Raw genomic sequence first — 57,671 nt, 5'->3', positions numbered from 1 at the left:
GATTGTTGCAGTTTTAAATTTTGAAAAACTCTATACGCTCAGCGCCTTTGGCCTTTGCTCACTGTATTTAATCTACCTAAAACTCAAAAAAGTCGACCTAGCTTTTCATTACCTCACTTACCTCTGTATATTACCGTTTTTTTTTGCGAGCAACGGCATTTTAACAGGTTCTTTGCTGGACGCTCCCATTGTTTGGTATAACAATAGTGAAAACCTTGGTATTAGGATTGCCACCATCCCTATTGAGGATAGTGTTTATGGCATGTTGCTTATATTTTTAAATATTGAATGCTACAGGTATTTTAAAACCAAGAACATTCAAAATACCCAACAAGCAATTATTTGATAATTGATTTTACAGTATTAAAATCAAGTCCTCCATAATTTCCTGAACTCATTAACAATAGAGCTTTATTGGTAAAATCCTGTGAAAACAAATAGTCTTTAAACGATTCTGGATCGGTATAGATAATGAGGTCGTCCCTTTCGAATGCATCCGCTATTTGTTGATGCGTCACCTCTTCCAATTGCTTAATCTTTACTGCATGAGGTGAATAGAACACCACAGCCACATCGGCAGCATCCAGAGCACCTTTGTATTCTTTTAAAAATTCGGCATTCAAACTACTATAAGTATGCAACTCCAAACAAGCCACTACAGTTTTGTCTGGATATTGTTCTTTCATAGCCGTTGTCGTGGCCGACACCTTACTTGGAGAATGTGCAAAATCTTTATAGGCCACGGATGTTTTTCCTTCTGTAATCTTTTCTAATCGCTTACTAGCTCCTTTAAAAGTTGCAATGGCTTCGTAAAAATCATCTTCATCTACCCCCATATGCTGACAAATCCACTTGGCTCCAGCGAGATTGTTCAAATTATGCTTTCCAAATACTTCAATAGGAAGTGGTCCCTCTGGTGTTTCCAATAGAGTTTCCCCATCTTCAACAGTATATTCTGGTGTATAGTAAGGCAACTTTCTAATCGTATTTTCACTGGCTTCTACAACGCGTTTCAGCGCTTCATCTTCGGCATTATATGAAATACTTCCTCCCTTAACAATACTGTCCACAAAAATTTTGAACTGCTCCACATAATTATCAAAAGTTGGAAATACATTGATATGATCCCAAGCAATCCCACTCAACAAAGCAATGTTGGGTTGGTATAAATGAAACTTCGGTCTTCGATCTATCGGAGAACTTAAATATTCGTCACCTTCCAAAACAATAAAATCATTGTCATCGGTAAGTTTTACCATAACATCAAAACCCTCCAGTTGGGCACCCACCATAAAATCAACATCAATATCATGATAATTCATAACATGTAAAATCATGGATGTAATCGTGGTCTTACCATGACTTCCACCAATAACAACACGTGTTTTATGCTTGGATTGTTCGTACAAAAATTCAGGATAGCTATAGATTTTCAATCCTAATTCCTGAGCCTTTAAAAGTTCAGGATTATCAGCTTTGGCATGCATTCCTAGAACTACAGCATCTAAATCGGCAGTAATTTTTTCAGGAAACCATCCATAGGCTTCTGGCAACAAGCCTTTACTTTCCAATCTTGATTTGGAAGGATCAAAAATTTCATCATCGCTTCCAGTTACCTGATATCCTTTATTGTGTAATGCGATGGCTAAATTATGCATTGCTGCCCCGCCAATAGCTATAAAATGTACGTTCATAACATAGGTTTGTAAGTGTTCAAATATAAGGATTGCTGCTGTAAGGCCGAAGCTTCCTTACATAAGTTTTGCACGTAACTTTTAAGATTACATTTTTTGTTCAATCTCCACAATTTGACTCAAAAGAGCTTCACTTGGATATTTAACATAAGCTTCTTGGAGATTCTTCAGTGCCTTTTCCAATTCGTCTTGCGACATATAAAATTCTATAAGCTTCTTATAACAAGTTAAAGAGCCACCAACCACAACGGCCTTTTTATAATAGGTTTCGGCCAAGCCAAAATTCTCTCCATTAAAATACACAAAACCCTTAGCCAAATAGCCATCTACCAAAGACAGTTCCTCCAGCTGAATAGCATATTGCATAGCATTATCTAAGCCGCCACCTAAAATTATGGGGAGCTTCACATACAACTCTACCAAGGCCCACCTAGTATCAATATGAGTTGGGTCCAAACTAGCCGCTTTTAAGAACGCCTCCTCCACGTCTCCAATAATAGCCAATGCCCTAATTTTATTGATGCTTAGTGCTTTCATGCCTAAGGCGCCTCCATATTTGTATTGATAATTAGCAATATTAGGACGTATCGCTACCAACTTTTCATACTCTATAATCGCTTTATCCCATTCTTTTTGGTGACCATAAACGTCTCCCAACAACTCTATGGCTTCCAAATCTTCAAAACTATCAGTATGAGGTAACAGCAATTTTTCTGCACGGGAGAATTCCTTTTTCTCGATCAAAGTCCGAACCAATTTCCGATCCAATTGACCAAACCCAACCAAAGGCAAAAAGATTAATAAAATCAACCAACGCATAGAGTTAATGTTCTTGTAGTATTAAAGATAATGACACTTTCTTGTTTTTACAAAGATGCGTATATTTTGAAATTCAAGAATACCCAATCAGAACCTTTCAGTGGGAATTAGTGCTTTAAACGGAAAACAAATCTTCTCCTCACAATTGAATAATGGTACAACCCAACTAGACATCAGTCAGCTTGAAAGTGGTATCTACTTGGCCAATTTCTACGCCAATAATATTCTTATTGCAACAAAAAAAGTCATTAAAAATTAACAAAAAGAAAGCCCGCTAAAGTGGGCTCATTTACTATTTACTTGGAGGCATCGATGGTCTCACTTCTATTTTACTCGGCAACGTCCTAGGATTCATTTTAACTAAATCCACAACCAACTCGCCAATATCCTCACTCTGTATTTTCCAAGCATCACTATCATTTGGCACATGGTTATTAAAATAAGTAGCCACAGAGCCAGGCATAATAGTGCTCACCTTAATTCCGTACTTTCTCAAGTCGAGCATTGCAGCCTGGGTAAATCCTGTCACCCCAAATTTGCTGGCATTATAAGCCGAACCATTCGCAAAAAAATTGGTTCCCGCTAAACTGGAAATGGTTATAAAATATCCCTTTGATTTTTTCAAAGCTTCAACTCCAGCTTTAAGAGTATAAAATACTCCCGAAAGATTGGTATCAATAGTATCTTTCCAATCCTCTACACTTAAATCCTCAACAGAATCAAAATGTCCAACTCCCGCGTTTGCAACCAAAATATCCAATTGTCCAAACTCACTCAAAACATCGGCCACTGCTTCCTTTATACTTTCAAAATCCTTTACATCCCCCTTTACTCCAATAGCTTTGGCCTTAGTCGTTTTATGGGCATTTAACATTCCTGCTGCTTCATGTGCAGTAGCACTGCTTCTGCTCGTGATTGCCACATTCACTCCTTGTGCCATTAATGATTGGGCAATGCCAAAACCAATTCCTTTTGTTCCTCCTGAAATTAGAGCAACCTTATGTTCTAATGTTTCCATGATTTTATTTTACAACTTCTATTTATGCAATTATTTAATTTATTTTTTTGTTGGAGGGTACCCCTTTAAAATCTCAGTTGCAATTGTTTTAAATTTTGCTTCTTTAGCTTCAGGAGCATCATCTTGATAAAAGGAATCTTCACTTATCGCCTGCCAAAACAAGCCTCCTCCTTGGGGATCCACAAAATCTACTTGAATCTGCCTGTTTAAGGTAGATTGCCCAACAGGAATTCCCACAGAAATGCCTCCTCCCATATTTCTGCCGCTACCACCAAAACCAACGCCCACGGAACTTTGACTTCCCACGTTATAGGCATTACTCTGAACATTTATTAAAAAATCTGGAGAATCAGACAGCATCATGCCCTTAGCTGCCATAGCAGCATCCAAGGCATCCAAAAACCGATTGGCATCCAATTCACTCATACCAATATTTAAATCCTGAAAGTAGTTATAGGTTTTATATTTAGAAAAATCTGTGTTCCTTTCATAATCATAATTAACCCTAACTGGAGCGCAAGCAACCAAGGACAAAAAAAGAAGGCAGATAAAGACGGAAAAACGGTTCTTCATTTTTCTTATAAAGATACAAAAAGAAAGAGGAGAAAGTTATTCTTCCAAATCTGCATTTTTACTGTCAATAGACTTTGTTAAAGCTGAAGATATTATTCCTGTTGGAATTGCAATAATTCCCAAACCAATCAATAAAATAAAAAAAGTAAAGGCTTTACCTCCCACTGTAACTGGATATACATCGCCATATCCAACTGTAGTAAGTGTAACTATAGCCCACCAAAGACTATCAAAAACCGAAGAAAACACCTCTGGCTGAGCTGAATTTTCAAAATAATAAATCCCTACAGCCGCAAAATAGATAAGAATAAATGTGACTATCAAAAAAAGAAAAATCTCTTCTTTAGCCATTTTAATCGCTTGAGAAAAATGACGCAGTGCCTTGTTGTATCTCACCAATTTCAGAATGCGAATCAACCTCAAAAATCTTAGCGCTCTTAACGACCTTAAATCTATTCCAAATGATAAATAAAAAGGTAAAATAGCTAACAAATCAATTATTCCGAAAAAGCTAAAAATGAATTTAAACTTTTTATCTGCCACATATATTCTTAGCAAATATTCAATACTAAAAACAATAACGCTAAACAGTTCGATGAAATTCAAAACTGCTTTTATTTGAGGTTTTAAATTAGGGATAGTCTCAATAGAAAAAGTCACTATTGAAACAAAAATTAGCGCTTGAATAAAAAAGGCAAAAAACCTACTTTTATTATTGTCGTTAAATTCTACAATACTTTTTAGATAAGCTTTCATTATTTAATGGTTGGAAGCGTAAAAAAACAAAAAAGGCTTGAAAAATGAAACTTTCCAAGCCTTTTTTGTTTTTAGATGTAATCGTCTCTATGGATTAAGCATTTTCCATAGTTTGTCTTTAAGTTGGGTAATCCCTTGTTGAGCTACAGAGGAAATAAACATATACGGAATTGGCAAACTCTTATCCAATTCTTCCTTTAGTTCTGCTTTGAGTTCATCATCCAACATATCACATTTTGAGATGGCTACCATACGTTCCTTATCCAACATTTCTGGATTATAACGCCTTAACTCATCCAACAAAATATTGTATTGCTCTAAAATGTCATTGGCATCGGCAGGCACCAAAAACAGTAAAATAGAATTTCTCTCGATGTGACGCAAGAAATAATGTCCCAATCCTTTCCCCTCGGCAGCACCTTCAATAATCCCAGGAATATCGGCCATTACAAAGGTTTGGAAATCGCGGTATTCCACTATCCCCAAATTAGGCTTCAATGTCGTAAACTCGTAATCCGCTATTTTAGGCTTTGCTGAAGTAATCACAGATAGCAAAGTAGATTTCCCTGCATTTGGAAATCCTACCAAACCAACATCTGCCAGCACCTTAAGCTCCAAAGTAACATCCTTTTCTTCAAGAGGCATTCCTGGTTGCGCATAGCGAGGTGTTTGGTTTGTAGCCGACTTAAAATGCCAGTTTCCGCGACCTCCCATGCCACCTTCGGCCAAGATTCTTTCTTCTTGGTCCTCGGTAATTTCAAATAGAATTTTATTGGTTTCGGTATCCCGTATAACCGTTCCCAAAGGCACATCGATGTACATATCCTCTCCATCGGCCCCTGTACTCCTGGCCTTGCTTCCGTTTTCTCCATGTCCAGCACGGACGTGTCGTTTAAACTTTAGGTGAAGTAATGTCCACAGGTTACTATTCCCTCGAATAATAACATGTCCTCCACGACCACCGTCACCCCCATCGGGACCACCTTTGGCAATGTACTTTTCACGATGTAAATGAGCAGACCCTTGGCCTCCTTTACCAGAAGACACATGGATTTTTACATAATCTACAAAATTTCCTTCCGTCATATTATTCCTTGTATATAAAGGTCTGTGTTTTAATATCTAAATAGCTACTTAAGATAAACGCTTGGATCTTCCTATGGCGAAATACAAAATAGAACCAAGAAAAGGTGCAAATATTACCACCAGCGCCCAAAGTAACTTTTCGTTACCGTTAAACCTACCTCTCAAAACACTAATTAGTGCCAACAAAGGTAGCAGTACGCCAATCAGAGCAACAATCAACAAGGCTCCTTGAAAAATTCCAACAGATACCGTCTCCATTACAACTTGTCAATTACCGCGCTTAGTCTTTCAGTAATATCTTTGATACTTCCAACACCATCCACTCCAAAATATTTGTTTTGGGCTGAATAGTAATCCTTTAAAATGGCTGTTTTATTGTAGTATTCCACAATTCGGTTTCTAATAATGCTTTCATCGGCATCATCAGCTCTTCCACTAGTTTTTCCGCGCTCCAACAAACGCTCAACCAATACTTCATCGTCAACTTCCAAAGCAATCATAGCATTGATTTGAGAATCCTTGCTATCCATTAACTTATCCAAAGCTTCTGCCTGTGCATTGGTACGTGGAAATCCGTCAAAAAGGAACCCATTGGCATCGGCATTCTTTTCAACTTCTGCATTCAACATATCAATTGTAACCTGGTCTGGAACCAATTCACCTTTATCAATGTAGGACTTAGCCAACATTCCCAAGGCTGTTTCATTTTTAATGTTGTATCGAAACACATCACCTGTAGAGATGTGTACCAAATTGTATTTCTGTTTTAAAAATTCTGCTTGTGTTCCTTTTCCGGCGCCTGGAGGTCCAAATAGTACCAAGTTTGTCATGTGTTGTGTGGTTTTTAATTGGTATATGGTAGGCAAGTCCCTTCCCAATCCATCGTAATCCAATCCGTAGCCTACAATAAATTTGTCGGGAATTTCCAAACCTACATAATGAAGTTTAAAATCTCTTTTGTACGCTTCCGGTTTAAAGAACAAAGTGGCAATAATCAGTTTCTTCACATTCTCATTTTTAAAGATCCTGTGCACTTCTGCCAATGTCCTTCCGGAATCAATAATGTCTTCCAAAATTACAACCGTACGTCCCGATAAATCCTGGGTAAGGCCAATCAATCTCTGGATATCTTCGGAAGACTTCAAGCCTTCGTAGGATGCCAGTTTAATAAAGGTCACCTCACATGGTTTAGGGTATTTTTTTACAAAATCGCTCACAAACATGAACGATCCATTTAAAATCCCAACAAACACGGGCACCTCATCCTTCAAATCTTCAGAAATTTGGTCCACCATACGCTGTACGGTCCCCTCCAATTCTTGTTCTGAAACAAATGGTTTAAAGTATAAGTCGTGAAGTTTGATCACTTGTTTTTAATTTTAGAAACGCAAAGATAATCATTTGAGTAACGATTTGCGAATTCTGCTTTAGATTGTTTTGTTTTTTAGTTTTTTCACAGGGTTTTGATTTGTACTTTTGTAGCCTCATTATAAGATTGAAGTATAACTAAAACAACTCCCTTTTTCTGGGAAATACATATGAATTTATTCTCTTCTGAATTTAAACTAGGTATTCTTGGTGGTGGGCAATTGGGCAAAATGATGCTCTATGACACCAGAAAGTTTGACATTGCCACCTACGTCCTTGATCCAAGTAACGAAGCGCCTTGTAAAATTGCCTGTAACCAATTCCAACAAGGGGATTTAATGGACTTTGATACCGTTTATAACTTCGGTAAGCAGGTAGATGTTCTTACCTTTGAAATTGAAAACGTAAATGTAGATGCTCTTGAAGCCTTGGAAAAAGAAGGGATTAAAGTATACCCTGCTTCCAAAACCTTGAGAAGCATTCAAAATAAAGCTACCCAAAAACTCTTCTACAGAGACCACAACATACCTACCGCAGATTTTAACCGATTTGCCTACACTTCTGAAATCGAGGAAGCCATCCACAATGGAGGTCTTACTTTACCATTTGTTTGGAAAAGTGCCCAATTTGGATATGATGGCAATGGGGTGAAAATTGTTCGAGAGATAGCAGATTTAAAGGAACTGCCAAATGTGGAGTGCATTGCTGAAACAATGGTGCCTTTCAAAAATGAATTGGCGGTTACTGTGGCAAGAACTCCAGATGGAGAAATGAAAGTATATCCTGTGGTAGAAATGGAATTTCACCCAGAAGCCAACCAAGTGGAGTACGTTATTTGTCCGGCAAGGATAGACGATAAAGTAGCCGAAAAAGCTAAGGCAGTAGCCTTAAAAGTATCGGAGGCATTTCAACATGTAGGACTATTGGCCGTAGAGATGTTCCAAACAAAAGATGACGAAATTTTGGTGAACGAAGTAGCACCAAGACCTCACAATTCTGGTCACCAAACCATTGAGGCTAGCTACACATCGCAATTTGAACAACACCTAAGAGCCATTTTAAACTTACCTTTAGGAAACACCGATAATAAAGTTGGCGGAATTATGGTTAATTTAGTAGGTGCTGAAGGTCATACAGGAAATGTGGTCTACCAAAACATTGAAGACATCATGAAACTGGATGGCGTAACCCCGCATATTTATGGTAAAAAGCAAACACGACCATTTAGAAAAATGGGTCATGTTACCATCGTAAATGAAGACATCAGTGAAGCAAGAAGGGTTGCCGAACAAGTAAAAAGTACAATAAAAGTAATAAGCGAATAAAATATGAGTAAAGTAGGAATCATCATGGGAAGTAAGAGCGACCTGCCAGTAATGCAGGACGCTATTGATATTTTAAAAGGATTCGACATTGAAGTTGAAGTGGATATTGTTTCCGCTCATCGTACTCCTGAAAAACTGTTCGACTATGGCAAAAATGCCCATACCAGAGGGTTTTCAGTAATTATTGCTGGCGCTGGTGGAGCCGCTCACCTACCAGGTATGATTGCGTCCTTATCTCCTCTTCCTGTTATTGGAGTTCCTGTAAAAAGCAGCAATTCTATTGACGGTTGGGATTCTGTACTGTCTATTTTACAAATGCCAGGCGGTGTGCCTGTGGCAACTGTTGCCTTAAACGGCGCCAAAAATGCAGGTATCTTGGCAGCACAAATTATTGGAAGCTCCGATAAATGTGTCTTGGATAAAATTATGGTTTACAAAGAAGGACTTAAAGCTGCCGTAATAGAATCGGCCAAAAACCTATAAATAAAAAAACCTCGACGGAAGTCGAGGTTTTAAAGCTATTAATCAATTATTTTAAGAGTCATTTCTGACGCCTTTAATGATTCGAGGACAAAAGTAGCAATATAATTCAAAAACAAATCAAAAAATATCGTTAATTAATCCTAAAATTGTCGTCCTAAAGAAAAGGAGTACAACCTAGGTCAAATTAATGCCTCCATATGAATATTCTCAACAAACCATTTGATACGCCGTTCAATACAGCCCCATTCTCAAAACTAAAAAACGAAGATTTTCTCCCAGCTTTCAAAGAAGGAATTGCTCAGGCTAAAGCCGAAATTGATGCTATTACCACTAATCCGGAAGCGCCAACATTTCAAAATACGGTGGAAGCTTTGGATTTTTCCGGGGAACAATTGGATCGTATTTCGAGCATTTTTTTCAACTTAAATTCTGCTGAAACCAATGACCAAATTCAAAAAATAGCGCAAGAGGTTTCTCCTTTATTATCGGAATTCAGTAATGACATCACTTTAAACGAGGATCTTTTTAAACGTATCAAGGCAGTTTATGAGGTGAAAGATGAATTGGAGTTGACTACGGAACAGCACACCTTATTGGATAAAAAATATAAAAGCTTTTCAAGAAACGGGGCCAACTTACCCGAAGACAAAAAGCAACAGCTACGGGAAATTGACAAAAATTTAAGTCAGCTTAAGTTGAAGTTTGGCGAAAATGTACTGGCAGAAACCAACAACTTCGAGATGGTCATTACCAATGAAGACGATTTGGAGGGACTGCCAGAGGGTGCTAAAGAAGCAGCCAAACAATTGGCAGAATCCAAAAACGTGGAGGGTTGGATTATCACCTTGGATTACCCTAGCTACATTCCGTTCATGACCTATGCCAGCAACAGGGAATTACGCAAAAAATTGGCCATTGCCTTTGGAGCCAAAGCATTCAAAAACGATAAGCTGGACAATCAGGAAAACGTTTTGCAAATTGCTAAACTTCGTTACCAACGCGCCAACCTTTTGGGCTATAAAACCCATGCCCATTTTGTTTTGGAAGAGCGTATGGCTAAAACCCCAGACAACGTCAACAAATTCCTTTATGAATTACTTGACAAAGCCAAACCTGCAGCAGAACGTGAGTTTGCCAACCTACAAGAGTTTGCCAAAGAATTGGACGGCATTGAAGTGCTTCAAAAATGGGATTCTTCTTATTACGCTGAAAAATTGAAGCAAAAACTTTTTGATTTGGATGACGAGAAACTAAAGCCGTATTTCAAATTAGAAAATGTAATTGATGGGTCTTTTACGGTGGCTAAAAAACTATATGGACTTCATTTTGAAGAAATTCATGATATTGACAAATACCATACAGATGTTCTTACCTATAAAGTTACTAATGAACAAGGTGATTTAGTAGCCATTTTCTACGCCGACTTTTTTCCTAGACCGGGAAAAAGAAACGGTGCGTGGATGACATCTTTCAAACCACAATTTAGAAAAAATGGCACCAATGAAAGACCTCATATTTCCATTGTGTGCAATTTTACAAAACCTACAAAAAGCAAACCTTCATTATTAACCTTCAATGAAGTGACTACGTTGTTCCACGAATTTGGTCATGCCCTGCACGGTATGTTGGCTGACACCACCTACCCTAGTTTATCAGGAACCAGCGTATTCTGGGATTTTGTAGAGCTTCCGAGCCAAGTTTTGGAAAACTGGTGCTATGAAAAAGAAGCTTTGGAATTGTTTGCTAAGCACTACGAAACTGGCGAATTAATTCCAATGGAATTAGTGAATAAAATTAAGGAATCAGCAACGTTCCATGAAGGTATGCAAACCTTAAGACAACTGAGTTTTGGCCTTTTGGATATGAGCTGGCACGGTCAGGATCCTTCACCAATTGCGGATGTGAAGAAACATGAAATCGAAGCTTTTGAAAGCACGAGACTCTACCCAGATGTTCCAGAAAACTGTATGAGCACCTCATTTTCCCATATTTTCCAAGGAGGCTATTCTTCCGGATACTACAGTTATAAATGGGCCGAAGTTTTAGACGCAGATGCTTTTGAGTATTTCACAGAACAGGGCATCTTCAACAAACAAGTGGCCCAAAAGTTCATGGATAACATATTATCGCAAGGTGGAACCGAAGACCCAATGACACTTTACAAGCGTTTTAGAGGTAAAGAACCACAACCAGAAGCACTTTTAAGAAGAGCTGGTTTGATAGAAAAACAATAGTTTTTAACATAAGAAAAGGGCGATGATTATCGCCCTTTTATTTTTGATATAATAGAATCTTTCTTCTCAATAAGAAATCTGTACCACCTCGGCCAAGCCAGGTATCAAGGCGTTTTGTGTCGCCCATAGATTGCCCTGCTTATCAAATGTAATGGCCGTAAGCAAAGGAATACCTGTCGCGATAGTTGTAACTTCCATAGTTTCCATATTACACATCTTAATATTTCCTCCCATTCCTGTTTGTAACACTTCCACTGCAAACCAACTTTGTTCATCAAGTTCTGCTACATACAAATTACCATCAGGACCAAAGGTTAAATCGACAATAGATGTAAAACCTCCGCTAAAAAACTTTACACAATCTTCGCTTGAGCCACACATGGCTCCTGAAGCATCTGGAGCAATACGCCAAATATTAGACGCACCTGTAGGCCCAGGAAAGCCCTTTAACTCTCCAACATAATAATAGCCATCAGGACCAATAGCTACAGATGTAGGAACTGCTTGAGCAGGCATCATTGGAACGTTGCAAAGAAACTCGAATCCCGGAATAGGTTCTGGACAGCCTACTAAGGCTTGAACATTTGCAGTTGACACCAATTCATTTGGAAATACGGCAACCACTTCAATGTTACCCTGATTGTCGATCCTAAGCAAATCATTAGCGCCTGCATCCGCCACCAAAGCTTCATTGGCATTTGTGGCCGCAACCGCATAAGGATTGGAATCTACATCTTGCCCGTCTGGGTTATTTTCTTCCTCAAATAGAAATAGATTCGCAATTTGATTGACACCCCCATTTCCAACTCGATAAATTGCTTGACCAGAGTCCATGGTGTTCTGGCCACCTCCCCCTCTTGCTGCCCACATGACTCCATTCCCTATTGGAGCAATAGATGTTACTCCTGGAAGCGAAAATTGCAATACACCAAGTGAATTAGAAATACCAATTGGCACATCGGCAACTAAAATGTTATTGTTTGGACTTAGTGCTAGGTCAAATAATGGACCATTTAAAGACCCTGCCTCCTTACGGCTAGCATCAGCGGCAGCGCCATTAAGCGTTGGGTTAATAACCGTTGCGTCTGATTGGGATACTGGCTCAGAACTACAGCCAAATACAAGAAGGACCAACATGGCAGCCACTCCCCTAATTGATGATTTTTTCATTTTGATAAGTTTTTAAGTTTGATTGCACTTGAATTCAGAAAACTGAATTATTAAACCCAGAACAGAAGATTAAATGAGGTAGAAACGGAAGCCCAAACTGTAAATTTTAAAGAAAAAAATTCAGTATGGAATGCAATAACCAGCTATAGGAGAGAGTATTAAAGATACTAAAAATCAAACAAACAAAAATTCAATTCACTCATAACCACATATTTAGGCGACATATAACGCAAAACTGTAGACGAAATTTTAAAAATGCATATCTTAGCTATGAACAAGTAATAATATATCAAATATGTCTAAAACCAAACTCACAATACTTAGCAACGGTAGCGTAAAAGTAGATGGCGATTTTGAAATTGTCGATAAAGAAGGGAATGTCTACGGTTTAGGAGGCCGAACCTTAGTCTCGCTTTGCCGCTGCGGAAGATCAGAGAACAAACCGTTTTGTGATGGCAGCCATCGCAACCATTTTGAACATGAAGCAAAAGCTTTCGACTTACCTCCTAAGCCATAAAACCCAGAACTAATTCTTTAAGGGTAGTTTTATTACAGTATTAATGCTAAACCATAAAAAATCAATTGTACTCAACAATAGTTGTTTCTAGTGCAATTGATTTTTTGGTTTAAACCTTGTTTCTCTAACTAAATTTAGAATTCACAACTAACAGTTCGAGTACAATATTCCTTTTAACATATTACCTGTAAGGACTATAGAAACTGATTTTTTTATCCTAAATTTGAAGAAACAGATGTAAGACAATATGCCAAAACACCAATTAGATCCTACCAAATGGGTCGCGCTTTACTCCGATTATCTGTTCAATTATACCATTGCTAGGGTAAACGATAGGGAAACCGCCAAAGACTTGGTTCAAGAAGCATTTTTTTCGGCATTGAAATCCATGAAAAACTTCAAGGGTGAGGCCAGTGAACGTACTTGGCTCATTTCAATTTTAAAGCGAAAAATTATTGATTACTATCGAAAATCAAACTCCAAAAAAGGACAGGCCGAAATACGGATTTCCTATAATTCACCAAAAGATGATGGCGATTGGTTGGCAGAACGCGTGGCCGATCTTGATAAAACAGCCGAAGGCAAACTGGAAAACAAAGAACTGGGAGATGCAATCCATGAGTGCATGAGCAAACTTCCTGAAAAGCAAGCCTTGGTGTTTAGAATGAAGACCATTGAGGGGATGGACACCGAAACCATCTGTAATGAATTAAAAATAACGCCGTCTAACCTTTGGGTTATCATCCATAGGGCCAGAACTGCAATGGCCGAATGCCTCGAACAAAATTGGTTTTAATTTTATGAAAAAAAGTATCCTTTTTATATCCTGTGATGAAGCACTTGAAATATGCGACCGCTCTCAATATGGAGAAGCCTCTTTTTGGGAAAAATTAAAATTCAACTTCAGATTTTGTTGGTGCAAAATGACCAGATCCTACTCTAAACAGAACAAAAAGCTCACTAAAGTGATGAAGGAATCCAATATTGAATGTCTGAAAGAAAAGGAACGCCAAGACCTACATCAAAATTTTGAAGCTTTTCTACGTAACCAAGAGCAACAATAACCAAAATATAGGAATCCCTTCCACCCAAAAACTGCAGTAATAAGGTCTCTGATTCTTACTAGCAAAATATAAAAAAGCTCCCAGAACAAAGGATACCAACAAAAGACAAAGCTTAAATCTTATATCTTGGCCATGTCTTATCAACTCCAATCCCAACATGACCAACAACAAGGTACCTCCAAAAATTTTAGTTCGTTTGACACCTATTTTCTGTGGAATGGTAGATAGCTTCAAGCTATCATAATTTAAATCCCTAATTTCAAAAGGTAGTATCAACACCAATACCAAAATAAATCGTTGCAAAAACGGCAATAGTTCTTCCAAACCAATAGGATAATCTGCATTAAATAAAGGTAACAAGACTGTAACCCCTGCCCAAACCAAAGCAATAACATATACCTTTATACCACTTATACTTCTCAGGTTTTGATTTTTGTCAAATAGCATTTTTCTTGGTAAAAATGGAACGGCATACAAGAAAGTAACTGCTCCAAAAAAGGCAATATAAAGTAATGTTTTAAGCTCTAACCGCGCAGCATAAAAGCACATCAACAAGAAACAAACAAAAGAAAAAAACTGAATGAATTTGAGCCAATAGGCTAGACTTCGGTGGTGAAACTTGGCCAACCCAAAAAATTTAACAAAATTATATCCCGTAATACTGGCATAAAATATAAAATACAGCACGGTTTCATCGTAAGGCAAATTGTATTCCATTAGGGTAATCCAAGACATGGCATAGACCGCCAAAGCCACGTGAATACTGCTGTTAATGTAAAAATTGAAAATGCGTTTTAGAAACCTCACCTCACAAAAATAATTAAAGTGTTAATAAGAGCTTCATTTGGTTAAAAAACTTTCATTATCATTAACATAAAACCATGATTAATTCCGTAATTTTGCGCCTCAAAAACACAATTTTTTTAGAATGAATACAAATGCTTTCGCTTTGCGTCACATTGGTCCAAGAGAGGAAGACCAAAAAAAGATGTTAGAAACAATAGGTGTTGACTCTTTAGACCAACTCATTTACGAAACAATTCCGGATGATATTCGATTACAGAAAGACTTGAAGCTCGATGCTCCAATGACCGAAAACGAATACCTCAACCATATTCATGAACTTTCTAATAAAAATAAAGTTTACAAAACATATATTGGTTTAGGCTACCACCCAACTATCCTTCCTGCCGTTATTCAACGTAACATTTTTGAAAACCCAGGATGGTATACAGCCTACACGCCATACCAAGCAGAAATTGCTCAAGGTCGTTTGGAAGCACTTTTGAACTTCCAAACCATGATTACAGACCTTACAGGTATGGAGCTTGCCAATGCGTCTTTGTTGGATGAAAGTACTGCTGCTTCAGAAGCTATGAGCTTATTGTTTGCCGTACGTTCTAGAGACCAAAAGAAAGCTGGTGTAAACAAATTCTTTGTTTCCGATTTAATTTTACCACAAACCTTATCCCTACTTGAAACCCGTGCCTTGCCAATTGGCATTGAATTGGTAGTAGGAAATGAAGCTGAATTTGACTTCTCTTCAGATTTCTTTGGTGCGATTTTACAATACCCAGGAAAAGACGGTCAGGTTACTGATATCAAAACTTTCATTGAAAAAGCACAATTAGCTCAAATTAAAGTAGCTGTTGCTGCCGATATTCTGAGTTTGGTAAAATTGGAAGCTCCGGGAAAATTTGGTGCCGATGTGGTAGTAGGAACAACACAGCGTTTTGGAATCCCAATGGGATTTGGAGGTCCGCACGCCGCTTACTTTGCAACTAAAGAAGCTTACAAGCGTGACATCCCTGGACGTATCATTGGAGTAACCAAAGACACCAACGGTAACAGAGCCCTACGTATGGCGCTTCAAACTCGTGAGCAGCACATCAAGCGTGATAAAGCAACTTCAAACATCTGTACTGCGCAAGTACTTTTGGCTGTTATGGCTGGAATGTACGCTGTATACCACGGACCAAAAGGTTTGGAATTTATTGCCAATAAAGTGCACCACTCTGCAGCCAGTTTATCTGCTGCTTTGGAAAAATTGGGTTACAAGCAACTAAATACAAGTTATTTCGATACGCTTCAAATTGAAGCCAAAGCGAAAAAAATCAAAGAAATTGCTAAAGACCATAAGGTAAACTTCTTTTACCCAAGCAAGCACACAGTAACTATTTCAATTAACGAAACAACATCTTTAAACGATGTAAACGAAATCATTGAAATTTTTGCTAAAGCTGCCAAAAAGAAAACGATCAAATTAACTTCTATTGAAGAAGCTAATCATATTACTGAAGATCTTAAGAGAAACTCAGAATTCTTAACGCTTGAGGTTTTCAACAAGTATCACTCTGAAACAGAGTTGATGCGTTACATCAAGTTTTTGGAGCGCAAAGACCTTTCTTTGAACCACTCCATGATTTCTTTGGGGTCTTGTACCATGAAACTTAATGCTGCTGCAGAAATGCTACCATTAAGCTGGGCAAAATGGACCAACATTCACCCATTTGCTCCTGCAAAACAAGCCAAAGGATACTTGACTATGTTAAAGGCTCTTGAAGACCAATTAACAGAAATTACTGGATTTGCTGGTACTTCTTTGCAACCTAACTCTGGAGCTCAAGGAGAATTTGCAGGTCTTATGGTAATTAAGGCTTACCACGAATCTCGTGGAGACCACCATAGAAACATCTGTTTGATTCCTTCTTCTGCACACGGTACTAACCCTGCGAGTGCGGTTATGGCTGGTATGAAAGTAGTGGTTACCAAATCTACAGACAAAGGAAACATTGATGTTGAAGACTTACGCCAAAAAGCAGAATTGCACAAAGACAACCTTTCTTGTGTCATGGTAACCTACCCTTCAACACACGGAGTTTACGAATCTGCAATTAAGGAAATTACTCAAATTATCCACGACAACGGAGGTCAGGTGTACATGGACGGAGCCAACATGAATGCTCAAGTTGGACTTACAAATCCAGGAAACATTGGTGCCGACGTATGTCACTTGAACTTACATAAAACATTTGCCATTCCTCACGGAGGTGGTGGACCTGGTGTTGGACCTATCTGTGTTGCCAAACAATTGGTACCATTCCTTCCAGGAAACCCATTGGTAAAAACTGGAGGTAAAAAAGCCATCACAGCCATTTCTGCAGCACCTTACGGATCTGCCTTGGTATGTTTGATCTCTTACGGATACATTAAAATGTTAGGAGCTGAAGGTGTTACAGAAGCTACCAAAACTGCCATCTTGAATGCCAACTATATCAAGTCTCGTTTACAAGGAAGTTTTGACACGTTGTATTCAGGTGAATGTGGGCGTGCTGCTCACGAAATGATTGTAGATTGTCGTGCCTTTAAAGCTAATGGAATTGAAGTTACAGACATCGCAAAACGTTTAATGGACTACGGTTTCCACGCTCCTACGGTATCTTTCCCAGTAGCAGGAACCTTGATGATCGAGCCTACCGAAAGTGAAAGCAAAGACGAAATGGATCGTTTCTGTGACGCCATGATTTCTATCAAAAATGAAATTGATCAGGCTAGTAAAGACGACGCTAACAACGTTCTTAAAAATGCACCTCATACTTTGGAGATGTTGACATCGGATGAATGGTTGTTCCCATACACTCGTGAAGCAGCTGCTTTCCCATTGGATTATGTGAAAGAAAACAAGTTTTGGCCATCGGTAAGACGTGTGGATGACGCATTTGGAGATAGAAACCTTATCTGTACTTGTGCTCCAATTGAAGAATATATGGAAGCCTAAACATGTTCAAACACTAGTTTGAACATCGTAAATTGTTACTAAATATTTAATGCCTTTAATTTTCCTATTGTACCTTAGCGAAAATTAAAGGCATTCTTCTTTATGAATATTAAGATTACTGGTATTGGAAGTTACATTCCAAGCTCCATCGAAAAAAACGAAGACTTCAATCAACACATTTTTTTAAATTCAGACGGATCAAGTTTCGGCCACAGCAATGAAGTAATCATTGAAAAGTTCAAGGCCATTACAGGAATTGGGGAAAGGCGTTACGTGAATCCCATGCTGAACTGTTCCGACATTGCCTTTTTTGCCGCCGAAAAAGCCATTTCCAACGCCAACATCGATCCAGAAACTTTGGATTATATCATCGTGGCCCACAACTTTGGAGACGTTAAACACAATACCATACAAAGCGATATGGTGCCATGTTTGGCCTCTAGGGTGAAACATAATCTTCGAATTAAAAATCCAAAATGCGTGGCCTATGATATCCTTTTCGGATGTCCAGGATGGATTCAAGGAGTCATTCAAGCACAAGCCTTCATTAAAGCTGGAATCGCCAAACGTTGCCTCGTAATTGGCGCTGAAACCTTAAGTCGCGTAGTAGACAAACACGATAGAGATTCCATGATCTATTCCGATGGTGCTGGGGCCAGTATTATTGAAGCCACCGAAGACGACGGAGGTATTTTGGCTCATGAAACTGCTACATATTCCTATGACGAAGCCTATTACCTTCACTTTGGAAACTCCTATAACAAAGACCTCAACCCAGACACGAGATACATTAAAATGGACGGGCGCAAGATTTATGAATTTGCCTTATCCCATGTGCCTCAGGCCATGAAAACCTGTTTGGACAACAGTGGTTATGGCATTGAAGATGTAAAAAAGATTTTCATCCACCAGGCAAATGAAAAAATGGATGAAGCCATTTTAAAACGTTTTTATAGACTTTACAGAGCCAATATTCCTGAAGGCATCATGCCCATGAGCATTTCGAAACTGGGAAATAGTTCCGTAGCCACGGTGCCAACCCTTTTGGATTTGGTGCTTCAGAATAAAATTGAAAATCAATCTCTATCTAAAGGTGATGTTATTATATTTGCAAGTGTTGGTGCCGGAATGCACATCAACTCCATAGTTTACAAATATTAATAATGTACGAAGGAAAATTTCCGCATAAGCGCTACAAAAAAACCATTGAATTTTTAAAAAGCCACGTCGCAAAAAGTGCAAATATCTTGGACCTTGGCGTTCCTAATCCTTTTACTGAAGTGATGAAGGAACATGGGTTTTCAGTGACGAATACGAAAGGTGAAGATTTGGATGAAGATGTTTCCAACATCATAAATTCCAATGCCGAGGTAGTCACAGCTTTTGAAATATTTGAACATTTATTGTCGCCTTATACGGTTCTTAAATCTATTAAGGCAAATAAACTTGTGGCAAGTATCCCTTTAAAATTATGGTTTTCCTCCGCCTACCGAAGCAAAACAGATCCTTGGGACCGTCATTACCACGAATTTGAAGATTGGCAATTTGATTGGCTTTTGGAAAAAGCTGGTTGGAAAATTATTGCAACAGACAAGTGGACCAATCCAACCAAAAAGATTGGCATTAGACCTATTTTACGCTGGTTTACGCCTAGATACTATATTGTTTATGCTGAGCGTGTTTAAACTGAAAGCTTCTTGATCTTTTGGATTTTAGCATTGTCATACCTGCCCACAACGAAGAAATTACCCTAAAGGTGACTTTGGAATCTTTGGTGGCCCAAACCTTATTGCCGAAACAACTGGTCGTGGTTAACGACAATTCAACTGACGAAACACTAAAAGTCGCGAAGGAATTCGCCAATAAATATCCTTGGATTACGGTTATTGACATTACCTCATCAAAAGAACACGAACCAGGTTCAAAAGTTGTGAATGCCTTTTATAAGGGACTTGAAACTTTAGATGGTGCCTATGACATCATTTGTAAGTTTGATGCCGATTTAATTTTCCCTCCCAATTATCTTGAAAAAGTCGCTGCACTTTTTAAAAGTAACAACACTATAGGGATTGCAGGAGGTATTCTCCACATTGAAAAAAATGGCCACTGGGTTTATGAAAACATTGCCAAACAAACCCATGTTAGAGGCCCAATAAAAGCCTATAGAAAACAATGTTTTGAAGATATTGGCGGCTTAAAAAGATCCATTGGCTGGGATACGGTCGACACACTTTTGGCACAATATCATGGTTGGCAAATGGCTACGGACACTAACCTAAAGGTAAAACACCTGAAACCAACGGGAGCCCAGTACCAAAAAAACTCCAAATACAAACAGGGAGAGGCCATGTACAAAATGCGCTATGGAATTACCATAACTAGTATTGCTGCTTTAAAATTGGCTATGAAAAAGAAAAGTCCCAGCCTGTTTAAAAACTATCTCATGGGCTACTTTAAGGCTAAGCAAAATGGATTGGAATATTTGGTCTCAAAACCAGAAGGTGATTTCATTCGATCCTTACGATGGAAAGGCATTCTTGGCAGATAGTCCCACCAGTCTAAAACTCCCAATCACTATACTCTTCAGAAGCTTCTAAAGTATTCTCCAAATTATCTTCCAATTCAGGAAAGAAATCAATGCCGGTTATATGTTCCAGAGAATCTACAGAGACCACAAAGTTATTCAAGTGCTCACTACTCTCTTTAGCAGGAATTAAAAATGCAATTATTTTAACTTCCGAATTGGAATCATCAAAAATCACCTTATAAAAATAGTCTGGCACCGAAACATGTTCCTCTCCTATAGTTTTCAAATTCTTGGTAAGGACTCCTCCCGTAACTACAAAAACGCTATTATATTCCTTTGCCCATCGCCTAGTTTGTTCCTCTAACCTATTCCAAACCCCTGCATTGAAATAATGATCCTGAGGACTAATATTACTGGTCAAAAAAGTTTCATAATAGGCTTCCAAACTATACCTCCTATCCCCTGCAGGACATAAATGTCCGCGATCGTACCCTGAATTTTTATAGTTACGCCAATGTGCAGCCCCAGTCTTTACCGTTGAATCTATTTCAAAATATGGCCGTTTAAAATCCAAATCCGAAAGGTGGTCTTTTCTAAGTTCATAGGCCACCCATTCTGCTTGTTCATGCTCTTCGCTATAAGATAGCGAGTAACTGTCATGATGTATCACTTGTCCCATTGTACTCTTAGGAAGTAAGCGAAGTTTTGTTTCTGATTTTGGTAAACTTGCTTCAGCAAAGGCTTCTTCCAAAGCCAACTTTTCCAAATGTTCATTGCACCACAAGACACCTACTCCTAGCCCCAATGCCAAAATAGCAAACCCCAAACGTTTAGTCATGTAACAATACAAATTCTAAAGGATTCCCTATAGCCGCATTGGGCAGGCTAATACCTAACAAAGCTGAAATAGTTGGCGCAATGTCTGTAATCCAAGTTCGCTGAAGTGTTTCTCCCTGTTTAATTCCCTTTCCAAAAAACAACAAAGGGACATGGGTATCATAATTAAAACCTGTGCCGTGATCTGTTCCCGTTTTGTTCCATTTGGAGTCCTTGAAAACCCCCGGCGTATATACAAACAGAATATCGCCAGAACGCTTCTGGTGATGACCATTGGCCAAGAAAGTTTCCAAATACCCTTCAGGACCTTCAAATTGGTTGATAGAAGAAGTGATGTACACTTTGTCGATTAGTTCATAAGTCAACAATTTATTCGCTACAAAAGTTTTCACTTCCTGTAAATTCAAGTTGTAATCCTGTATTTTTTCATGGTCCAAAACCAATTGATTGTTAAGTCTACTTAATATTAATTTGGAAACACTGTACTTGTCTTTCAACAATCGATTCATCTCATCAAACATACCACTGACATCAAATAATCCTGCGGGAATTTTATTGGAAGACAAAAACGCAGGAACATTTGGCGCAGCGTGATCGGCAGTTAAAAACACTACATATTCTCCCTTCCCTACCTTCTGGTCTAAAGCATTCAGCAAACGCTCCAATTCCAAATCCAAGCGCAAATAGGTATCTTGAATCTCTTTGGAATTTACTCCAAAATCATGGCCAACCTTATCGGTACTTGAATAACTCACCGTCAATACATCGGTGATGTCGTCTTTCCCCAAAGCTTCAGCATCAATAGCTTTTAAAGTGAAATCTGTTGTTAGACTATTTCCATAAGGAGAATCGGCAATAATTTCATAGCCACCATTTTTAGATTTCAAAGCTTTTAAATCATACGGAAAGGTTGAAGTCTTCTTACCGTCAAATATTCTTTCAAAATTATTTTCATCGCTTCCGCTTTCCGTATAGGTCTCAAAATCGTATAAAGTATCCCAAATTTTAAAATAAGACTTGGCAATTCCCGACTTGTTAAATTCTTTTACCCATTCTGGTAATTCTTCCATATAAAAGGTGCTCGAAATCCAATTTCCCGTACCATTGTGATCGTAATCGAACCAATAGGCAGCATTGGCGGTATGGCCCGCCGGCAAAATGGCGCCTCTATGTTTTACTGAAATTCCAATGGTCTTTCCTCTCATTTGCGTGAACAATCTATTCTCATCAGCAAATGTCGTAGTCAACATTCTTCTTGGCGATTTTTTCCCATCATCACTTTTGGTTCCTAAAGGCTTTACCTTATCATCCTGAACGCAATTCACTTCTTCTCTGGTTTTCATATCATACCAATCATTACCAATAATGCCATGGTATTTGGGAGTTGTTCCTGTGAAAACAGAAGCATGCCCCGGTCCAGTTTTAGTTGGGATATAATTAAAGTGATTGTTTTTGCAATTAAAGCCTTCATTTATCAACCGCTTAAAACCACCCTCACCATACTTATTATAGTAACGGGTTAGATAATCATATCGCATTTGATCCACTATAATCCCAACTACCAATTTAGGTTTTGAAATCTGCGAATTTTGAGTTGATAAAATTGAATTTTCGGTATTATTTTGAGCCCTTACAGATGTACAAAAAGCACATATAACCAACAGACATACAAGGTTTTTCATAGAATGATCTCAAGGATAATATTCAAAGCAACTCAAAAATACTGTTTTTTAGGTATCATAATTGGATTTTAAGGTTAAATACCCCTAACTTTTTTTTACTTTAGCGCTAACAAAATTTCGTATGACGGCCCTTAATAATATTGGTAAATATTTTTTGATGATTGCAGACATGTTTCGCAAACCAACCAAATGGTCTGTGATGAAACAGCTGATTTTAAAGGATATTGACGATTTAATTATTGGTTCCTTAGGAATTGTTGCGTTCATTTCCTTTTTCGTTGGAGGTGTAGTAACCATTCAAACAGCCTTAAATATCGACAACCCATTGATCCCAAAATACCTGGTTGGATTTGCCACTAGGCAATCGGTGATTTTGGAATTTGCCCCTACCTTTATTTCCATTATTATGGCTGGAAAAGTAGGGTCATTTATTACTTCCAGTATCGGGACCATGCGTGTTACGGAGCAAATTGATGCCTTGGAAGTGATGGGAGTGAACTCCCTTAACTATTTGGTGTTCCCTAAAGTTATCGCATTACTATTGTATCCCTTCGCTATTTCCATTGCTATGTTTTTAGGGATTTTAGGAGGAATGGCCGCCTGTTACTTTGGAGGTTTTGTATCGGTAGATAATTACATCATGGGAGTACAGCAAGACTTTACGCCCTTCCACCTTACCTATGCCTTCATTAAGACATTTGTATTTGCATTTGCGTTGGCAACCATACCATCCTTCTACGGTTACTATATGAAAGGTGGTGCTTTGGAAGTCGGTAAAGCCAGTACCACCTCATTTGTTTGGACCAGTGTGGTAATCATCCTATTGAACTATTTACTCACACAAATGTTATTGAGCTAATGATTGAAGTAAAGAACTTACATAAGTCGTTTGGAGACACCCATATTTTAAAGGGTATCAGTACCACTTTTGAAAAAGGGAAAACCAACTTGATCATTGGCCAAAGTGGCTCGGGAAAAACTGTATTCTTAAAATGCCTCTTAGGCTTATTTCCTTATGAAAAAGGAAGTATTATCTACGAAGGAAGGGTCTACAACAATTTGACTGAGGACGAAAAACGCGATTTACGTGCCGAAATTGGGATGGTTTTTCAAGGAAGTGCCCTGTTCGATTCCATGACCATTCTAGAGAATGTCATGTTCCCTTTACGAATGTTTACCAAACAAAGTAAAAGCGAAATGGAAGATCGCGCCGACTTTGTCTTGAAGCGCGTGAATTTGGATGGCGCCCATCATAAAATGCCAAGTGAGGCTTCCGGAGGGATGCAGAAACGGGTAGCTATTGCTAGAGCCATTGTTAACCGTCCGAAATATTTGTTTTGTGATGAACCTAACTCTGGACTGGATCCAAAAACAGCTATTGTTATTGACAACTTGATCAAAGAAATTACCGAGGAATACCAAATCACAACCGTTATTAATTCGCATGATATGAATTCGGTAATGGAAATTGGCGAAAAAATTGTGTTCCTAAAAAATGGTTACAAAGAATGGGTAGGCTCCAACAAAACCATCTTCAAAACGGACAATGAAGCTGTAACCGATTTTGTGTACTCTTCCGAACTGTTTAAAAAGGTACGTAAAATGTATCAGGACGAAAACAGTTAGTAGCTTTCGTTACTCCTGTTTTACGACCAAACTATCTAAATTGTATTTCACTTTCAACCATTCTTCCAAACGTTTTTGACGCTCAGGAATGTCTTTCCCCTTCAACTTGTCATTCCAATCTACCATGAACACAGATAGGGTATCAATCTTCTTAAAATTAGAGGTAATAACGTTTGAATAGGAAATTCTATCCACATCCTCGTAGTTGATTTTAACCTCTTTGGTCAACTCTTCAAAAGGAATCAAGTTTTTCTCAAGTTTATTGAGTTTTTTCAACTCCCCTTCCAAAAATACAATGCGTTCTCCCTGTGACATTAAATCAATGGAATCACGATAACGGATTTGCTCCATATACTTCAAATTGTCTAGGTTTTTGGACTTATTTTGATTTACGAAGAGAGTTGTATTTTTTAGATGTTTGTATGTACTCATTCTATCTTCCAATACCGCTATATTCTCTTCAGGAATATCATCCAAACCAAATGAGTTCAATTCAATAATTGAGTTTTTTCCTCCATTATATTCTGGGCTCGCATTTTTCCGCATGTAGTCTGGATGCGGCAAAGGCGACACAATTTCTTTCTTCAAAAAATTATTCACATCGCGTTCCCAGTTACTTTCATTCAACACCAAAATAAAGGTCCAAATAGCAGGTACCATTACAATAATTGCCAAAATGGAAGCTGCTCTTGCTATCAATTTTCTCTTTTGGGAATTGGCGTATTTCAGCATAGGAAAACGTAACACTTTCACTACTAAAAATGTTGCCAAAGCAATAAAAATAGTGTTGATAGTAAAGAGATACATCGCTCCAAGGAAATAGGTGATGTTCCCTTTCGCCAAACCGTAACCCGCCGTACAAAGTGGCGGCATCAACGCCGTAGCAATTGCCACTCCAAAAATTACGGAAGCTATGGTTCCTTTCTTTGTTTTGGCAATTATTAATGCCAAACCACCGAAAAACGCAATAAGCACGTCTCTAATATCAGGTTTCACACGCCCTAAAAGTTCCGAATTATCTTCGCTTAAAGGAAATATGTAAAAAAACATAAAGGCCGTAAGCAAACTCAAAACAATCATGGTCGCCAAATTGATCAATGATTTTCTCAGAGTATCAATATCATTGATTCCAATGGATAACCCCACCCCCAGAATAGGTCCCATAAGAGGCGAAATTAACATCGCTCCAATAACCACAGCTGTCGAGTCGGCATTCAATCCTATGGAGGCGACGAATATCGAACAGATTAAAATCCAAGCAGTAGCTCCTTGGAAGGGGATATCATTCTTTATGGATTCAATGGTAGCGTCACGATCGGTGTCTTCCCTAAAATCCAATAATTCACTTAAAAAAGTTTTGCTACTTTTTAAAAGACCTTTGGCGTCTTCCTTTAAGGCTTGTTTAGATTCTTCGACTGCTTGGTCCTTTTTTTGATCTTCCAAAGCCTGCTTTTTCTGCTCCTCTTCTTCAGAAAAATTGAATTTATTTTCGGTCATACTTACCCGTAATTTTCCCCAAACTTGGCCTTCACCGTTTGGAGGACTTGCTTTATATCTTGTTCTTTTGACTTAGGAAAGATAAGTAAAACTTCGTCTTTGTCAACAATAATATAATCATTTAGGCCTTCTACTACGACAATTTTATCCTTTTTACTTCTAATCATATTGCCAGAAGCATCTTCCAATAGGGTTTGTGCATTGACTATGGCATTGGCATTGCTATCCTTCTCCAATTTATCATATAGACTTCCCCAGGTCCCCAAATCATTCCAATCGAAAGTTGCTGGCAAGACAAAAACATTTTCACTCTTTTCCATAATGGCATAATCCACTGAAATGTTCTCTGCCTTTTTGTAGTTTTCTGCAATAAAGTCTTTTTCCAGATCAGTGTTATAAGCCTCCATTCCTGTTTGAAATAGAGCAAACAAATCTTCTTGGTTATTCTGAAATGCCTTTACAACGCTTTTAACACTCCAAATAAATATCCCTGCATTCCACAAAAAGTTACCTTGTGCCAAAAATTGCTTTGCGGTTTCATAATCTGGTTTTTCACGAAACTGACTTACATGTTTAATAGGGGTTTCAGAATCTTTATCAAATTCAATATAACCATACCCTGTGTTAGGAAACGTTGGTTGAATTCCCAAGGTCATTAATGCATCATGTTGAGCACAGTAATCAAAAGTCTGCTGAACATTATCTATAAACGCCTGTTCATCTTCAATCCAATGATCACTTGGAGCGACAATCATAACCGCATCTGGGTTTTCCTTTTGAATTTTTAAAGAGGCATACAAAATACAAGGTGCTGTATTTCGCATTTCGGGCTCAAGAACCACTTGGTTTTGCGACACCTCTGGCAATTGCTCCAAAACCAAATCGTTGTAACGCTCATTGGTAAGAATAAAAATATGGTCTTTAGGAATCAGTCTTGCCAAACGTTCAAATGTTTTTTGAATCAAGGTTTCCCCGGTTCCCAACATATCGTGAAACTGCTTTGGATAACTTTCTGTGCTTACTGGCCAAAATCTGGATCCTACGCCTCCTGCCATTAAAATGGCATAATAATTTTTATTCATAAATGTTTTTCGTCTCTTCTCTTAATTCTTTTTGTTGATTGATCATATCTTAAGCCAATACTTCCACTTCGGCATTTGGGTTGAACAAATACAGTTTTCCCGTACTCAACTCCAAACATTCATAACGCTTCGTACGTCTTTTTCCCATTTTGAAAACCCTTCCGTTGTAAAGTTTAAACTGACTTCCAAAAGGAACTTCAAAAATATAAGTTTTATTGTTGGCTTCATCAAATTGCTTTAAAGCTAACGCTAAGTTAACATCGGTATCGCTACTGGCCTTGGGATTTTTAAAATGTTTCGCCAAAAGCGGCAACAATTCATTTGGAAATATTGCAGGATGCAATAATGGCAACATTAAATGCTGAAAGGTATATTTCCACTCCTTCCCATGCGGTTTGATAACTCTACCATAATTTCTGTAAGCTTCAAAATGAGCAATTTCATGCACCAATGTGATTAAAAACCTGTAAGGATTTAAGTTTGAATTTACCGTAATTTGGTGTTTTCCATTGGGTAAACTTCTATAATCGCCATGTCTGGTTTTACGCTCCGATTTTATTTTAACCGATAAATGATCGTGGTTTAAAAGCTCAACAACATAAGCAACGGCAGCTTCTGGAATAAAATTTTGAAGGGTCTTTTGCATCTTTCAAAAATACAGGAATTCTTCTAATTAACTAACCATTCTCCCAATTCATCCATATGCCCAAACGTGCGGGTGGCAATGGCTGGCAATTCGTTATTATAGTCATGCACCACAAAGCCAAACACATCAAAACCTCCTGCTTTGGCTGCGGTGGCTCCTAAAAATGAATCCTCTACGACAACACATTCATCAGGATGATATCCCATGGTTTTGGCTGCCCATAAAAACACTCCTGGATCTGGTTTCCATTTTTGGATTTCGTAGCAACTAAAAATGTTTTTTTCAAAATAAGATGACAATCCCGTCAATGCCAAATTATGTTTTATTTTCTCCTCAGTGCCACTTGAGGCTACCCCAAAGGGTACATTCAATTTCGCCAGCAATTGGGAAACACCTTCTATAGGTTCCAGTGAACTTTTGAACAACTCAAAACTGCGCTCCCTATACATGTCCTTAAAATTATCAGGAAGTGGTTGCGGCACCAATTTCGCAATTTTATCATAACACATTTGCATAGACCTGCCCTTAAAATGGGTTAAGGCATACTCCAAATCAATATTACCCCCCAACTCATTGGTCATGTCTGCCAGCACCTGATTGCTCAAGGGTTCACTATCCACCAAGACCCCATCACAATCAAAAATGACACATTTGTACTTTTTCATTTGTTATGGAGTTGAATTGGATACCTGCAATAATTTGCCGTTGTAAAATTTATGTCCATTTAAGGCGAATTCCGCTATATAATTTGCCATTTGCTTGCCCGTTGTAGGTGCTTGATATCCTGGAAAAGCTTCTTCCAACATTTCTGTTTGCACAGCTCCCAGAGCCAATACATTGAAAGAAGGACCAGTTTCTTTATATTCCTCTGCCAGCAATTCGGTTAGAGTAATGACCGCTCCCTTACTGGAACTATAGGCTGCCAAACCAGCAAATTTCATACTGCCCTGAACCCCTCCCATAGAACTAATGGTCACCACATGACTATCTTTTTTCATAAAAGGCAATACCGTTCTTGTCATTTCGGAAACACCAAAAACATTCGTTCTGTATACCTGTTCAAAATCTGAAAAGGATGTTTCACTAAAAGGTTTATTCAATAGAGTCCCAGCATTATTGACAAGAATATCTACCTGCCCCCACTCTTTCTCAATAAAATCTTTCACCCTTTCATAGGCCTCCATATCGCCTAGATCGAACGGCATAGCAGACACATTTGCGAGATTAAGGTTGGAGATGGGAGTTTGATTTCTTGAAAGTGCCAAAACGTTATGTCCTTGGCTGGACAAAATTTGCACCATTTCAAACCCTATCCCCCTACTAGTCCCAGTGATGATAATATTCTTTGTCATTTCTTAATTCATTTTTATTTCCTGACTAGGCGTATTACATACGGTTTCAATAACCGGCATCATTTTATTGATAATGCTAGCCATATATTTATAATCCATCAGCTGGGCCTCATCCCCTACTTTGTGATAAAAATTATAGTTGGTTAAATCACAACTTGACAAGGTGTGACATGGCAATTTAAATTCTTGGTAGAAAGGATAATTATCTGAAGCCCTAAATAAACCGTACTTTTTAGCAATTTCAGAAAACCCAACAAACTTGCTTCCATTGTAGTTATTTAATTTTTCGGCTACATTGGATAAATCATACCCCGTTACAAACACGTCATAATCCCTACCTGTGAAAGGCACTCCAATCATTTCAAAATTAAGCATGGTGTAAAGATTAAAGTTTTCCTCCTTTAATCTTTTCGCTAGATGGCCAGATCCTAAAAGCCCCATCTCTTCAGCAGAAAATAATACAAACATGATACTACGTTTGTTGGTCTTTTCCTTCGCAAAATGCTTGGCCATTGCTAAAACAGCAGCCGATCCCGAAGCATTATCGTTGGCCCCATTGGCAATGGAATCCTGATCTACCTTTTTACCGTAACCTATATGATCATAATGTGCTCCCAAAATGACATATTCATCTTTTAATTTTGGATCATTTCCTTCCAAAACCCCAACCACATTAAAACCTTTCAAACTGTCTATTGGAAATTCATCTTGATACCCCTCAAAATATGGTTTGATGCCATAACTTTTAAATTTATCTTCAATGTATTTAGCCGCCTCCGTGATTTCAAGAGTACCAGTATTTCTACCCTTTAAGTCATCTGAAGCCAAAAAAGAAACCATTTCCTTTACCTCTTCCTCTGTTGTAGCAGAGGTTCTATCAAAATTTTTGAAATTGAATAGTAGGACAACAAGTAGTACGATATAGATTTTTTTCATAGAGAATTTCATTAAAGATGTAAAAATAACAAATCTCTTGGCCCCATAAAACATCCTAAAATCATAAAGTTTATACAAAATGCTACATATGCCATCCCCTTTAGAAAAACAAATGAACTATACGTCATAGTCTTTGAATTAAAATTACAAATAGATTGGAATCTTTCTAAATAATTTTAGTATACCTATAAGTGCCAACCACTTATAACCAACTCATTTATTAACCTTTAATCTTTATTATTATGAAAACTTTAAAATCTTTATTAATTTTAATGATCACCACAGCTTCTTTTAATGCCTTAGGACAAGAGAAATCTGTGGAACTATTGAACAATGAATTGGCCAATGACAAAGGTCTAAACATGTACGTTATAGAAAGGAACATTCCTGGCGCTGGAAATTTAACAACCGAAGAATTACAGGCCATCTCCAAAACTTCCTGTGACGTGCTTGACAGTATGGGGTCTGACATTAAATGGCTTCACAGCTATGTAACTGGAGACAAAGTATATTGTGTATACATGGCCAAAAGTGAAGAACTTGTTAGAGAACATGCCCAAAAAGGAGGATTTCCAGCCAATTCTGTTGCACCTGTCAAGGTGATTATCGACCCTTCTACCGCCACTGCCAAACAGTAATGTCGTCTGTATTATCTCCCGAACTTCGTTCCTACAATTAAAATTGTAATCAATTACTCAATATTATGTACATCAACACCAACAGGTACAACTGGAAGATCTTATTTTTTGGGGCGCTTCTTTTATTGTACGGAACACAAAGTTATTCCCAAAAGGGAGATGGAATGAGCAATGAAATGTCTATTGCCAAGACCATCAATGACAATGACCTTAAATGGAACCCCGCGCCAGATTTTTTTCCGGGTTGTTCATTCACCATTTTACATGGAGATATTACTGAGCCTAATTTGGATTTCTTTTTTAAAGTTGAACCCAACACCGAAGTCATTACACATACCCATAATTCGCCTGAGCGAATGATATTGATTTCTGGGGAAATGGAAGTCACATATGAAAACGAGCCAACAACGCTCTTAAAATCTGGAACCTATGCCTATGGACCTGCAGGCAAACCGCATAAGGCCAAATGCCTTAACAAGGGCCCATGTGTCCTTTTTATCGCAATGGTTTCTCCTTTTAATGCCGTTCCAATAGAAAAGTAACTTTAAAAGGTCGAAAGCATCTAAAATTAAAAAGCCATTACAGTTGTAATGGCTTTTTTAGTATTTAACAAGCAACTGTTTTAGATAAACATTGCCACAGGGTTTTCAATATAAGTCTTTAAAGTTTGTAAGAACTGTGCTCCTGTTGCACCATCAACGGTTCTATGGTCACAAGCTAAACATAACTTCATGGTATGCCCAACAACAATTTGTCCATTTTTAACCACTGGTTTTTCAACAATGGCACCTACAGAAAGAATTGCAGAGTTTGGTTGGTTGATAATTGAAGTAAAACTTTCAATTCCAAACATACCTAAGTTAGAAACTGTAAACGTACTACCCTCCATTTCTTGAGGTGTCAATTTTTTGTTTCTAGCTCTTCCTGCATAGTCTTTAACTGCAGTTCCAATTTGAGACAAACTCAATTCATTTGCAAACTTCAAAACTGGTACTACTAAACCATCTTCCACAGCAACGGCCACACCAATATGTACATGGTGGTTCAATCGCATTTTATCAGCAAACCATTGAGAGTTTACTTGAGGATGTTGCTTAAGTGCCATAGCACAAGCTTTCACAACCATATCGTTAAACGAAATTTTGGTATCTGGAAGGTCGTTAACTTGCTTACGGAAGGCAATGGCATTTTCCATATCAAACTCCACATTCAAATAGTAATGTGGCGCCGAAAACTTAGATTCCGCCAAACGCTTAGCAATCACCTTACGCATTTGAGAATTTGGTTTCTCATCAAATTGTTCTTGTCCTTGTACTGTAACAACGGGTGCTGCAGCTGTTGGTGCTGCTGCTGGTTTTTGTACGGCAGCGGCAGGTGTAAAGTTTTCAATATCGCGTTTAATGATACGTCCACTTTCCCCAGAACCTTTCACTTGAGATAAATCAACACCTTTTTCTTCGGCCATTTTTTTAGCTAATGGAGATACAAACAATCTTCCATTAGAAGTTGTGGTGGCAACGGCTTGCGGTGACTCTTTTGCAACTTCAGCAGCAACAACTGGCGCTTCTGCTTGAGGAGCCGCAGTAGTTCCTCCTGCGGAGAAATTAGCTGCTAATCCAGATACATCGGTTCCAGCAGGGCCAATAATCGCCAATAAAGAATCTACCTTTGCAGATTCTCCCTCTTGCAAACCAACATACAATAAAGTTCCAGATTGGAATGATTCAAATTCCATAGTAGCCTTGTCGGTTTCAATTTCCGCCAAGATATCGCCTTCTTCAACAACATCTCCAACCTTTTTCAACCAAGAAGCTACAGTTCCTTCTTCCATAGTGTCACTCAAACGTGGCATGGTTACCACAGTTACACCTTCAGGAATAGCAGTAATTGCACTTGGAGCTTCAGTTTTGGCCGGCGCAGGAGTTTCTGCCTTTTCAGCAGGTGCAGCAGCTGCACTTCCTCCTCCACTAATCAATCCAGAAATATCTTCGCCTTCATCACCTATAATCGCCAAAAGCTCATCTACTTTTGTAGTTTCTCCTTCTTTAACTCCAATATATAGTAAAGTTCCTTCGTGGAAAGACTCGAACTCCATAGTTGCCTTGTCGGTTTCAATTTCCGCAAGGATATCTCCTTCTGAAACTTTATCACCTACATTTTTCAACCAGGAAGCTACAGTTCCTTCTTCCATTGTATCGCTCAAACGCGGCATGTTTATTACTTCTGCCATAACTTACTTATAGTTTAGTTTGTATAAATGGATAATCTTCTTGCTCATAAACCGCATCATACATTACGTTAAGTTCTGGGAATGGAGATTCTTCTGCAAATTTCTCACACTCTGCTACCAAATCTTTAACGCGTTTGTCAATTTTCTTGATATCAGCTTCTGAAGCATATTTGTTTTCCAAGATGATATCCTTAACCTGAGTAATAGGGTCTATTTTCTTGTACTCTTCTACTTCTTCCTTAGTTCTATAATGCTGAGCATCACTCATAGAGTGTCCTCTATAACGGTAGGTTTTCAACTCCAAGAAAGTTGGTCCTTCACCACGACGTGCTCTTTGGATAGCCTCATCGAAAGCTTCGGCAACTTTAACCGGGTTCATTCCGTCTACTGGACCAGAAGGCATTTCGTATCCTAATCCTAACTTCCAAACGTCTGTATGGTTTGCAGTACGCTCAACCGAAGTTCCCATAGCATACCCATTGTTTTCACACACAAACACTACCGGTAATTTCCATAGCATTGCCAAGTTGAATGTTTCGTGCAAAGAACCTTGACGTGCCGCACCATCACCAAAACAGCAAATGGTTACCGCATCGCTTCCTTTGTACTTGTCACCAAAAGCCATACCAGCTCCTAATGGAATTTGTCCTCCTACGATACCGTGACCTCCATAAAAACCGAACTCTTTAGAGAAAATGTGCATAGAACCCCCAAGACCTTTCGAGGTCCCTGTAGCTTTACCATACAACTCAGCCATGACACGTCTAGGATCTTCTCCCATCCCGATAGGCTGTACGTGGTTACGATAAGCAGTGATCATTTTATCCTTAGACAGGTCCATAGCGTGTAAAGCTCCTGCCAAAATTGCTTCTTGACCATTGTATAAGTGAAGAAATCCTCTTACTTTTTGTTGAATATATACTGCAGCAAGCTTATCTTCAAACTTTCTCCAGAACAACATGTCCTCATACCATTTCAGGTAAACTTCTTTTGTTATTTTTTGCATTTGGCGTTAATTTAATAAACGGAATAACAAAAATACTACATTAGTTATTAATGAAAAACCGTATTTCATAAAAATTTACCGAAAACGTTATAGCTGGGATTTATCAAATATCAAAGGCAAGAGATTTGATAACGAGTGAGATCTTACCACTTTTCCACTTTCTCCCATAAAGTACATTTCAATAGGTGTTTTCTGACGAATTTCATACTCAGAAATGGCTTGTCTACAAGCGCCGCAAGGAGGAATTGGATTTAAAGTTGGTTTTAACTGTGAAGCGGCCGTAATGGCCATTTTTAAAATCTTGGCGTTTGGGTATTGGGCACCAGCATAATAAATAGCTGTTCTTTCGGCACAAAGCCCAGAGGGATACGAGGCATTTTCCTGGTTACTTCCTGTTAGCACTTCGTTATTGTCTAACAAAAGCGCCACACCAACATGAAACTGCGAATAAGGAGCATAAGCCTTTTGCCTCGCCTCTATAGCTCTTTCCATGAGCTCTTGAACTTCTTCAGGCGTTTCCAAAATAGTTTCATACACTTGAAAAACGGACTCAATTTTAACCTCTTTCATATAGTAAGTTATCTTTTAAAGGTAAAAAAATTACAATAATAAAATAAGAGCAGAGCAAACAAAAAAAGCACCATTCCAAAGAATAGTGCTTTTTATTATAATGAATGGAAAATCTTTAATATTCCATATACTCGCCATCTCCAAAATTGAAGGATAATGAGAAACGTAAAGTTCCTTCCAATGGACTTTGAACTTTTGACGCCGAGAACAAATAAGACATATCTATATTAACAATAGAATACTTAAATCCTGCTCCCAAAGCAAAAAACTGTCTCGCTCCCTTAACTTCACTTTCGTGGAAATACCCTGCCCTAAAAGCAAAGGCTTCTTGATAACGGTACTCGGCACCAAGGGCCCAAGTTATTTCCTGCATTTCTTCTTTAAAACCTCCTGGGGCATCTCCAAAAGATTGGAACATCCCTTTAAAGAAACTAACATCGTCATCCTTTCCTGAATATATCAAACCATTTGGAGCTGAAATCGCTTCTCCTATAACATCCTCATCTGCATCATATCTACCATTACCATTTACATCTTCATATTCATATTCAGTTCCCAAAATTGGAGGGGTTGGCACCAATAATTTAGTTACTTCTCCAGTGACAGATAATGTGTTATAATCATCAAATATAAAATCGAAACCTCCTCCCAAACGTAAGGTTGTTGGAATAAAGTTTTCTTGGCCTCCATCATCATATTTAATAGTAGGCCCAATGTTTTGTATTGCAAAACCACCTCTCCAGCGTCCATTGAAATCATTATAAGCCATTTCCTCAGATTGATAGTACCCAGCAATATCCACTCCAATGGAACCAGCAGCACTTGCATCTGGATCTACAGCGCTTATTCTTAAATCGGAACGCAAATAGCGCATCGCTACAGCCATGGAAAATTGGTCTGCCAATCTAAGGGAATAAGACACATCCAAAGTCAATTCATTTGGTTTTTCAATTAAAGCCTGAGAAAATTCGTCCTGTACCAATTCAATTTCACCCAAACTGAAATATTTAAAACTTGCTGCAAAGGCACTACTTTCATTAATTCTATTGAAATAAGTGATGTTACCTAAAAAGATGTCATTTACCAACTTACTCAAATATGGTGTATAACTTACTCCAAAACCTGATTTCGTTTCTGAAAATGCATATTTAGAAGGATTCCATTGTTGAGAATAGGTATCAACTCCAGTCGCCACTCCCATATCTCCCAAAGAACCTGCACGAGCGTCTGAAGCAATCAACAAAAAAGGAACTCCTGTCGTGATAACTCTTGAATCGTTAGGGTTAGGAAGCACCACTGTATTTTCTTGAGCTCTTGAAATATTGAAAGACGTTAATGTGATAAGTATTAAAAAGTATTTTTTCATGTTATTAATTAAAATTCTTCTGTATTGGTGCTAAAAAGCACTCGCAAATATAAATGTTTATTAGAGTATCACAAGCTTTTGGATTTTCTCAACCTGCTTATTTAATAAGGTTGATCTTACTTTTAGTTTATAGACATACACGCCTTTTCCTATTTTTTCTCCAAAATCATCCCTTCCATCCCAAGTGATACTTCTTGATAATGATGAAGCTCCTTCATTACAACATCCCCCATCGGCATTGGTTTGACCATTAATGGTTCTCACCAATTTACCAGAAACGGTAAATATTTGTATAGAAACGTCCAAATTATCAGAACTATTGTGGTTGAACCAAAATTCGGTATAATTCACAAATGGGTTTGGATAATTCAACACGTTCTTAATCACTAATTCTTGGTCCTTATCATGCACCACAAACTGTAACTCTGATGTGGCCGAATTATTATAGACATCCCACGCTTTTAGTGTTAAAGTGTGTAAACCAGCCTCTAAGTTACGAAATGGATAAGAAACTTCCCCATTTTGGTAGTCGTCAATATTAGCTGTGTAATAATCATTTAACACAATTGGATTGGTTTCATCTCCATCAATAATGGCCACTATATCATGGCCTATACCACTGGCAGTGTTAATTCCATTATCATCCTGTAGCTTCGCCAAAAATGTAGGCGATTCATTGGTAATACCTCCTGACACAAAATTGGTATCATTCATATACAAATTGATGACAGGACCAATATTATCTTCTTCAGCATTTTCATTGATGCCTCCTACCTGAATATCAAAACTCGCTCCAGCCTGATCCTGTAAAGGATTTTCAGTTTTAGCATAGAAACTCACTTTTCCATTTCCTACAAGAATACCAATATCACGAGGAACCACAAATTCAAAATTAAATTGACCATTTGTCACGGTTGCCTGTCCCTTAAAAAGAATTTCTCCCAAAGTCTCAAAGTCCATTTTGATAACCCCATTGCTATCTGAGGTTCCGTCGTTCCCCAAGGTTTGTCTTTGGATATTTTTATCGAAAACAGTAGCCGTCAACACACCATTATAATTAGTCATTATATTCCCTAGCTCATCCACAACTTCACCTGAAAATTTCACCTTACTCAAAGCCTGCAACTCATCCGTATCTCCTCCTAATGGCACATCATTTATTTTGGTCAAGCGAATGTCAGGTCTAGGCATTGCCAATTTTAAAGCTGGATCCCCTATGCAGAACACCAAGTATTTTTGGATATTTTTAGAAACAGAGGTTGAATTTTTAGTTTTTCTCAATGCCTCTGCGATAGAGACATGTTGATTATCTCCAAATTCAAAAAGGTATTCGCCCAAAGCGTTATTAAAATCCACTCCAGAAGTGACAGCAATTTGTCGGGTTGTAGTAACCAAAGCAATAGCTCCTCCTTGAGTATTCCAATAAGTATATTCCCCCGCAGTAGGTCTCTGAGGATCATCAAACTTAGTATATTCACAAGTAACCGTTACAAAACAACCATATTTACAGGTATTTTGCAACTCTTGAGAATCAATTTTCGAAAAAATCCTCTCATGTGCCCAACCATCTTCTCCTCCATGGCCAAAATAATTCACTACCAACGCACCTGCTTCGATAGCATTGATAATGGCCTCCTCAGCCTGTGGATAAGTTTTCCCTCCTGAAGAAGCTTCCTGCTGATAGGCATCACAAAAAATTTTCACCACATTTATTGAAGGATGTTCTGTTGTAGTTACATCTCCAATGGAATTGGAAGTTTCTTGGAGAACCCTTTCCCAGCCTTCATCAACATCATCTGCTATAAGTACAAAGTTATTTCTCCAGTTTCCATAGGAACTTGATTTATGATAGGATTCAATCTTGTCTACCATCTCGGTTGCGCGTTGTGGAGTTTCTGCCAAGATCCTTCCCACGGCAATATCCAATAAATTGGAAGCTGTCATATTTCCTTCGTTAGAGTCCATCATCCCATAAAAATCATCAGAAACAAATGAAGAGGTCAAACTAAAACTATTGTAAGACAACCATGGAGGCACTATATTGGTGTTCCCTGATAATCGATCCTTGTAATCATAGGAACCATCTCCAAACAAACAAAGGTATTTCACTCTACTTTCAGCACTGCTGGCATTCTGGTATACATAACGCATTAAATTTCGAATAGCACTAATATCTTGATTTCCCGAACTGAACTCAGTATAAAGCTCATTTAAAGTCACCACTTTTACAACCAGACCATATTGATCTCTGTTAATTTGGGCCAAACGCTCAGCCTGCGACGCAAAAACATTAGGAGCAACAATGACATAATCTACATCTTCAAATTCTCCTTGGCTATTCTTTAAAATAGTTCCCTTAATGTTTTGATTGGCAACAGAGGTATTGCTTTCTCTTAAAGGTTGGTAATAGTCTGAGGGTGTTACGGCCAAATAGGTTCGGGAAGTTCCGGCTTGAGCCTTAAAACTAAACTCCGAACTATTTGTTTCGTTTTCTACACTTTCTACATCATATTTATTGGTGATATCCCAAACTTGAGAAACATCAGTACTGTTTGACAATTGATATTCAACAACCCCGCCAACATTAGACACACTATTGTTTTTGAAACGCAATTGTGCTTCTTCAAATCTTAATTCCCTTGTGGCCTCTACCGAAATAAAATCAAGATAACCGTAGGAGGAAGGATTACTATTATTGTTATATGTTAAATCAAATACCAATTCAGAAGAACTCAACGAAACATTTCCATCATAGTTACCACCACTTGCGTAATTAGGACTATTAATGGCCGCATAATTAAAATTGGATAATGCATTCCCATTCAGTTTTACCGCCATGGATGTTTGAACTTCAGACACAGCCGCAGTATATACTCTTACCTTAGCCTGCTCTGAAGTCACTAGATTCGGAAAACTAAACGTAAATTCTTTTTGATTTTCTATTCCAAAGCGATCACCAAACCAACGTCTACCAATCTTCGCCAAATTGTAATCGTCTACTTCATGAAATTGATAATCTTGAAAAGTGTCAATAACTAGATCTGCTTCTACCTCTGGTTGGGATAATGTTTGGATCCTTTTACCCTCTCCACTACTTATATTGACATAATAATAAGCCTTATCAGTATATGCATTGATATTTGTAGTACTTTCTTCATTGTATCCGGTTGGACCTTCGGCATACATTAATATATAGTCACTACTATCAAAAACACCATCTTCTTCTCCAATAAACTGTATTGCATTTTCAGTTAAATCAAAAGGATACTCTACATCATTGGCCATTGGCAACATCGCTCCTCCGTTACCATAAATTTTTACAGTCCTAGGGTCAACATTGGTATTAGCCCCCAATTCATTCAGAAAACTCTTGGATAACTTAAACACTCCACTTTTGTCAACATAGAATCTATACCAGTCTCCATTTGCAAGAACAGAATTCACAATTTCAGGAACATCCATTGTACTAAGTCCATTCCTATAGGTAGAGCTACTTAAATTATACTCTACGGTGAAATTGTTGATTTTTTTATAGACGCCTTGGTCTTCGACAATAGGACTTACCTCAATTTGAACACCCAACACACCACGAGCGTTTGTATTGTAAGCTTTTACTATTGGTTGCTTGGGAATTGTATTTAATGGCAAATCCTTTAAATCGGCTTTGGATATGGTGCTGTAACTAATATTGCTTAAACTAACTGAACTCTCATCAATCCTAAACACATTTTCCAAAGCAGAAAAAAACACTAAACCTCTTTCGTCATCATATACATAATTAGATTCATTAAAAGCAGGTAACGTTATTTTTGAAATAGAAGTTTCCAGAACTTTAGATCCATTCCATTCAATTTGGAATTGCTGTTGTTGGGAAAACCCCACAAATGATATTAAAAGAACAAGAATGTGTATAGTTTTTTGCATAATCAATTAACGAGAGGATAACATATATAGTATAAGTCCCTAAATTTTTCCTCAAAATTACAACAATAATTAAATTGACCTACCGTTATTTAAAGACAAAATACATCGATAAACCGTAAAAAATCCGATGTAACGCTCAAAAAAAGGGATGAAATACAGCTTTTGTAGGTAAATTTTAAAAAAAAAGGTTGTTAATTTGCCGTTAATTACTATATTGCGTCTCTAAAATTAATTTAGCTTACTTAAAAGTATGGATATGAAAAACGTTTTAAATCTAAGGATACTGTTAGCCCTAACGCTATCTTTAGCATTGTTTAGTTGTAACAAATCTTCCTCGTCGAAGAATAATTCGAGAGCCACTGGCTGGACGATTAATGACAGAGAAGGAGGTTTCCAATACAACACAAGCTTTAAAGAACAAGAAACTGCGCCTGGATTAGTTTTCATTGAAGGTGGAACTTTTACCATGGGTAAAGTACAAGACGATGTGATGCACGATTGGAACAACGCTCCAAACCAACAGCACGTACAGTCTTTCTACATGGATGAAACGGAAGTAACCAACATGATGTACTTAGAGTATTTAGATTGGATCAAGAGAGTTTACCCTCCAGACGATCCTAACTTTAAGTTAATTTACGAAGGTGCCCTTCCTGACACTCTAGTATGGAGAAATCGTTTAGGATATAGCGAAATGATGACAGAAAACTATCTACGTCACCCAGGTTATGGTGAATATCCTGTAGTAGGAGTTAGCTGGATTCAAGCTGTAGAATTTGCAAATTGGAGAACAGACCGTGTTAACGAAATGTACTTACAAGATGCAGGTTACCTTAAAAGAGATTCTCACTTAACAGATGTATCTGCAGAAAGTAACTTCAACACCGATACTTACATCAATTCTCCAACACAAACTTTTGGTGGGAACGAAGAGGTATTAAGAGGAGGAAATGTTAAGCCAATGACAGATGCTGAAGGAAACGAAATTAACGTTTACGCAAGCAGAGAAACTGGTGTAATCTCTCCAAAATACCGTCTACCTTCTGAAGCTGAGTGGGAATATGCAGCTTTAGGTATGAGCGAATTGAGAAGCTACAACGTTTATAGAGGAAGAAAGAAATATCCTTGGACTGGTGCTTACACTAGATCTGGAAAGAGAAAATCAAGAGGAGATCAGTTAGCTAACTTTAAGCAAGGAAAAGGAGATTACGGTGGAATCGCTGGATGGTCTGACGATGGTGCAGATATCACTGCTAAAGTAATGTCTTACGCTCCTAACGATTATGGATTATATGACATGGCTGGTAACGTTGCCGAGTGGGTAGCTGACGTTTATAGACCAATTGTTGATGATGAATTCAATGATTTCAACTACTACCGTGGAAACGTTTATACTAAAAACGCTATCGGAGAAGACGGAACAGTTAAAATTGTAACTCCAGACGAGATTGTTTACGATACTTTAAGTAATGGTAAAATTGTTGCAAGAAACCTTCCTGGTGAAATCCTACAGGTTCCTGTTGATGACAACGAAACTTACTTAAGAACAAACTTTGACACTAGTGATAACAGAAACTTTAGAGATGGTGACGTAAGATCATCTCGTTATTACCAAGACAATTTTGACGAGAGTGAAGAAGAAGGTGAAGGGAAAACTTCTACTAGCAAAATGTACAACTCTCCTAAGCACCACATCGAAAGAGACTCTGCTGGAGCTTTAATCAAAGAGTACGACAAGTCTAACGCTAGAACTTCTTTGATCAACGATAATGTAAGAGTTTACAAAGGTGGATCTTGGAAAGATAGAGATTACTGGTTAGACCCTGCACAACGTAGATATTTCCCGCAGGACATGGCTACAGATTACATCGGATTCAGATGTGCAATGTCTAGAGTTGGATCTAAATCTAAAATGAAAAACAAAACAAAGAACTAATCATATCTTAGTTATAAATCTAAAAAGTCCTAACATTGCTGTTAGGACTTTTTTATTACATTTAATTCATGAATATAGAACATTTATATAAGGCTTTTTTGGAGTGTACTTCGGTTACAACCGACACTAGGAAAGTAACAGCCAATGCCATTTTCTTCGCATTAAAGGGAGAAAACTTCAATGGCAATACATTTGCGCAACAAGCACTTGAAAATGGCGCCAAATACGCTGTAATTGATGAGAAGGAATATGCCAACAATTCCCAAATGATTTTGGTGAAAGATGTGCTGGCAGCTTTACAAGAATTAGCTTCCTATCACCGTAAAAAATTAAACCTTCCCATCATTGCCTTAACAGGCAGTAACGGTAAAACAACCACCAAGGAATTGATTAACGCAGTACTTTCGACCCAATTTAGAACTTCTGCAACCAAGGGGAATCTTAACAACCATATCGGTGTTCCTTTGACCCTTTTGGGGATGACTTCAGAAACAGAAATAGGCATTGTTGAAATGGGCGCCAACCATCATAAAGAAATAGCCTTTTTATGCTCTATTGCTCAACCTGATTATGGTTTAATTACCAATTTTGGCAAAGCACATCTAGAAGGCTTCGGAAGTTTGGAAGGCGTGATAACAGCCAAATCGGAATTGTACGATTATTTGAAAGCCCATAATAAAACAGTTTTTATCAATGCAAACGACGCTACACAACTAAAACAAATAGGCAGTTACAAGCCGGTTTTTACTTTTGGGGAAGGGAGTGCTACAGATGCCAATATCAAACTAACCAATGCTCAATCTGAGGTTACGGTTAATTTTGATGGAACAGAAATCATATCACATCTAACCGGACTCTACAATTTTAATAACATCAGTAGTGCCATAGCTATTGGTTCCTACTTTGAAGTTTCAGCGGCAAACATAAAAAAAGGGATTGAAAACTATATACCAAGCAATAACAGATCACAATTTTTAGAGAAAGATAGCAACAAGATTATATTGGACGCCTACAATGCTAATCCAACCAGTATGAAGGCCGCCCTGGAGAATTTTATTCAATATACTAGCGATTTGCACAAAACCGTATTCTTAGGCGACATGTTTGAATTGGGAAGCACTTCTGCTGAAGAACACCAAGCAATCTTAAACTATCTGGAATCGCATTTTAACGGCTCTATTTACATTATTGGAAAACATTTTTACAATACCTCAGCAAACGGAAAGAACACCTTAAAATTTGAGTTATTTGAAGACTTGAAAAAGCATTTGTCGACCACTACCCTTCAAAATGAATTTATTTTGATAAAGGGTTCTCGAGGAATGGCTTTGGAACGGATTTTGGAATTGTTGTAAATAAAAAAAGCTTCTCGTGATGAGAAGCTTTTTTTCTGTGGGCGCGAAGGGATTCGAACCCCTGACCCCTTGGGTGTAAACCAAGTGCTCTGAACCAACTGAGCTACGCGCCCTTGCTTGTTGCGGGTGCAAATATAGTCTAGTTTTTCATATCTCAAAACATTTTTTTGAAAAATTTTAAACTTCGTTTTAAAACTAGATTTTGTTACTTTCCAATAAACTTAAGACCCTCTATAAATAAGAAAAACTTCTCGATGTGAGAAGCTTTTTCTGTGGGCGCGAAGGGATTCGAACCCCTGACCCCTTGGGTGTAAACCAAGTGCTCTGAACCAACTGAGCTACGCGCCCTTCGTAATTGGACTGCAAATATAGTCTAGTTTTTCATATCTCAAAAACTTTTTTGAAATATTTTTTAAATTATTTCAGCGACCACAAAAGTACTTCCGCCAACATAAATCATATCGTTTTTACCAGCTTTCTCTTTTGCATTTTTTAAGGCCTCATTTACACTAAAATAGGCCTCTCCAACAAAACCATGATTTAAAAACTCGTCCTTCAAAACGTCTGCATTTAATCCTCTTGGCATATCGGGCTTGCAGAAATAATAAGTCGCATTTTTAGGCATTAACTCAAGAATTGGCTCCAGCGATTTATCATTGACAACTCCAAAAACTATATGAAGTTGTTTATATGCTTCCTTAGATAATTGTTCAACGATATATTTAAGCCCTTCTTTATTGTGAGCCGTATCGCAGACAATTTTTGGGTTTTCTCCGAGAATCTGCCAACGTCCTTTCAATCCAGTATTCGCAGACACCCCTTTTAAACCTGACCGAATTGCTTCTTTTGAAACGTAGAATTGATCCTTTGGCAACAATTGAATAGCCTGCAACACCGTTTTGATGTTCTTCTGCTGATACAGTCCTTTTAAATCACTCTCAAATACGGAGCCTACCTCTTGATCCGCAAAATGAATTTCGGCGCCCTCTTCCCTAGCCTTATCCTTAAATACAGCTTCGGTTTCTTCTTGGGTTTCCCCAATCACGACAGGAACATTGTTTTTGATAATGCCCGCCTTTTCTTTGGCTATAGACGCGAGGTCATTCCCCAAAAATTGGGTATGGTCCAAACCAATATTGGTTATCACCGAAACCAAAGGCATAATGATATTGGTAGAATCCAGTCTGCCTCCCAAGCCCACCTCAATGATAGCGATATCCACTTTGGATTTGGCAAAATAATCGAATGCCATCCCCACTGTCATTTCAAAAAAGGAAAGATGATGGTTTTGAAAAAAAGATTGGTGATTGGCTATAAAATCCACAACAAAATCCTCCGAAATTTCTTCACCATTGATTTTGATCCGCTCTCGAAAATCCTTTAAATGTGGTGAAGTATAAAGACCGACTTTATAGCCCGCTTCTTGAAGTATAGAAGCCAACATGTGGCTAGTAGACCCTTTTCCATTGGTACCAGCCACGTGTATGCTTTTAAAATGATTTTCCGGATGATGTAGCTCTGCAGCCAGCAACAAAGTGTTGCTCAAATCCTTTTTATAGGCAGATGTACCTAAATTTTGATACATAGGTAACTGCTTAAACATCCAGTTCACAGTTTCCTGATAATTCATAAGTCTACTGGGTTACATCAAAATTAATGCTCACAAATCCAACTTGTCTCGCAGGTGCCTTTGGATCTGCAGGCCATTTATGCGATAGGGCAATTTTTTTAGCTGGTTCCAACAAACAAGGATGCGTATTTGTTGTACCTCTAATACCGGGTTCTGCAGCAACTACATTACCGCTTCGGTCCACCTCGATACGTACAACCACCAATCCATATTCATTACAGTCCTGTCTGAATATTTGTTTACTCGGTGTTCCTCGACCTCCCAAACCATAGCCTACGCCACCTTTACCTGGTCCACTACCTCCAAAATAACTTGGGGCATACGGATCTCCATCCAATTGGCCCTTATCTCCAGGTTTTCCATCTGGACCTTCACCTCCAGTTGCTGTTCCTTTGGAATTGCTTACCCCACCAATCAAGGCATCAAGAGCTTGTTTCTTTTTAGCTTCTTCCTGCCTTTTCTTCTCTTCTTCCAAACGCTTTTTCTCGGCTGCTTCACGTTTTTCACGTTCAACACGTTCGGCTTCAGCTTTGGCTTTGGCATCAGCTTCCTTTTTCTTCTTGATGGCAATCGTTTCGGCACTGTCCTCAGTAAGCATATCTTCTGACTTGGAAGCCGTTTCAGCAACTTCCTTAGGTTGCGGCTGCACAGTTTCTTCTGGCTTCACTTCCTCCACAGGTGTTTCCACAGTTTCCTTAGGTGGCGCCAAAGGTTTTGTGGGCTGCACATCACCACTACCCACTGCAGAATTTCCAAAATTAACGGCTACACCGTATTCTTCTGGGGGATCCAAATATTTATGGCCAACTACAAATAACAACAATATCAAAATCACCGTAATCAATGCGGTAATCTTGGCCGAGTTGCGCTCATATTTGGTCTCAAAATATTTCATATTAATTATTCGGTTTTACTGCTAAAATAACCTTGAACTTGTTTCTATTGGCAATGTCCATGACCTTAACCACGTTGTCTACCGGCACAGATTTTTCGGCACGCAACACAACCGTTGGTTTGTCCTGTCCAGCAAGTGCGGAAACCAATTGGTTTTCCAACATACTTTCTCCCACCAATTTTTGGTCTATATAATATCTTAGATCTTTCGTAATGCTAACCGCTACCGATTTCTTGTTTTCGGTTTTTCCACTCGCTTTTGGCAATAAAATGTCAATGGCATTTGTGGTTACCAAGGTAGATGCCAACATGAAAAAGATCAATAACAAGAATACAATATCCGTCATAGACGACATATTGAATTCTGGCGTGACTTTATTTCTTCCTCTTAAATTCATTAGATAGGCTCATTTAAGTGATCCAAGAACTCTAAAGAATTTGCTTCCATTTGGTACACAACCTTATCGGTTTTTACCACTAAATGGTTGTAAGCAATGTATCCAACAATACCAACAATTAACCCCGCAACGGTTGTAGTCATGGCGGTGTATAATCCATCAGCCAATAATTTAATATCAATTTGACCTCCTGAATTTGCAATTTCGAAAATGGATAAAATCATCCCGATAACTGTTCCAAGGAATCCGATCATTGGGGCTGCACCGGAAATTGTTGCTAGAACACTTACATTTTTCTCTAAGCTATAAACTTCCAATCTACCGGCACTTTCAATGGCGGTATTGATATCTTCCAAAGGTTTTCCAATACGGGTAATCCCTTTATTGATCAATCTAGAAACTGGAGTATTTACTTGGGCACATAACATTTGGGCAGAATCAATTTTCCCATTACTAACATGGTCTTTAATTTGATTCATGAAATTGGCATCTATTTTGGAGGCGTCTTTGATGGCGAATAAACGTTCAAAGTAAATGTAAATGGCTAATACCAATAGGATAAGTAAAATTCCTATAATCACTATTCCGGCTGTTCCACCGCTAAAGATCAATTCAATAATTGAAAGTGTTTTTTCAACTGGTTGTTCCTCAGTAAGCAATTCTGCACCTTCTTGTAGGTTAAAAGATAACATCATATTGTAAATTTTGAGATTTAGTGTTAATTATTGTTTTAACGTTCGTTTTCTAACTAAAGTATATGTTATAGTAAAGTTCTTGTTACCATAAATGCTGCCGCTCCTACCAAGAACCCTATAAGTGCTAACCAAGAGATTTTTTTCACGTACCAGAAAAAGTCAATCTTCTCCATTCCCATGGCAACTACACCGGCTGCAGAACCAATGATCAACATACTTCCTCCGGTTCCTGCTGAATAGGCAATAAAATGCCAAAGTTCATTATCCATAGGCTCAGAGAACATTCCCAAACTGGCAGCCACCAACGGTACGTTATCAATAACGGCTGAACCAACACCAATAAGCAATACCACCAAATCGGAAACGCCTTCGTGATGCAACTCAGTACCCAACATAGGCATAGTATGCTGCAAAGATTGTGCAAAACCGAACAAGATCCCTAAAGATTCCATAGCAGCCACGGCCAATAAAATTCCTAAGAAGAATAGAATACTTGGCATTTCAATTCTTGATAAAGAATGGTGAACCGGACTGTGATGTCCTTGGAAGGCTTCGTCATCAGACCCTGAATCCATTAATGTGAATTTGGTATTACTATAGATTTCAGCAAAAATTGCTACCACACCCAAAGCCAACATCATCCCAACATAAGGAGGTAAATGCGTTACTTGCTTAAATACCGGAACGGAAACAATTCCACCTAAACCTAAGTAAAACATAGTACCACTAAATTTAGACTTCGGTCCGTCATCGTCAGATTCTTCATTTTCGATTTTACCTTTGAATGCTGGCAAAAACGATGCTATAAATGTTGGTACCAACATACACAACAATGAAGGCACAAACAGATATGCGAACAAATGTCCTGCAGAAACTTTTTTACCAATCCAAAGCATGGTTGTTGTAACGTCCCCAATTGGTGACCAGGCACCTCCGGCGTTTGCTGCAATAATAATTAAACCTGCAAACCAGATACGTGTGTTTCTATCCTGAATCAATTTCTGCAAAATGGAAATCAATACAATAGTAGCAGTTAAGTTATCAATGATTGCTGATAAGGCAAATGCCATTAAAGAGAAGATCCATAACATGGTCTTTTTGTTCTTGGTCTTGATAAACCCTTTAATGGTTGCGAAGCCATCAAAGTAATCTATAATTTCCACAATGGTCATGGCCCCCAACAAGAACACCAATATTTCAGCCGTTTTTCCCAAATGGTGAAGTAGGGTTTCTTCCATTAAGTGCATTTTTTCCTCATGCTCAAGCATTCCAAAATTTTCCATTAAGGTATGCTGAGCAGAATCAAACCATTGCGGGAAGGCATCAATACCCAACGCAATCAAAGCCCAACTAATAGCCATCATGACCAAAGCAGGGATTAACTTATCAATTTTTAAATTATGCTCTAAGGTTATGGCCAAATAGCCTACTACAAATACTAATACTATTATAGTTTCCATAAGTTAAGTTTATATAAGTTGGCTCAATGCAATTTCAAAAGCAGTAGCACTTATACCAGTTTTTGTATTGTTTTTACTATGTACGTTTTTAATAGCTTCTTTAATAATGTTAGAAGTATCTCCAAAAATGGCATCATCTGTCATTTGCACACGTTGCTCCATAAAATAAGCAAATACCCTAGCCATTCCACAGTTGGAAATAAAGTCAGGAATCAAACTTACTTTACTATCGGTATACTCCATGATTGATCCAAAGAAAATTTCCTTGTCGGCAAATGGCACATTGGCACCACATGAAATCACTTCCAACCCGTTATCGATCATTTGATCAATTTGCTCTTTGGTTACCAATCTTGAGGCGGCACATGGTGTAAAGATTTCAGTTTTTAAGCCCCATACCCTTTCATTCATTTCGGCAAATGGAATCAAGTTTTCTGCTGCTAGATTGTTTCCTTTCTTATTAAGGTATAATTCTGTGATTTCTTCAAATGAAAATCCTTCTTCCTTAATCAAGCCTCCAACAACATCAATAATTCCAACTACTTTAGCACCCATCTGCGATAAATAGAATGCAGCAGCGGCACCAACATTTCCAAAACCTTGTACTACGGCACGTTTTCCTACCACAGACTCATTTTTGATATCATAGAAATGTTTTACAGCTTCAGCAACACCATATCCCGTAATCATGTCTGCAACGGTATATTTTCTTCGTACATCTGGAGAATACACAGGATTTTCGATAACCTTGATTACCCCATGTCTCAATTGCCCAATACGGTTGATTTTATCAGCAATGGTTGGCTTGAAGTGTCCTTCAAAAACCCCTTCTTGTGGATGCCACACACCACTCTCTTCCGTAATAGGAATTACCTCGTGGATTTCATCTACATTCAAATCCCCTCCTGTTCCGTAATAACTTTTCAACAGTGGCGATACGGCTTTGTACCAACGTTCTAAAACGCCTTTTTTTCTAGGATCCTGAGGATCGAAATTAATACCCGACTTGGCGCCTCCAATGGCTGGTCCAGACACGGTGAATTTCACTTCCATAGTTTTGGCAAGTGACAACACCTCGTTCATGTCTAAGCCTTTTCTCATTCTAGTTCCCCCACCTGCGGCACCTCCTCTTAGGGAGTTGATCACTGTCCAGCCTTCGGCTTCTGTTTCGGGGTCTTTCCAATTAAATATTATTTCTGGTTCTTTTGCTTCGTACTTTTGAAGTAAATCTTTCATGTAATGCTATTAATCTCTATTGTATATAATTTGTATCATTCGTGTTTCTTTTAAAAATGATACAATTTCTCGTCGTTTTTCTTGCGCAACAAATATAAAAAACTAAAAATCCTTAAATATCAATTTTAAAATTATTTTACGGATAATACACTTGACCTGAGCTATGGTCATGTCTGGCGCCCGTTACACTGGCTAGACAGTTGGGCTGATTCTCTAGTTTTAGGACTCCCAAAAATCCAAATATGAGGGCTTCTTTATACTCGATAATCGCAGGATTGGGAATGATTATTTTTGCTTCAGTTTTTGATTGAATCCTTTCTATTAAAAATGAATTATAGGCACCTCCACCAGTTGTTAAAACTGTACCTCTAGATTTTGAAGTAAACTCTTTTGCAATTTGAATGGCCGCATGTTCAATAAAAGTACGAAGCACATCCTTTATAGGAAGCTGGGCTGCATCTATCAATGGAAGTATGGAGGTTTCTACCCATTCCAATCCCAAAGACTTCGGGAAATTCTTTTGATAAAATTCAAGCGAATTTAACTGTTCCAAAAGCCCTTCATCCAAATTACCGGAACGGGCAATTTTACCTTCATCGTCATAATCCAAACCTAATTGTCTTACATAATGGTTCAACACAATATTTACTGGACAAATATCATAGGCAATTCTGTTCCCTTTAATATCTGTTGAAATATTGGCGAAACCACCCAAATTAAGACAAAAATCATATTCCGAAAATAATAGAGCATCACCAATTGGCACCAACGGCGCCCCTTGTCCTCCCAATTCCACATCCTGAACACGAAAATCACACACTACCTTATGTTGCAACAATTCTGAAATGATAGGCAAATTTCCTATTTGATAAGTCAACCCCTCACTTGGTTGGTGCAAGGCTGTATGCCCATGAGAGCACACCGCATCCAAAGAAGCTATTTGATGTTTGGAGATAAATTGACCTATTAATCCAACCAAATATTGGGTATAATCTTGGTCTATTTGTGTCAACTCCGCTTTGGAAAAGTCCACCAAACGCTTCAATTTAGCTTCCCAATCCTTGGAATATGCCACTGTTTCAGCCTGATGAATCTTATAACTCCATTTATCATCAAAACGAAAAGTAGCCCAAATCAAATCGACCCCATCTAATGAGGTTCCGGACATCACTCCTATAATTTCATAGTGGTCTTTTGCCATATATGTAAAAATAATTACCCTTATTGAAAAAATCGTAGCAAAATACTATATTTGCTCACATTTTTTAATAATTCAACAATTTATTTTTCATGATAGATTTTAAGCTTACCGAAGAACATCTAATGATTCGCGATGCTGCCCGTGATTTTGCTCAAACAGAATTACTTCCGGGCGTGATAGAACGTGACAACAAACAGGAATTCCCTGATGAGTTGGTCAAAAAAATGGGAGACCTAGGATTTTTAGGAATCATGGTAGATCCTAAATATGGAGGAAGCGGAATGGATGCCATTTCATATGTATTGATTATGGAAGAGCTGTCTAAAATAGACGCTTCTGCTTCTGTAATGGTATCTGTGAACAATTCTTTGGTGTGTTATGGCCTTGAAGCCTATGGTTCTGAAGCCCAAAAAGAAAAATACCTTACCAAATTGGCAACAGGAGAAAATCTTGGCGCGTTTTGTTTAAGCGAACCTGAAGCTGGTAGTGATGCAACCTCTCAATCTACTACTGCTATCGATAAAGGCGACTACTACTTATTGAACGGTACAAAAAACTGGATTACCAATGGTGGTCGTGCCGATGTTTATTTGGTAATTGCCCAAACCGATCGTGAAAAAGGACACAGAGGAATCAATGCTTTTATTGTGGAAAAAGGCATGGAAGGGTTCCACATTGGTCCTAAAGAAGACAAATTGGGTATTAGAGGAAGTGACACGCACACACTTCAATTCAATGATGTAAAAGTTCCAAAAGAAAACAGAATTGGAGAAGATGGTTTCGGATTCAAGTTTGCCATGAAAACCTTATCTGGAGGGCGTATCGGGATTGCTTCCCAAGCTTTAGGGATTGCGTCAGGGGCCTATGAATTGGCCTTGAAATATTCCAAAGAAAGAAAAGCCTTCGGAACTGAAATTTGCAACCACCAAGCTATTGCTTTTAAATTAGCCGATATGGCTACTGAAATTGAAGCTGCGCGTATGTTGGTATTCAGAGCTGCTTGGGACAAGGACCAAGGAAATAACTATGACATGTCTGGTGCCATGGCAAAATTATATGCTTCAAAAGTGGCAATGGAACAAACTGTTGAAGCTGTTCAAATTCACGGTGGAAATGGATTTGTAAAAGAATACCACGTAGAGCGTTTGATGCGTGATGCTAAAATCACCCAGATTTACGAAGGAACTTCAGAAATCCAAAAAATTGTAATTTCTAGAGGTGTCTTGAGAGACTAATCCAAACAATACATACTGAAAAAGTCCAACCGCATGGTTGGACTTTTTTATTGATAAAAACTCTTATTGTTATTTTACCAAACTATTGATGTAAACCTCAATATTGGTATAGACGCTATCCAAACTGAATAACGCAGCATCATTCACTTGAGGATTGAGTCCTTGGTCTTGTTCCCAAATATCGGGCATACCATCTTTGTCTGTATCTTGTAATGGCGGATTTGTTTTTAATTCTGGCCACCCCCCAACTTGTACTTGGGAATCGATAATGCCATTTCCAACAGAAGCGGTACCAGTTTTGGCATCATTCACGATACGTTCATCAACAGCATCTCTCCTCAAACTGGCCCCAGCCTGCTGTAATACCAATTGATAGGCATCCTCGGCCGATTGGGTTTCCACATTTTGATCGATAGGAAACATCTCTTTCGCTTTAGCCTTTTCAACATCGTCACATTGTACTCCTCCATTCCAATTGTTTTTGGTGATTTCAGGAAAACCTTCTATATAGTTTCCGTCTACGAAAAACTTTCCATAGGGTTCATAGGGGTTTACAATTCTATCTTTTTTGGATTTTGGAGTTGCAGGACCAAATTTGAAATAATTGTTTACCATATTATAAGTACCTCGTTCACCTCCATAAATATTATTTTCGCCCCAATTATAGATAACGTTATTTCTAAAATCCACAAATTCATCCGAAAGGTTTTCCGTTGTAGGAGAGCCACTAAAACGAGGGGTTCTACTATTGTTGCTAGCAATTAAATTATGGTGAAAAGACACCTTGGCTCCTCCCCAAATCCCTCCATACCCATGGTTTCCTTTTTCATGGACAGAATGGTTTAAGGCTTCAGACACAATACACCATTGCATAGTAAAATTGTGGTTTTGGTAAAAAGAAGCCACTTCATCGGTCGCCCAACTCATGGAGCAATGATCTAGGATAATATTTTTACGATCTCTTCCCCCAATAGCATCATCTTGAACTTTGTTGACATCCCCCAACCGAAAACGCAAATTTCTCAAAATAACATTATCGGTTTTAATGGCTACAGAATATCCAGCAATAGTGATGCCATCGCCAGGCGATGTTTGGCCAGCAATGGTTACATTACTATTCTTGATTTCCAGCTTTGACTCCAATTGAATGGTTCCTGAAACATCAAATACAATAATCCTGGCTCCTTTTTCCTTGATTGCAGCGCGCAAACTTCCTTCGCCTTGATCGTTAAGATTGGTAACCTTAATTACGTTTCCGCCTCTACCTCCTGTGGTAAAGCGCCCAAATCCTTCGGCTGTTGGAAATGCCAAATTTTGGGACATTCCTATAAAAGGCATAAGCAACCCTATTTTTATAAGGTTGCTTAGCACAAAAGTTTTTGGTGTTATGTTTTTAAATACTTTTTGTAGTCTCAAATTGTAATTATTCTTTTAAAACTTTGAACTGTTGTTCTTGATTTCCGTTTTTATAGTTCACAATATACAAACCTGCAGCCAATTCGCTCATGTTAATTTCAGTTCTCTCCAAATTTCCTTGGGTTTCGATAGATTTTACCAATTTTCCAGAAAGGTTGAACACCTTTATTTGAGAATCACCAATTGAGTTTGGATGGTTTACATATAAAAGATCTTTTGTAGGTACTGGTCCAACCCAAGCACTATTAGTTGCAAAGGAATCTACGCTCAAAACAGCTTCTGGCAATGCCAACTCTGATGGCGAATATGCTCCTGAGCTATCCCATACCACCCAATCAATAGATGCACCATACTCATTCTCTGTGGAAGACCCATCTCCAAAACGGAAGTGACTGTTACTACTAGCCGCTGATAATGGGGTAATAGTCATAATAGGTGTGTCACTTTCATCAACATAAATTAATGTTTGTTCCGCTGTCATGGTAAAGCGATAGGTGTGCCATTCGTCCAGATTAACTCCTAAAGGACCACTTGATGCGCCGTCTGGTCCCGTTCCATTTCTTACTCTTATCGCATTTGCTTCTTCATTATAATTCTTTTGGAAGGACACCCGGGTACGAATATCGTTATAATGCATATCCAAATCTAAAGCAACATCATAAGCGGGATTACCTTTTACCCTCATAACCACTGTTAAATTATCAACGGTTACATCATTATTGGCAAAATTCATTCTCCAGTAAAAAGAAGTTCCTGGGCATTCCATTACTAACAAGTTGTTATTCCCATCATCTGGATCGACAACAATTTGGTTTGAAAAATTAGTTCCAGCACTGGAGGTTTGGAAAGGTGGCTCAAAAGCCTCGGGTAATACATCTGCTTGATAAATAGTCCAGCCTGGTCCAAAAAACATTGGGGAGCTCTTAAATGACATCAATCCTACAACAGGTATGACAATCAATACAAGTTTAAGTAATTGTTTTTTCATAATATTAGTTTTTAAATTAAATATATAACCCATCAAAAGAGAACCTTTCCCTTTCTCAAAAATTACCAACTCTTTAAACTATTCAGGGCTTTATTCAATATTTATACTTTTACAAATTATCCTTTAACAATTCTGAATTGCTGTTGCTTTTGAGCATCTTTATATTGTACCACGTAAAATCCATTGGCCAATGCCGCTAGGTCCAAACGTGTAAGCATACTCATTTCTTCTACTTTTACAGACATCACTATTACACCAGACAAATTGAACACATCAATAGCCCCATTTTTTTGGGCCGAAGCATGCTGCAACACCAAATAATCCTTTACTGGATTGGGATACAACTTAAACAACTGCTCCTCGAGATCCAATACACCAAGGGACTCCGTTTGAAAGAAATCAATAACATCTGCTCCAGCATAAAGAGGAATCAATTCTTCAACAACATCGGCAGGAAATGCTTCATAGTCGTAATAGGAAGAGGGTTCAAAAATTCCTTCAGGATTCAATTCATCAAATTTTACCGAACGTCCTCCTGGGTTCAACATCTCTGGATTGATTTGTGAAGTAATCACAGGAAGTTCACTATCATCATAAGCATTCCCTACTTGCTTCAATGCCGTTGCTGGATAATTTCCCGTTTTAGAAGTAAAAGTGTTATCGGTATTTACACCATAAACAGCTTGAAAATCGGAAACCTTTCTATCGGCGTACATTGGCCAACGCGTATTGAGATAGAAATTATTTTCGGCATATACCTGCGATTGGTTAGAAGCCGCTATACCGTAAAGCGTGATCCCTTCCACCAAATTGTTCAACACGTGTACCTCTCCAAAACGCACTCTTGGGTTTCTGGAATTACTATTGAAATAATGGTTGGCATAAAGAGTGACCTTCAATTTCCCCAAATCTTCCGATCCATTGCTATCGGAATGTCCAATAAGATTGGTCTTCCAACTATTTCTCAAAATATTCCAAGATAAGGTGATATAACTTGCTCCTCCCTTAACGTCAATACCGCCATCAGGATGATCTTGATCTTCTGGTCTTGTATCAGGATGTCCAACTGTACAGTGGTCTACCCATATGTGGTGGGTTTCTGGCTCTCCAATATTGATCCCGTCATCATAATAATCATAAAATGTAAGGTTGCGAATCAATACGTTCCAAGAACGCTTAATGTTTAATCCAAACTTCAAAACCACATTTTGTTCACCAATAATAGTTAAATCTCCTTGCTCTTGAACCGTCAACATATGATTCCCCCAAGCCGAAGAATCGGAAGTTCCTTCTTCGTAAACTCCTTCTGTAAAAACAATAACTTCTGGCGTTGCGGTAACGCCATTGGTTCCCGAAAGTCCTTTGTAGGCCCTATTTCTATAGTATAAATGCCAAGCCAACATGTCAAAATCGTCAGGACCATTCACCCAAAGAGTATCCGCCGCTCCTTGACCACCGCTTACAGGACCATTAAAACTGAAATCGTAGTTTTGATATTCAGTACCTGTATCAACGGAAGCAAATCCCACAGGAATCTCAAAATCCAATTCCACATCTGCTGAAAAAGTAGCCGTCACACTTTTGGAACCATCCATCGTAATGGTTTCTACCAATTCATTGCCGCTTAAGTCTCCGGCCCATCCAGTAAAGGTAGCATCCCAAATAGGCTCCGCAGTAAGGGTTACCACCGTTCCTTCTTCATAAATACCGCCTTCCGGACTTAAAGTCACATTTCCAATTCCTGTAACTGACACATCCAAACTGTAAAAAGGCAATTCCTCAGAAACAGTAATCGTCCAAGTTTTTGTGCTGTTGTCTTGGGCCGTAACGGTATATTCAACTGGACTAGAAAAATCACGAGGTGTATCTGCCGAAGGTGTTATGCCCGAAAAGGGCGAAATTGTCAACGTCAATGGAACAAGGTTAGTAACATCCATAGATTCTGGCACGGTCACTTCAATCGTTCCCGCTTCACTGTCAATGATGGTTTCTCCTATTTGATTTTCGACCAATGTGAAAGCGGTAATGTCCTTTTCACTTGACACCACTTCGGAAACACTTACCAACCATTCTTTAATGGTATTACCATCTTGTGACGTTACTTCATAACTAACATTATTTCCAACTGAAAAATCTCTTGTTGTGTCTACCGAAGGTGAAATAGTTGCTGAAGGAGATATTTCTATCAATTCAGGGACAACTGAGGTCAAATCAAATCCAATAGGAACCGATACACTAATAGTATTGGCATCTGTATCGATTATTTCTTCACCTACCTGACCAGGCAAGTTAAACGTAAGAATGTCCGCTTCTGAAAACAAATCGGCACTAGATTCTATATATAAATCATGAATATGTACTTGCCCACCGCTAGGAGCATTTTCCAAACGAATGGAAGTAGTCCCAGGTGTTTGAAGTACAGGAAAAAGATCTGTAAGCTCATATAGTCCAGTTCCCGACTGCACCACAGAAACATCTCCGGCAATTATATAATCTTCCGAACCCAAATGTTGGTACTTTACGGTAACAGTTCTTGGTGTGCTTCCAGAAGATTTCATTTTAACCAAAAACACCCCACAACTAGACACATCGGCTTGCAAATAACCTCCAGTACTTACCACAAGACGCCCCTCAGAACATTCTGTACAATTGTTAACTGGACCACCAGTTGAAATAGTACCATCAGATGTAATACCTTCGGGCATTTCAGGTTCTTGAAAATTAAAATCAATTAAGGTTTCTTGAGAATAACTGACTTCAGTTGCCAATAGCAATAACACTAATAGGGAAAGTAGTTTTTTAACCATTAGATATGTATTAAATGATTATAGTTGGTTACTTGCATTCAATTTACTCCGATTTGGGTGGTTTAGCTTCAATCAGTTAAACTCCTACCCTGTAACTAGATAAAACAACAAACAATACTGTAATCGATTACACTAATGTAAAAATTAATTATCATATCCACAAAAAAACTGACAGATTTTTACTGATATACACTATTTACAACCTAATGCTTAATAGATAAGCAAACAGTACCTTTATACAACTGGAATCCCAAAGAATATGAGGCAATCAAATAAGTTACCAAACAGAAAGTACAGTGAATTAGTTGAACTTTTCCAATCGATTACATCTTTAAGAATTTTAAATAAAGTATAAACCGAACTCTTAGGAAGTTGAAGACTATATCTGACAATACCCCTATACCCCATACTAGAACATAGGACAATAGCCATGAATATAATGTAAAGTGAAAATATAAATATTACCCTTAACCCAGCTTAAAACAAGTTAACAGAGGCCATTTTATCAGTAAAATAATATATCCGCCATAATTGGTGAAGAGCGTAAAAACAAAAAGCCCCCAGCATTTAATTGCTGGGGGCTTCAAAAAAGGCGACGACCTACTCTCCCACGGGT

52 protein-coding genes and 2 tRNA genes (1 of these 54 running past the window's edge) are annotated in these 57,671 nt (G+C 38.2%); 19 read left to right on the top strand and 35 right to left on the bottom strand.

Features of this window, described 5'->3' with window-relative positions; translation table 11 throughout:
- Window positions 1-346, top strand: the end of a protein-coding gene (locus BKM32_RS08020; RefSeq protein ID WP_076663367.1) for a lycopene cyclase domain-containing protein. Its footprint begins 362 nt before the window's first position; 346 of the gene's 708 nt are visible here — the last part of the coding sequence; its start codon lies off the left edge, out of view; it ends in the stop codon at window positions 344-346.
- Here the strand turns inward: BKM32_RS08020 and murC are convergent.
- Together murC and BKM32_RS08010 are read right to left on the bottom strand one after the other, a co-directional pair.
- On the bottom strand, window positions 339-1,694 hold the full coding sequence (gene murC, locus BKM32_RS08015; RefSeq protein WP_076663366.1) for a UDP-N-acetylmuramate--L-alanine ligase: 1,356 nt from the start codon (window positions 1,692-1,694) through the stop codon (window positions 339-341). The two genes, BKM32_RS08020 and murC, sit on opposite strands and share 8 nt — an antisense overlap.
- A gap of 87 nt (window positions 1,695-1,781) precedes the next feature.
- A complete protein-coding gene (locus BKM32_RS08010) occupies window positions 1,782-2,513 on the bottom strand; it encodes a lipopolysaccharide assembly protein LapB (RefSeq protein ID WP_076663365.1) in 732 nt (243 codons plus the stop codon).
- 79 nt (window positions 2,514-2,592) lie between these two features.
- Between BKM32_RS08010 and BKM32_RS16660 the strand changes: the two genes are divergently transcribed.
- Window positions 2,593-2,772 (top strand): T9SS type A sorting domain-containing protein, encoded by a 180-nt coding sequence (locus BKM32_RS16660; protein WP_083702135.1) that lies wholly within the window; start codon window positions 2,593-2,595, stop codon window positions 2,770-2,772.
- A gap of 33 nt (window positions 2,773-2,805) precedes the next feature.
- Here the strand turns inward: BKM32_RS16660 and BKM32_RS08000 are convergent, their stop codons facing one another.
- The 6 genes from BKM32_RS08000 to BKM32_RS07975 form a co-directional block, all read right to left on the bottom strand.
- Window positions 2,806-3,531 carry an SDR family oxidoreductase gene (locus BKM32_RS08000; RefSeq protein ID WP_076663364.1) on the bottom strand — a complete coding sequence of 242 codons (726 nt, stop codon included), beginning with the start codon at window positions 3,529-3,531 and terminating at the stop codon, window positions 2,806-2,808.
- Window positions 3,532-3,570: 39 nt separating this feature from the next.
- Window positions 3,571-4,104 (bottom strand): DUF4136 domain-containing protein, encoded by a 534-nt coding sequence (locus BKM32_RS07995; RefSeq protein WP_076663363.1) that lies wholly within the window; start codon window positions 4,102-4,104, stop codon window positions 3,571-3,573.
- A 36-nt stretch (window positions 4,105-4,140) separates the two neighbouring features.
- On the bottom strand, window positions 4,141-4,860 hold the full coding sequence (locus BKM32_RS07990) for an ion transporter (RefSeq protein WP_076663362.1): 720 nt from the start codon (window positions 4,858-4,860) through the stop codon (window positions 4,141-4,143).
- A gap of 87 nt (window positions 4,861-4,947) precedes the next feature.
- The gene (gene obgE, locus BKM32_RS07985) at window positions 4,948-5,946 is read right to left on the bottom strand and encodes a GTPase ObgE (protein ID WP_076663361.1); all 999 of its coding nucleotides are present in this window, start codon (window positions 5,944-5,946) and stop codon (window positions 4,948-4,950) included.
- Window positions 5,947-5,994: 48 nt separating this feature from the next.
- Window positions 5,995-6,204 carry a PLD nuclease N-terminal domain-containing protein gene (locus BKM32_RS07980; protein WP_076663360.1) on the bottom strand — a complete coding sequence of 70 codons (210 nt, stop codon included), beginning with the start codon at window positions 6,202-6,204 and terminating at the stop codon, window positions 5,995-5,997.
- Window positions 6,204-7,313, bottom strand: a complete 1,110-nt coding sequence (locus BKM32_RS07975; RefSeq protein WP_076663359.1) for an adenylate kinase — start codon at window positions 7,311-7,313, stop codon at window positions 6,204-6,206. Before BKM32_RS07975 ends, BKM32_RS07980 begins: the two co-directional genes overlap by 1 nt.
- A gap of 171 nt (window positions 7,314-7,484) precedes the next feature.
- Here BKM32_RS07975 and BKM32_RS07970 point away from each other — a divergent pair, with 171 nt between their 5' ends.
- The 3 genes from BKM32_RS07970 (at window position 7,485) to BKM32_RS07960 (ending at window position 11,356) form a co-directional block, all read left to right on the top strand.
- Window positions 7,485-8,639: a 5-(carboxyamino)imidazole ribonucleotide synthase gene (locus tag BKM32_RS07970; RefSeq protein WP_076663358.1), complete on the top strand. Its 1,155-nt coding sequence runs from the start codon at window positions 7,485-7,487 to the stop codon at window positions 8,637-8,639.
- 3 nt (window positions 8,640-8,642) lie between these two features.
- Window positions 8,643-9,122, top strand: a complete 480-nt coding sequence (gene purE / locus BKM32_RS07965) for a 5-(carboxyamino)imidazole ribonucleotide mutase (protein WP_053977350.1) — start codon at window positions 8,643-8,645, stop codon at window positions 9,120-9,122.
- Window positions 9,123-9,319: 197 nt separating this feature from the next.
- Entirely contained in the window at window positions 9,320-11,356 is a 2,037-nt protein-coding gene (locus BKM32_RS07960) for a M3 family metallopeptidase (RefSeq protein ID WP_076663357.1), read from the top strand.
- 66 nt (window positions 11,357-11,422) lie between these two features.
- On the opposite strand, the gene BKM32_RS07955 is transcribed toward BKM32_RS07960, so the two are convergent.
- Window positions 11,423-12,526, bottom strand: a complete 1,104-nt coding sequence (locus BKM32_RS07955) for a ScyD/ScyE family protein (protein ID WP_076663356.1) — start codon at window positions 12,524-12,526, stop codon at window positions 11,423-11,425.
- Between the two features lie 295 nt (window positions 12,527-12,821).
- Here BKM32_RS07955 and BKM32_RS07950 point away from each other — a divergent pair, with 295 nt between their 5' ends.
- From BKM32_RS07950 to BKM32_RS07940, 3 genes are all read left to right on the top strand, one after another.
- Window positions 12,822-13,043 carry a CDGSH iron-sulfur domain-containing protein gene (locus BKM32_RS07950; protein WP_076663355.1) on the top strand — a complete coding sequence of 74 codons (222 nt, stop codon included), beginning with the start codon at window positions 12,822-12,824 and terminating at the stop codon, window positions 13,041-13,043.
- A gap of 247 nt (window positions 13,044-13,290) precedes the next feature.
- Window positions 13,291-13,839 carry a sigma-70 family RNA polymerase sigma factor gene (locus tag BKM32_RS07945; RefSeq protein ID WP_053977347.1) on the top strand — a complete coding sequence of 183 codons (549 nt, stop codon included), beginning with the start codon at window positions 13,291-13,293 and terminating at the stop codon, window positions 13,837-13,839.
- A 4-nt stretch (window positions 13,840-13,843) separates the two neighbouring features.
- Window positions 13,844-14,107 carry a hypothetical protein gene (locus BKM32_RS07940; protein WP_076663354.1) on the top strand — a complete coding sequence of 88 codons (264 nt, stop codon included), beginning with the start codon at window positions 13,844-13,846 and terminating at the stop codon, window positions 14,105-14,107.
- Here the strand turns inward: BKM32_RS07940 and BKM32_RS07935 are convergent.
- Window positions 14,084-14,914, bottom strand: coding sequence for a hypothetical protein (locus BKM32_RS07935; protein ID WP_076663353.1), 831 nt, complete (start codon window positions 14,912-14,914; stop codon window positions 14,084-14,086). The genes BKM32_RS07940 and BKM32_RS07935 overlap by 24 nt on opposite strands.
- A gap of 121 nt (window positions 14,915-15,035) precedes the next feature.
- On the opposite strand from BKM32_RS07935, the gene gcvP reads away from it, so the two are divergent.
- From gcvP to BKM32_RS07915, 4 genes are all read left to right on the top strand, one after another.
- The gene (gene gcvP, locus BKM32_RS07930; protein ID WP_076663352.1) at window positions 15,036-17,885 is read left to right on the top strand and encodes an aminomethyl-transferring glycine dehydrogenase; all 2,850 of its coding nucleotides are present in this window, start codon (window positions 15,036-15,038) and stop codon (window positions 17,883-17,885) included.
- A gap of 102 nt (window positions 17,886-17,987) precedes the next feature.
- Window positions 17,988-19,046, top strand: a complete 1,059-nt coding sequence (locus BKM32_RS07925) for a 3-oxoacyl-ACP synthase III family protein (protein WP_076663351.1) — start codon at window positions 17,988-17,990, stop codon at window positions 19,044-19,046.
- A 2-nt stretch (window positions 19,047-19,048) separates the two neighbouring features.
- On the top strand, window positions 19,049-19,570 hold the full coding sequence (locus tag BKM32_RS07920; RefSeq protein WP_076663350.1) for a methyltransferase: 522 nt from the start codon (window positions 19,049-19,051) through the stop codon (window positions 19,568-19,570).
- A gap of 20 nt (window positions 19,571-19,590) precedes the next feature.
- A complete protein-coding gene (locus BKM32_RS07915) occupies window positions 19,591-20,433 on the top strand; it encodes a glycosyltransferase (protein WP_076663349.1) in 843 nt (280 codons plus the stop codon).
- Between the two features lie 10 nt (window positions 20,434-20,443).
- On the opposite strand, the gene BKM32_RS07910 is transcribed toward BKM32_RS07915, so the two are convergent.
- Window positions 20,444-21,250, bottom strand: coding sequence for a DNA/RNA non-specific endonuclease (locus BKM32_RS07910; protein WP_076663348.1), 807 nt, complete (start codon window positions 21,248-21,250; stop codon window positions 20,444-20,446).
- Window positions 21,243-22,931: an alkaline phosphatase PafA gene (gene pafA, locus BKM32_RS07905; RefSeq protein WP_076663347.1), complete on the bottom strand. Its 1,689-nt coding sequence runs from the start codon at window positions 22,929-22,931 to the stop codon at window positions 21,243-21,245. Before pafA ends, BKM32_RS07910 begins: the two co-directional genes overlap by 8 nt.
- 121 nt (window positions 22,932-23,052) lie before the next feature.
- Between pafA and BKM32_RS07900 the strand changes: the two genes are divergently transcribed.
- Both BKM32_RS07900 and BKM32_RS07895 read left to right on the top strand, forming a co-directional pair.
- Entirely contained in the window at window positions 23,053-23,790 is a 738-nt protein-coding gene (locus BKM32_RS07900; RefSeq protein ID WP_053977338.1) for an ABC transporter permease, read from the top strand.
- Window positions 23,790-24,557, top strand: coding sequence for an ABC transporter ATP-binding protein (locus BKM32_RS07895; protein WP_053977337.1), 768 nt, complete (start codon window positions 23,790-23,792; stop codon window positions 24,555-24,557). The genes BKM32_RS07900 and BKM32_RS07895 overlap by 1 nt, the downstream gene beginning before the upstream one ends.
- Before the next feature lie 9 nt (window positions 24,558-24,566).
- Here BKM32_RS07895 and BKM32_RS07890 read toward each other — a convergent pair whose 3' ends face one another.
- The 6 genes from BKM32_RS07890 to BKM32_RS07865 are packed head-to-tail and all read right to left on the bottom strand — an operon-like array spanning window position 24,567 to window position 30,070.
- Window positions 24,567-26,054, bottom strand: a complete 1,488-nt coding sequence (locus tag BKM32_RS07890) for a DUF389 domain-containing protein (protein ID WP_076663346.1) — start codon at window positions 26,052-26,054, stop codon at window positions 24,567-24,569.
- 2 nt (window positions 26,055-26,056) lie between these two features.
- Entirely contained in the window at window positions 26,057-27,136 is a 1,080-nt protein-coding gene (locus tag BKM32_RS07885; protein ID WP_076663345.1) for a mannose-1-phosphate guanylyltransferase, read from the bottom strand.
- Between the two features lie 49 nt (window positions 27,137-27,185).
- On the bottom strand, window positions 27,186-27,782 hold the full coding sequence (locus tag BKM32_RS07880) for a SprT-like domain-containing protein (RefSeq protein ID WP_076663344.1): 597 nt from the start codon (window positions 27,780-27,782) through the stop codon (window positions 27,186-27,188).
- A 23-nt stretch (window positions 27,783-27,805) separates the two neighbouring features.
- The gene (locus tag BKM32_RS07875) at window positions 27,806-28,447 is read right to left on the bottom strand and encodes an HAD family phosphatase (RefSeq protein WP_076663343.1); all 642 of its coding nucleotides are present in this window, start codon (window positions 28,445-28,447) and stop codon (window positions 27,806-27,808) included.
- Window positions 28,448-28,450: 3 nt separating this feature from the next.
- Entirely contained in the window at window positions 28,451-29,134 is a 684-nt protein-coding gene (locus BKM32_RS07870) for an SDR family oxidoreductase (RefSeq protein ID WP_076663342.1), read from the bottom strand.
- A 3-nt stretch (window positions 29,135-29,137) separates the two neighbouring features.
- Window positions 29,138-30,070 carry a M20/M25/M40 family metallo-hydrolase gene (locus BKM32_RS07865; RefSeq protein WP_076663620.1) on the bottom strand — a complete coding sequence of 311 codons (933 nt, stop codon included), beginning with the start codon at window positions 30,068-30,070 and terminating at the stop codon, window positions 29,138-29,140.
- Between the two features lie 242 nt (window positions 30,071-30,312).
- Between BKM32_RS07865 and BKM32_RS07860 the strand changes: the two genes are divergently transcribed.
- Both BKM32_RS07860 and BKM32_RS07855 read left to right on the top strand, forming a co-directional pair.
- Window positions 30,313-30,708, top strand: coding sequence for a DUF4242 domain-containing protein (locus BKM32_RS07860; RefSeq protein WP_083702134.1), 396 nt, complete (start codon window positions 30,313-30,315; stop codon window positions 30,706-30,708).
- Between the two features lie 65 nt (window positions 30,709-30,773).
- A complete protein-coding gene (locus BKM32_RS07855; protein ID WP_076663341.1) occupies window positions 30,774-31,250 on the top strand; it encodes a cupin domain-containing protein in 477 nt (158 codons plus the stop codon).
- 80 nt (window positions 31,251-31,330) lie between these two features.
- Here the strand turns inward: BKM32_RS07855 and BKM32_RS07850 are convergent, their stop codons facing one another.
- The 5 genes from BKM32_RS07850 to porU all read right to left on the bottom strand — a co-directional run bounded on the left by BKM32_RS07850 (window position 31,331) and on the right by porU (window position 39,804).
- Complete coding sequence (locus BKM32_RS07850; protein WP_076663340.1) at window positions 31,331-32,938, bottom strand: pyruvate dehydrogenase complex dihydrolipoamide acetyltransferase; 1,608 nt, start codon at window positions 32,936-32,938, stop codon at window positions 31,331-31,333.
- 7 nt (window positions 32,939-32,945) lie between these two features.
- Window positions 32,946-33,944 carry a pyruvate dehydrogenase (acetyl-transferring) E1 component subunit alpha gene (gene pdhA, locus BKM32_RS07845; protein WP_076663339.1) on the bottom strand — a complete coding sequence of 333 codons (999 nt, stop codon included), beginning with the start codon at window positions 33,942-33,944 and terminating at the stop codon, window positions 32,946-32,948.
- Window positions 33,945-34,031: 87 nt separating this feature from the next.
- Window positions 34,032-34,514 (bottom strand): cytidine deaminase, encoded by a 483-nt coding sequence (gene cdd / locus BKM32_RS07840; RefSeq protein ID WP_076663338.1) that lies wholly within the window; start codon window positions 34,512-34,514, stop codon window positions 34,032-34,034.
- 115 nt (window positions 34,515-34,629) lie between these two features.
- Window positions 34,630-35,880, bottom strand: a complete 1,251-nt coding sequence (porV, locus tag BKM32_RS07835) for a type IX secretion system outer membrane channel protein PorV (RefSeq protein WP_076663337.1) — start codon at window positions 35,878-35,880, stop codon at window positions 34,630-34,632.
- A 60-nt stretch (window positions 35,881-35,940) separates the two neighbouring features.
- Window positions 35,941-39,804 (bottom strand): type IX secretion system sortase PorU, encoded by a 3,864-nt coding sequence (gene porU / locus BKM32_RS07830; protein WP_076663336.1) that lies wholly within the window; start codon window positions 39,802-39,804, stop codon window positions 35,941-35,943.
- Window positions 39,805-40,054: 250 nt separating this feature from the next.
- Here porU and gldJ point away from each other — a divergent pair, with 250 nt between their 5' ends.
- On the top strand, window positions 40,055-41,740 hold the full coding sequence (gldJ, locus tag BKM32_RS07825) for a gliding motility lipoprotein GldJ (RefSeq protein ID WP_171971852.1): 1,686 nt from the start codon (window positions 40,055-40,057) through the stop codon (window positions 41,738-41,740).
- A 68-nt stretch (window positions 41,741-41,808) separates the two neighbouring features.
- Complete coding sequence (murF, locus tag BKM32_RS07820; protein ID WP_076663335.1) at window positions 41,809-43,095, top strand: UDP-N-acetylmuramoyl-tripeptide--D-alanyl-D-alanine ligase; 1,287 nt, start codon at window positions 41,809-41,811, stop codon at window positions 43,093-43,095.
- 38 nt (window positions 43,096-43,133) lie between these two features.
- Here murF and BKM32_RS07815 read toward each other — a convergent pair.
- The 9 genes from BKM32_RS07815 to BKM32_RS07775 form a co-directional block, all read right to left on the bottom strand.
- Window positions 43,134-43,208: transfer RNA gene (locus tag BKM32_RS07815), tRNA-Val, on the bottom strand.
- Between the two features lie 160 nt (window positions 43,209-43,368).
- Window positions 43,369-43,443 (bottom strand) — tRNA-Val (locus BKM32_RS07810).
- A gap of 64 nt (window positions 43,444-43,507) precedes the next feature.
- Window positions 43,508-44,725 carry a folylpolyglutamate synthase/dihydrofolate synthase family protein gene (locus BKM32_RS07805; protein WP_076663334.1) on the bottom strand — a complete coding sequence of 406 codons (1,218 nt, stop codon included), beginning with the start codon at window positions 44,723-44,725 and terminating at the stop codon, window positions 43,508-43,510.
- Between the two features lie 4 nt (window positions 44,726-44,729).
- A complete protein-coding gene (locus BKM32_RS07800) occupies window positions 44,730-45,620 on the bottom strand; it encodes an energy transducer TonB (protein WP_076663333.1) in 891 nt (296 codons plus the stop codon).
- A gap of 1 nt (window position 45,621) precedes the next feature.
- Window positions 45,622-46,017 (bottom strand): biopolymer transporter ExbD, encoded by a 396-nt coding sequence (locus BKM32_RS07795; protein ID WP_053977322.1) that lies wholly within the window; start codon window positions 46,015-46,017, stop codon window positions 45,622-45,624.
- Window positions 46,017-46,709 (bottom strand): MotA/TolQ/ExbB proton channel family protein, encoded by a 693-nt coding sequence (locus tag BKM32_RS07790; protein ID WP_053977530.1) that lies wholly within the window; start codon window positions 46,707-46,709, stop codon window positions 46,017-46,019. Before BKM32_RS07790 ends, BKM32_RS07795 begins: the two co-directional genes overlap by 1 nt.
- A gap of 68 nt (window positions 46,710-46,777) precedes the next feature.
- A complete protein-coding gene (nhaD, locus tag BKM32_RS07785; protein WP_053977321.1) occupies window positions 46,778-48,172 on the bottom strand; it encodes a sodium:proton antiporter NhaD in 1,395 nt (464 codons plus the stop codon).
- 9 nt (window positions 48,173-48,181) lie between these two features.
- Complete coding sequence (locus BKM32_RS07780; protein ID WP_076663332.1) at window positions 48,182-49,408, bottom strand: Glu/Leu/Phe/Val dehydrogenase dimerization domain-containing protein; 1,227 nt, start codon at window positions 49,406-49,408, stop codon at window positions 48,182-48,184.
- Window positions 49,409-49,544: 136 nt separating this feature from the next.
- Complete coding sequence (locus BKM32_RS07775; protein WP_076663331.1) at window positions 49,545-50,609, bottom strand: anhydro-N-acetylmuramic acid kinase; 1,065 nt, start codon at window positions 50,607-50,609, stop codon at window positions 49,545-49,547.
- Window positions 50,610-50,701: 92 nt separating this feature from the next.
- Here BKM32_RS07775 and BKM32_RS07770 point away from each other — a divergent pair, with 92 nt between their 5' ends.
- Window positions 50,702-51,844 carry an acyl-CoA dehydrogenase gene (locus BKM32_RS07770; RefSeq protein ID WP_053977529.1) on the top strand — a complete coding sequence of 381 codons (1,143 nt, stop codon included), beginning with the start codon at window positions 50,702-50,704 and terminating at the stop codon, window positions 51,842-51,844.
- A gap of 69 nt (window positions 51,845-51,913) precedes the next feature.
- Here the strand turns inward: BKM32_RS07770 and BKM32_RS07765 are convergent, their stop codons facing one another.
- The 3 genes from BKM32_RS07765 to BKM32_RS07755 form a co-directional block, all read right to left on the bottom strand.
- Window positions 51,914-53,182 carry a polysaccharide lyase family 1 protein gene (locus BKM32_RS07765; protein ID WP_083702133.1) on the bottom strand — a complete coding sequence of 423 codons (1,269 nt, stop codon included), beginning with the start codon at window positions 53,180-53,182 and terminating at the stop codon, window positions 51,914-51,916.
- A gap of 85 nt (window positions 53,183-53,267) precedes the next feature.
- The gene (locus tag BKM32_RS07760) at window positions 53,268-54,248 is read right to left on the bottom strand and encodes a T9SS type A sorting domain-containing protein (protein WP_171971851.1); all 981 of its coding nucleotides are present in this window, start codon (window positions 54,246-54,248) and stop codon (window positions 53,268-53,270) included.
- Window positions 54,249-54,364: 116 nt separating this feature from the next.
- Window positions 54,365-57,055 (bottom strand): DUF5018 domain-containing protein, encoded by a 2,691-nt coding sequence (locus BKM32_RS07755; RefSeq protein ID WP_076663328.1) that lies wholly within the window; start codon window positions 57,053-57,055, stop codon window positions 54,365-54,367.
- Window positions 57,056-57,671: the final 616 nt, after the last annotated feature.

It is taken from the genome of Mangrovimonas sp. DI 80, assembly GCF_001975575.1.
Taxonomy (GTDB): Bacteria; Bacteroidota; Bacteroidia; order Flavobacteriales; family Flavobacteriaceae; genus Mangrovimonas_A; species Mangrovimonas_A xylaniphaga.
This window is presented reverse-complemented; position numbering and strand designations above follow the sequence as displayed.

Excerpts from the sequence above, each read along its gene's own strand:
- murC (WP_076663366.1), bottom strand. The coding sequence starts at position 1,694 with ATGAACGTACATTTTATAGCTATTGGCGGGGCAGCAATGCATAATTTA.
- BKM32_RS08010 (WP_076663365.1), bottom strand. The coding sequence starts at position 2,513 with ATGCGTTGGTTGATTTTATTAATCTTTTTGCCTTTGGTTGGGTTTGGT.
- BKM32_RS08000 (WP_076663364.1), bottom strand. The coding sequence starts at position 3,531 with ATGGAAACATTAGAACATAAGGTTGCTCTAATTTCAGGAGGAACAAAA.
- BKM32_RS07995 (WP_076663363.1), bottom strand. The coding sequence starts at position 4,104 with ATGAAGAACCGTTTTTCCGTCTTTATCTGCCTTCTTTTTTTGTCCTTG.
- BKM32_RS07990 (WP_076663362.1), bottom strand. The coding sequence starts at position 4,860 with ATGAAAGCTTATCTAAAAAGTATTGTAGAATTTAACGACAATAATAAA.
- obgE (WP_076663361.1), bottom strand. The coding sequence starts at position 5,946 with ATGACGGAAGGAAATTTTGTAGATTATGTAAAAATCCATGTGTCTTCT.
- BKM32_RS07980 (WP_076663360.1), bottom strand. The coding sequence starts at position 6,204 with ATGGAGACGGTATCTGTTGGAATTTTTCAAGGAGCCTTGTTGATTGTT.
- BKM32_RS07970 (WP_076663358.1), top strand. The coding sequence starts at position 7,485 with ATGAATTTATTCTCTTCTGAATTTAAACTAGGTATTCTTGGTGGTGGG.
- purE (WP_053977350.1), top strand. The coding sequence starts at position 8,643 with ATGAGTAAAGTAGGAATCATCATGGGAAGTAAGAGCGACCTGCCAGTA.
- BKM32_RS07960 (WP_076663357.1), top strand. The coding sequence starts at position 9,320 with ATGAATATTCTCAACAAACCATTTGATACGCCGTTCAATACAGCCCCA.
- BKM32_RS07955 (WP_076663356.1), bottom strand. The coding sequence starts at position 12,526 with ATGAAAAAATCATCAATTAGGGGAGTGGCTGCCATGTTGGTCCTTCTT.
- BKM32_RS07950 (WP_076663355.1), top strand. The coding sequence starts at position 12,822 with ATGTCTAAAACCAAACTCACAATACTTAGCAACGGTAGCGTAAAAGTA.
- BKM32_RS07945 (WP_053977347.1), top strand. The coding sequence starts at position 13,291 with ATGCCAAAACACCAATTAGATCCTACCAAATGGGTCGCGCTTTACTCC.
- BKM32_RS07940 (WP_076663354.1), top strand. The coding sequence starts at position 13,844 with ATGAAAAAAAGTATCCTTTTTATATCCTGTGATGAAGCACTTGAAATA.
- gcvP (WP_076663352.1), top strand. The coding sequence starts at position 15,036 with ATGAATACAAATGCTTTCGCTTTGCGTCACATTGGTCCAAGAGAGGAA.
- BKM32_RS07925 (WP_076663351.1), top strand. The coding sequence starts at position 17,988 with ATGAATATTAAGATTACTGGTATTGGAAGTTACATTCCAAGCTCCATC.
- BKM32_RS07920 (WP_076663350.1), top strand. The coding sequence starts at position 19,049 with ATGTACGAAGGAAAATTTCCGCATAAGCGCTACAAAAAAACCATTGAA.
- BKM32_RS07910 (WP_076663348.1), bottom strand. The coding sequence starts at position 21,250 with ATGACTAAACGTTTGGGGTTTGCTATTTTGGCATTGGGGCTAGGAGTA.
- pafA (WP_076663347.1), bottom strand. The coding sequence starts at position 22,931 with ATGAAAAACCTTGTATGTCTGTTGGTTATATGTGCTTTTTGTACATCT.
- BKM32_RS07900 (WP_053977338.1), top strand. The coding sequence starts at position 23,053 with ATGACGGCCCTTAATAATATTGGTAAATATTTTTTGATGATTGCAGAC.
- BKM32_RS07895 (WP_053977337.1), top strand. The coding sequence starts at position 23,790 with ATGATTGAAGTAAAGAACTTACATAAGTCGTTTGGAGACACCCATATT.
- BKM32_RS07890 (WP_076663346.1), bottom strand. The coding sequence starts at position 26,054 with ATGACCGAAAATAAATTCAATTTTTCTGAAGAAGAGGAGCAGAAAAAG.
- BKM32_RS07885 (WP_076663345.1), bottom strand. The coding sequence starts at position 27,136 with ATGAATAAAAATTATTATGCCATTTTAATGGCAGGAGGCGTAGGATCC.
- BKM32_RS07880 (WP_076663344.1), bottom strand. The coding sequence starts at position 27,782 with ATGCAAAAGACCCTTCAAAATTTTATTCCAGAAGCTGCCGTTGCTTAT.
- BKM32_RS07875 (WP_076663343.1), bottom strand. The coding sequence starts at position 28,447 with ATGAAAAAGTACAAATGTGTCATTTTTGATTGTGATGGGGTCTTGGTG.
- BKM32_RS07870 (WP_076663342.1), bottom strand. The coding sequence starts at position 29,134 with ATGACAAAGAATATTATCATCACTGGGACTAGTAGGGGGATAGGGTTT.
- BKM32_RS07865 (WP_076663620.1), bottom strand. The coding sequence starts at position 30,070 with ATGAAAAAAATCTATATCGTACTACTTGTTGTCCTACTATTCAATTTC.
- BKM32_RS07860 (WP_083702134.1), top strand. The coding sequence starts at position 30,313 with ATGAAAACTTTAAAATCTTTATTAATTTTAATGATCACCACAGCTTCT.
- BKM32_RS07855 (WP_076663341.1), top strand. The coding sequence starts at position 30,774 with ATGTACATCAACACCAACAGGTACAACTGGAAGATCTTATTTTTTGGG.
- BKM32_RS07850 (WP_076663340.1), bottom strand. The coding sequence starts at position 32,938 with ATGGCAGAAGTAATAAACATGCCGCGTTTGAGCGATACAATGGAAGAA.
- pdhA (WP_076663339.1), bottom strand. The coding sequence starts at position 33,944 with ATGCAAAAAATAACAAAAGAAGTTTACCTGAAATGGTATGAGGACATG.
- cdd (WP_076663338.1), bottom strand. The coding sequence starts at position 34,514 with ATGAAAGAGGTTAAAATTGAGTCCGTTTTTCAAGTGTATGAAACTATT.
- porV (WP_076663337.1), bottom strand. The coding sequence starts at position 35,880 with ATGAAAAAATACTTTTTAATACTTATCACATTAACGTCTTTCAATATT.
- porU (WP_076663336.1), bottom strand. The coding sequence starts at position 39,804 with ATGCAAAAAACTATACACATTCTTGTTCTTTTAATATCATTTGTGGGG.
- gldJ (WP_171971852.1), top strand. The coding sequence starts at position 40,055 with ATGGATATGAAAAACGTTTTAAATCTAAGGATACTGTTAGCCCTAACG.
- murF (WP_076663335.1), top strand. The coding sequence starts at position 41,809 with ATGAATATAGAACATTTATATAAGGCTTTTTTGGAGTGTACTTCGGTT.
- BKM32_RS07805 (WP_076663334.1), bottom strand. The coding sequence starts at position 44,725 with ATGAATTATCAGGAAACTGTGAACTGGATGTTTAAGCAGTTACCTATG.
- BKM32_RS07800 (WP_076663333.1), bottom strand. The coding sequence starts at position 45,620 with ATGAAATATTTTGAGACCAAATATGAGCGCAACTCGGCCAAGATTACC.
- BKM32_RS07795 (WP_053977322.1), bottom strand. The coding sequence starts at position 46,017 with ATGAATTTAAGAGGAAGAAATAAAGTCACGCCAGAATTCAATATGTCG.
- BKM32_RS07790 (WP_053977530.1), bottom strand. The coding sequence starts at position 46,709 with ATGTTATCTTTTAACCTACAAGAAGGTGCAGAATTGCTTACTGAGGAA.
- nhaD (WP_053977321.1), bottom strand. The coding sequence starts at position 48,172 with ATGGAAACTATAATAGTATTAGTATTTGTAGTAGGCTATTTGGCCATA.
- BKM32_RS07780 (WP_076663332.1), bottom strand. The coding sequence starts at position 49,408 with ATGAAAGATTTACTTCAAAAGTACGAAGCAAAAGAACCAGAAATAATA.
- BKM32_RS07775 (WP_076663331.1), bottom strand. The coding sequence starts at position 50,609 with ATGGCAAAAGACCACTATGAAATTATAGGAGTGATGTCCGGAACCTCA.
- BKM32_RS07765 (WP_083702133.1), bottom strand. The coding sequence starts at position 53,182 with ATGCCTTTTATAGGAATGTCCCAAAATTTGGCATTTCCAACAGCCGAA.
- BKM32_RS07760 (WP_171971851.1), bottom strand. The coding sequence starts at position 54,248 with ATGAAAAAACAATTACTTAAACTTGTATTGATTGTCATACCTGTTGTA.
- BKM32_RS07755 (WP_076663328.1), bottom strand. The coding sequence starts at position 57,055 with ATGGTTAAAAAACTACTTTCCCTATTAGTGTTATTGCTATTGGCAACT.